Genomic DNA, 41,769 nt, shown 5'->3' with positions numbered 1-41,769 from the left:
CAAGGGTTTCTTTTTGGTTGGCATACATGCACCTCTTACTCATGTTATGCCCGAACACAAAATTTCTGACACCCTCAGCGCCGCCCGCGCGGCGCATCGCGGATAAATCCGCTCCTACAGTTTGTTTCGGGCCAGTCCCTCCTGTGAGGTCACCGCTGTCCGCCTTGGTTGTCCCATTCGTAAAAGACCGGCACAGGCTTACACGGCAATCCGCTCAATCCAGCGAGGCCGCGCCGCCGGCAGATGCGGCACTGCATCGAGCAGGGCTCGGGTATAGGCATGACGCGGCTGCCCGAGCACCTGCGCCACCGCCCCTTGCTCCACTACCCTGCCCCCTTGCATCACCAGCACCTGATCACTGACCTGCTCCACCACCCCAAGGTCATGTGAGATGAACAGACAAGCCAGGTTCAACTCCGCCTTGAGCTCCGCCAGCAACGCCAGAATCCGCGCCTGCACCGACACATCCAGCGCCGACACCGGCTCATCCAGCACCAGCACCTTGGGTTTCATCGCCAGCGCCCGGGCAATCGCGATGCGCTGCCGCTGCCCGCCCGACAACTCAAGGGGACGACGGTCGAGCAGCCCCGCCGGCAACTGCACCCGCTCAAGCAACGCAACCGCCTCGGTACGCTGCAACCCACGCGGCACACCCGCCTGGGCCAACGCCTCGGCCAGCACCCGCAGCACGGTATAGCGCGGGTCGAACGAGGCCAGCGGGTCCTGGAACACCACTTGAATGCCCTGCCTGGCCTGGCGCTGCTGCGCGGCGGAAAGCGCCAGCCAGTCCTGCCCGGCCAAGTGCACACTGCCCTGTTCCGGCCGCTCCAGCCCCAGCAGGATGCGGCCCAGGGTGCTCTTGCCAGAACCGGACTCACCGACCACGCCGAGGGTCTGCCCGGCGCGCAATTGCAGAGATACATCATTCAGCACCTGACGCAGCTGGCCATCCGGCCCGGCGAAAGCCTTGCTCAGGCCACGCGCTTCCAGCACCACCGGTTGTTGGTTCACGGTGCCCTCCACCAGCGCCAGGGCCGGCGCGGCCGGACGCTGGAAATGCACTGCCCGCGCCGCGCTCAGCAGGCGTTGGGTATAAGGGTCCTGCGGGTCCTGCAGGATCTGTTCGACCGTGCCCTGCTCCACCACCACGCCATGGCGCATCACCGCCACCCAGTCGGCCAGGCGCGCGACCACGGCCAGGTCGTGGCTGACCATCAGCAGGCTGTTGTCACGTGCGCGCAGGTGTTCCAGCAGGTCGAGGATCTGCGCCTGCACCGTGGCGTCCAGCGCGGTAGTGGGCTCGTCGGCGATCAACAGGCGCGGCTGGCAAGCGATGGCCGAAGCAATCAAGGCACGCTGGCGCAGGCCTCCAGACAACTGCCACGGGTATTGCCGGGCGCGAACTTCGGGCTCAGGCACACCGACCTGGCGCAGCAGTTCGAGCACGCGCAAGCGACGCTGTTCGGCGGCCAGGTCGGTGTGCAACAGCAACGGTTCTTCGATCTCGGCGCCTACGCGCCGCAATGGGTCGAGTGAACCGAGCGCATCCTGCATGACGAAGCCAATGCGTCCACCGCGCAAGCGCTGCCAGTCAGCCTCGCCAAGCCGGCATAGGTCCTGCCCGGCAAACGCCAGCCGCTGTGCCTGCACCTGAGCGCCGGCCCCGGTCAGGCCGACCAGCGTGCGGGCCGTCACACTCTTGCCCGAGCCCGATTCGCCCACCAGCGCCAGGCACTGCCCGGCGTGCAGTTGCAGGTCGACGCCGTGCACAACCGGCACGCCGTTGAAGCTAACCCGCAGGTCGCGGATGTCCACCAAGGGTGCCGGGTGCTGTTCGAAGATGCTCATGGGTTTCTGCCCTCGCTACGGCGCAGCCAATCTCGGCCGATGACGGTGATGGAAATGACGGTCAGGGTGATCGCCAACGCCGGCCAGGCCATCAGCCAGGGTGCGTTGGCCATGAAGTTACGTGCTACCGCCATCATCGCGCCCCACTCCGGCGCGGGCGGTGGTGCGCCGAAGCCGAGGAAGCTCAACGCGGCAGCGGCGGTGATCGCGCCGCCCAGGCCGATGCAGGCCAGGATCAGCACCGGCTGCACGGCGTTGGGCAGCACGTGGGCCAGCACCACGGCCGAGCGCTTACGGCCCAGCGTGACAGCCGCTTCGACGAAGCCGGCGTGGCGGATGGCCAGGGTCTGGGCGCGGACCAGGCGGGCGTAGCGCGGCACCGAGGCGATGCCGACGGCGAGGATCAGGTTGCTGGTGCCCTGGCCAAACAGGGTGATGATGACCAGCGCCAGCAACAGGTCAGGGAACGCCAGCAGGACGTCGACGGCGCGCATCAGCAGGTTGTCCAGCCAGGCGGGGGCCAGGCCTGCGAGCAGGCCGAGCGACGTGCCCAGGCCAAGGCCGACCAGGGTGGCGGCCAGGCCGATGTAGAGCGATGGGCGGGTGCCGTGGATCAGGCGGCTGAGCACGTCGCGGCCGTTTTCGTCAGTGCCGAGCCAGAAGGTGCTGTTGGGTGGGAGGTAGGCCAGGCGGGCGTCGGCGGCCAGGGGGTCGGTTGGGGATAGCCAACTGGGGAAGGCTACGGCCAGCAGGAGCAGGGCCAGGATGAACCAGGCCAGCGTAATGCCTGGGCGAACCTGCCAGGTGTGGGTCACGATGGGGGGTGTCAATGCAATCGCGTTCATGTCGGTCCTTCTGTTGTCGCCTGTGCCCCGCGAACAAGGGTTACGGTGCCGGATTGGGGATGCGCCGATGCACGGCCTGGATCTCGGCCAGCACTTCTTCGCTGAGCTGCACATCCAGTGCACTCAGGTTCTCCTGCAACTGCAGCAAGCTGGTCTGCCCGGTGATCGCACTGGCCACGAACGGTTGGCGAATCACGAAGGCCAAGGCCAATTGCGCCGGTGTCAGCCCATGCTCCCGCGCAATCTGCACATAGCTGCCGATGGCGCTGTTGGCCTCCTCGCTGCCGTAACGATTGAACGTGCGATACACCGACGACAACCGTGAACCCTCCGGCCTGGCGCCGTTCAGGTACTTGCCAGTCAGTGCCCCGAATGCCAGCGGCGAGTAGGCAAGCAGGCTGACCCCTTCGCGATGGCTGAACTCCGATAGCCCGTTCTCGTACAGGCGGTTCAGCAGGCTGTAGGGGTTCTGGATGCTGGCGATGCGCGCCAGGCCTTGGTCCTCGCTGTGCTGCAGGAACTGCGCCACGCCCCACGGGGTTTCGTTGGACACGCCGATATGGCGCACCTTGCCGGCTTTGACCTGTTCGTCGAGCACCGCGAGGGTTTCTTCGATGGCGGCCGTTTCCGGGTGGTCATCGGCATAGGGGTATTCGCGGATGCCGAAGAAGTTGCTCGTGCGGTCGGGCCAGTGCAGCTGGTAGAGGTCCAGGTAATCGGTGTTCAAGCGGCGCAGGCTGCCTTCCAGGGCAGCGACAATGTTCTTGCGGTCGTGGTGCGACAGGCCATCGCGGATGTGCGCCTGGCCACCGGGGTCGCGGGCGGGGCCGGCGATCTTGCTGGCGAGGATGAACCTGTCGCGGTTGTTGCGGGCTTTGATCCAGCTGCCGATGTAGCGCTCGGTGGTGGTCCAGGTTTCGGCGCGGGTGGGCGTGGGGTACATCTCGGCGGTGTCGATGAAATTGATGCCCGCGGCGAGGGCGGCGTCCAGTTGCTGGTGGGCGTCCTGTTCGGTGTTCTGGTGGCCCCAGGTCATGGTGCCGAGGCTGAGCAGGCTGACCTGGAGGTTGGTGTGGCCCAGGGGGCGGTAGCGCATTGGAAATCTCCTGAAAAAGGTGTTTGGACTACGCGGCAAACTGGTTCACGGCCTTGGGCAGGCCCAGGTGCTCGCGCAAAGTGGTGCCGGTGTACTCGGTGCGGAACAGCCCGCGTTTCTGCAGCAGCGGCACCACCTCCTCGACGAACACCCGCGCGCCGGACGGGAACATGTCGGGCATGATGTTGAAGCCATCACCTGCCCCGGCCAGGAACCACTCGGCCAGGGTATCGGCGACCTGCTCAGGTGTGCCGACGGCCAGCCGATGCCCGACCAGAATCCGCCGCGACAGCTGGCGAATGGTCAGGTTCTCGCGACGTGCCAGGTTCAGCTGGGCCTCCAGAAAGCCGTGCGAGCCCCGCTCGAAGTCCGCCACCGCGCCAATCCGTTCCCACGGCAACGGCGCATCCGGGTCGAGCTCGCGGGCGTCGATGCCAATGCGCCCCGCTACCTGCTGCAACAGGCCATGCTCGCCATGCCAGGCATTGAGCTCGTCAAAGCGCGCATGGGCCTCGGCCTCGGTGCTGCCGATCACGGTCGACAGGCCGGGCATGATCTTCAGGTGCTGCGGATCACGCCCCCACGCCTTGGCGCGGACTTTCATCTCCTGATAGAACGCCTGGCCATCGGCCAGGGTGGTCTGGGTGGTGAAGATCGCGTCGGCATAGCGCGAACCGAGTGCCTTGCCGCCTTCGGACGAACCGGCCTGCACCAGCACCGGCCGGCCCTGGGGCGAGCGCGGCAGGTTCAGTGGGCCCTTGACCTGAAAGTGCTTGCCCTGGAAGTCCAGGGTGTGAACCTTGCGCGGGTCAGCGAAGCGGCCAGCGGCGCGGTCGCCGATGATCGCGTCATCTTCCCAGCTGTCCCACAGCTTCAGGGTCACGTCGACGAACTCTTCGGCACGCCCGTAGCGGTCTACGTGCAAGGGCGCGCCGGCCAGGCCGAAGTTCTGCGCCGCTGCGTCACCGGCATTGGTGACCACGTTCCAGGCCGCGCGGCCGCCGCTGATATGGTCCAGCGAGGCGATGCGCCGGGCCAGGTTGAACGGCTCGTTGTAGGTAGTGGAGCAGGTGGCGATCACGCCGATGCGCTCGGTGGCGGCGGCCACGGCGGTGAGCAGCACGGTCGGCTCCAGGCGCCCGCCGGGTTGCGCGGACACATCCGGCGGCAGCGCCGGGCCGTCGGCGAGGAAGATCGCATCCAGGCAACCGCGCTCGGAAATGCGCGCTATGTCGCGGTAGTAGTTGACGTCGATGTAGGCATCGAGTGCCGCCTCGCCCTGGCGCCAGGCGCCGGAATGCGAGCCGAAGCCGAGGATGTTCATGCCCAGGCTCATCTGTTTGCTGCTCATGCGGGGTCTCCTGATCAGACTGCGCTGGCTTCGTCGCCACTGCCCTGCCCTTGGCTGGCGGCAGCATGGCGAGCGCGCCAGGCCTGGGCCGGGCTGATGCCATTGAGGTAGTAGTCGCCCAGCGCCTGCTCGCGGTAGATCGCCGGGTTGTGCGAGGCCAGGGTGCGGGCGTTGCGCCAGTGGCGGTCGAGGCGCCGGGTAGTGCTGGTGGCCGAGGCGCCGCCGACCTCGAACAGCAAGGTGCTGGCTTGCAGCACTTGCGGCAGGACGATCTGCTGGGCCTGGAAGGTGTGGATCTCGGCGTCGGTGTACAGCTGCTCGGGCACCTCGCCCTGCTGCCCCGCTTCGAACACCGCCTGCAGGCTCTGGCCCACGGCTGCCACTTGGGCCTCGGCGGCGAACGCCAGGCTCGACAGCCGACCGACTACCGCCTGCACCAGCGGGTCGGCGGCCGGTTGCGATTGCCCAGGTACACCGAAGGCACGGGTGCGGCCCTGGACGAAGGCCACGGCATCGGCCAACACCGCGCGGCTGATGCCCGCCAGCGTCGCCAGGTGTACCGCCTGATAGAACGCTGTGAGGTAGGATTCGGCGCGCAACTCACCCTTGGCGAAGCGGCGCAACAGGTGCTCCGGCTGAACCTTCACCTGGGTAAAGCGCGTGGTACCGCTGCCAGTCAGGCGCTGGCCGAAGCCATCCCAATCATCGACCCGCTCCACGCCCGGCGCATGGGTTGGCACCGCCAGGCTGACGAAGTCGTCGCCGTGGTTGGCCACCGCCGCGACCCAGTCGGCGTAGAGGGTGCCGGTGCAGTAATACTTCTCACCGTCCAGGCGGTAACCGCCCTCACCTTCACTGAGCTGCACGGTATTGCCGGTGCTGTCGGTGCGCTCGGCCATGGCCGCTCCCCACAGTTCACCGGCCACCACGCGGGCGAACCAGTAGTCCTGGGAGGCCGCGTCATTGGACGACAGGCGCCCTTCGACAAAGCCGAAGTGGGCGCGGAAGATCTGCGGCAGGTTGGAATCGGCCTGGCCCAGGCGCACCAGCTGGCGCAGCAACTGCGGCAAGGTCGCGCCAAGGCCACCGTGGCTACGGGGAACGCGCAGGGCACCCAGGCCGGCTTCGCGCAGCCAGGCCACCGGCTCATGGGCCAGGGTGCGCTGCTGCTCGCGGGCCACCGCGCCTTCGGCAATGCGCGCGTAGATCGGCGCAAGGCGCTCATCCAGTTCAGCGTCGGTAATCGGGGTTTGACTCATGACAGTTCCTTTTTGGTGAATTCAGGGGCGCGCGGTACGCGGGTCGATGGCTTGGGTCGCCAGGTCCACCAGCAGGTTGACCAGCACGTACATGCCGGCGGCGAGCAAGGTCACGCCGAGCACCAGCGGCACATCCTTGGAGGCGGTGGCGTCGAGCATCAGCCGGCCGATGCCTTGCCGGCCAAACAGCAGTTCCAGCACCACGGCACCACCGAGCAAGCTGGCGAACACGTAGCCGGCCAGGGTCACCAGCGGCACCAGGGCGTGGCGCAGGGCATGGCGCAGACGCACGGCGGTGTCACCCATGCCGCGGGCGCGGGCCTGGGTGATGAAAGGTTGCTCCAGCACCTGCTCCAGTGACTGGCGCAGCACCTGGGCCAGCACCGCCGCGATCGGCAGCGCGAGGGCCAGGCTCGGCAGCAGCAGCGAGCGCCAACCGCTCGAACCGGACGGCGGCAGTACATGGAAGTAGAAGGCGAAGGCCAGCAGCAGCACGGTACCGATGACGAAGTTGGGCGCCGACGACAGCACCAGCTCGATGCCCGACACCAGCGCCCGCAGGCGTCGCCCACGGTTGGCGGTGAGCAGCGCCGAGGCCAGCGCCAGCAGCACCGCCAGCACCGCCGCACTGCTGGCCAGGGCCAGGGTTGCGCCGGCCTGTTCGGCAATCGCCTGGCCGACCGGAATGCGCAGCCGGTACGACTCGCCCAACTCACCCTTGGCCAGGCGCAGCAGGTAATGGCCGTACTGCACCCACAGGGGTTGATCGAGGCCGTATTCGGCACGCACCTGGGCCAGCAGCGCTTCGCTCGGCATGGCGTCCGGGCCACCGAGAATTGCCAGTGCGGTGTCGCCGCCGCTGTGCTGCATGCCGAGGAAGGTCAGGCTGGCCGCCGCCCACAGCACGATCACGCCGTCACGCAGGCGGCGCAGCAAGGTCGCCAACAGTTTCATGGTTGCTCCTTCGCCAGCCACACGCTGGTGAACAGGGGTACGTTGTGCGAGCCATCGAACAGCACGCCGCCGACCTCGTTGCGGTAGGCCAGGAGCATCTGGCTTTCCACCGAGGGCACCGCCGGCACGGTCTCGCCCAGGCGCTGCTGGGCCTGGCGATACAGCACGCGGCGCTGTGCCAGGTCGGTGCTGCGCCGGGCTTCACCGAGCAGCTGATCGAGCTGGGCGTCGCGGAAGTGGCCGACGTTCTGGCCGATCATCCGGGCGCTGGGGATCGACTGGCTGTGGTAGAGGATGTACAGGCCATCGGCGGTGTTGGTGTGCCAGTAGCCGCCGCCGAGGGCATCGAAGTTGCCGCGGTAACGCAGCTCCATGACCTTGCTGATCGGCAGCAGCTCGATGCGCAGGTCGAAGCCGACCTTGCGCAGGTCCGCCTGGGCGGCCACCGAGACATTGGCCGGGAACGCGGGGTTGTCGTAGGTCAGCATGGTCGCCCCGAGGCGCTGGCCGTCGCGGGTGCGATAACCCTCGGCATCGCGCCCGGTCCAGCCGGCGGCATCCAGCAGGCGGCCCGCTGCGGCGGGGTCGAACGCCAGCGCATCGCGTGCCAGCGGGTCGTAGCCGGGGGTGTTCACGGCGAGAAAGTCACCTTTGGCCAGGTACTCGCCGAAGCCGGAGATCCACGCCAGGCCATCGCGATCGATGGCCTTGGCCACGGCCTGGCGCACCCGCACGTCATCGAACGGCACACGCTCGACGTTGAAGGTGATGCTGCGCATCGGGTTGCCCTTGCGGATGCGGTTGCGCAGGGTCAACTGCGGGTTGGCGCGGATCGCCGCCGCATTTTGTGCCGGGGCGTCCAGGGCCATGTCGTTATCGGCGGCTTCCAGCGAGGTGTAGCGGATCATCGCTTCGGGCACGTAGCTCAACTCGATGCCGTCGAGGTAGGCCTCGCCTTGGTGGTTGATCGCCGGTGGCGCCCAGTGGTAGCCCGGGCGGCGGGCGAAGCTGGCGCGCTGGTCACGCACCCAGCCGGTCAGCACGAACGGCCCGGTGCCGATCGGCTGGCTGGCGATGGTCGCGGGCGCCTCGATAATCTGCCGCGGCGAGATCATCCCCAGCCAGGCTTGCGACAGCACATCGAGAAACGGCGCATAGGGTGCGCTCAACGTGGCCTCGAAGGTGAATTCATCAACCACCCGGCCCTGCAGGTACGGTGCGATGTAGGCAGCGGCCAGCGGCGACTTGGTCTTCGGGTCGCGCATGTGTTCGAGGTTGACGCGCACCGCTTCGGCGTCGAAGCGCTCGCCGTCGCTGAAGGTGACGTCGTCACGCAGGTGGAAGGTGTAGGTCAGGCCATCGGCGCTGATATCCCAGCTTTTCGCCAGCCACGGTGTAAGGGTGCCGTCCTCGGCCTGGTACACCAGGCAATCGAACAGGATGCGGCCCATCCACTGCATGTTGCCGTTGGACAACGCATGGATATCGAAGCTGCCGGCGTCGGTCGCCGCCGACACGCGCAAGGTGCCGCCGCGCTGGCCGGCCTGCTGTTCTACGAAGTCGCTGGCCGGGTAGCGCATCACGCCGCTCACTGCGCTGACCGCTTCGCCCTTGAGGCTATTTTGGGTTTGCGGGGGCGTGGCGGGTGAACACGCGGCAACTAACAGCGCACTGGCCAACAGGCATAGACTGAATAAGCGGGAATTTGGCTGCACAGCAGGGCCTTTATATAGACGGCTACATAAAGGGCTATTGCAGTTGTCGTGCCAGCCTCCTTTCCACGTGTTTACGGGGCGTCAGCAACTTCCCAAACACGCCAACCGGACAAACTGCCCACCGACTGTTGGAATCCAGACAGTCAGGCAGTGCAGTGCCCTGTGGGAGCGGGTTTACCCGCGAATGCGGCGGTGGCCATTCCAGAGCATTCGCGGGTAAACCCGCTCCCACAGGGTTCGCCGTTTGATTTGGATATTTGTATATAACCGGCACTGTTTAAATTACAACACGACCACAACAAAACTTGCTGTTTCGTTCATCGCCACACACTGAATTACTTGGCAAAGCCCCAACTTCCGGCTTTTTGCCAGCTGGCACAGAAACTGCTCTTACCGATTACGACAGGCCTGACTATTCCCATAGAACGCCGAGGACCTACGATGACTTTCAAGGAATACGACGATGCGTGCGATTCACCCCCATCCACTGCGCCTGGCCATCCGCCAGGCCGCCCTGGCCACCCTGCTGGCCCCGGTCACGGTATTGGCCGCTGACCCGACCCTCGGCACGGTGACCGTGCAGGCCGCCAAGCAGACTGAAGTGCAACAGGCCGCCAGCGCCCTCGCCGAAGTGCCCGGCGGCACCAGCGTGGTCGACAGCGAAGAAGTCGCCAAAGGCCGTACCGCCACCCTGCAAGACACCCTGGCCTACCAGCCCGGCGTGTTCGTGCAGTCCACCGGCGGCAACGACGCGGCGAAGATCTCGATCCGTGGCTCCGGCGCCAACACCTCGCCCGGCTACTTCCGCGAAGGCATCAAGTTCCTCTTCGATGGCCTGCCGCTGACTGGCCCCGGCGGCACCCCGTATGAGTTCCTTAACGCCAGCGGCGTCAACTACACCGAGATCCTGCGTGGCGCCAACGCCTTCCAGTACGGCGCGCTGACCCTCGGCGGCGCGGTCAACTTCGTCAACCACAGCGGCTACAGCGCCCCCGGCCTGCGCGTGCGTGCCGAGGCCGGCAGCTACCACTACCAGAAGCAGAGCATCAGCTACGGCGGCGTCGAAGGCGACCTGGACTATTACCTGCAGGCCGACAACTACCGCAACGACGGTTACCGCGACTACAGCCTGTCGAAAAGCTCCGGCATCGTCGCCAACGCCGGCTACCGTTTCAACCCGAAGCTGGAAACCCGCCTGCTGCTGCGCTACCGCGACGAAACCCACAACGACCCCAGCGCCACCACCCTCGACAATGCCCTGCACCACCCGCGCCGGGCCAGCGCCACCGCCGAAAGCAGTGGCGCCGGGGCACGCCGCCCGGGCAGCATCTGGGTCGGCAGCAAGACCACCTACACCTTCGACGACGATGCGCGGCTGACCTTCGGCCTGTCGTACCACGACTACCGCCACACCAACAGCCCGCGCAGCCCGAGCAACCCCAGCTACTGGGACTGGCACGACCTCGGCCTGCTGCTGGGCTATGACCGCGTCGACTCCCTGTTCGGCCATGAGAGCCGCAGCAACATCGCCTTCACCTCGACCCAGCACCTGCGCGGTGGGGTGGATTCGGCCAACGGCAACAAGGTGTCGCTCAAGCAGGTCAACTACAAGGACTCGTTCGACCGGGTGATTGCCCTGGGCAACGACATCAACCTGGTCGACAACCTGTGGCTCACCAGTGGCGTGTCGTTCATCAACGTGCGGCGCAAGGTCAACATCGACTATGCGGCAAGAGCCAACACCACCACCTTCCCGCAGCATGTCGACTACGACAACTGGAGCGTCGCCCCGCGTATCGGCCTGCGCTACGAGATCAACCCCGAGCTGCAGGTATTCACCAACTTCAGCCGCAGCATCGACCCGCCTGCGTCATGGGAATATTCCGGCTCCGGCCCGACCCTGCCGTACATCCGCCCGCTGGTGGAGCAGAAGGCCAACACCTTCGAGGTCGGCATCAAGGGTTCGCACGGCATCTTCGACGGTAGCCTGGCGCTGTACCGCTCGTGGATCCACGACGAACTGCTGAACGTGCAGATCATCCCTGCCACCTCCACCGCAGCAGCGGTTACTGGCGCGTTCAACGCTTCACCGACCATCCACCAGGGTGTCGAAGCCGGGCTCAATACGCGCCTGTGGGACAACCCCCAGGGCGACCTGGTGCGCTGGCGCCAGTCGTACACCTACAACGATTTCTACTACCGGCATGACGACACCTTCGGCGACAACCAGCTGCCGGGCGTGCCCAAGCATATCTACCAGGGTGAGTTGCAATACCAGGACCACAGCGGCTGGTACACCGGGGTGAACGTGCAATCGGCGTCGCGTACGGCGGTGGACTATGCCAACAGCTTGTATGCGCCGTCGTACACGATCTGGGGGGCGAACCTGGGGTATGAGGCGCCGAAGGGCAACTGGAAGGTGTCGCTGGACCTGAAGAACCTGGCGAACAAAGCGTACGTGACGGCGGTGACGCCGGTGTACAACGCGCGCGGGCTGGATACCGCGTCGTTCTGGCCGGGGGATGGGATTGGGGCTTATGTCGGGGTCGAGGTTCGCTACTGATAGCTGATTTTTCCTGTGCCGGCCTATCGCGGATAAATCCGCGCCTACGCGGACCTGGTAGGAGCGGATTTACTCGCGAAAAGGCCGGTACAGGCTTACGCCGTCCGCGGCATCAGGTCATAGGGATGCTTCCACCCCGGCACCGCCTGAATCCGCTGCTTCCACGCCTCGATATGGCCAAACTCGGTCAGCACGATCCCGGTGTCCTCCGGCATGAACACATACCCCGCCAGCGACAGGTCGGCGATGGTCAGCCGCCCGCCAACCATGAACGGCGTGTCCGCCAGGTGCGCATCGACAATCCGGTACGCCGCCGTGGCCCGCTCGCGCAGGAAGCCGGTCACATCGGTCTCACCGGTCTTCTTCAGGCACAGCAGGAAACGCAGCGCCGCGTAGTAGCTGGTGAACTTGTGGTTGTCGAACAGCATCCAGCGCCAGATCTCACGCTTCTCAACGTCGTCACGCGGGCCGAACTGGCCGGTGCGCTCGGCGAGGTATTCGAGAATCAGCGCCGACTGGGTAAGCCGTTGCCCGGCGTGCTCCAGCACGGGTACCTCGCCCTGCTCATTGACCTCGTCGCGCCATTGCGGGTCACGGGTCTGGCCGTTGAAGAAATCGACGAACACCGGCTGCCAGTCCTGGCCAGTGAGTTCGAGCATCAGCGCAGCCTTGTAGGCGTTGCCGGATTCGGCGAAACAATGCAGCTTGTAGTCGGGCATGGGCGGACCTTCAGTTTCCTTTGAATGATCGGTGTGGGCATTCACGGCAAACCCGCAAAGAGGCGCGCACAGATTACACAAAAATGTGCTTAGCTTTCCCGATCAAACCGCCAGGAAGGCCTGTAATGCCCTACCCCGATCTGCCCCGTACCTTGTCCACGCCCCGCACCTTGCTGGTCCGCCCCGCACTGGCGTTCGCCCAGCAACTGCAGCAGGCGCTGCTCGACAGCTACACCCTGCACCAGCCGTTCCTGGCATGGGCCAAGCCCGACTGGACCTTGAAGGAAGTGCAGGAAACGCTGCAACTGAGCGCTGAGGAATTTCTCGACCCGGCCAAGGAAAAACGCTATTTCGTGCTTGCCGCAGACAGCGGTGATGTCATTGGCTGCATCGGTTTGCGGCCCGGCGATGATGAGTACGAAGTGGGTTATTGGGTGAACCAGGCCAGCAGCGGCCAGGGCCTGATGCGTGAGGCGCTGAGCTGCCTGCTGGACGCCGTCGATGCCCCGGTGTGGCTGACCACCGACATCGACAACCTGGCCAGCCAGCGCCTGGCCGAACGTAGCGGGTTCGTCGCGGCCGGCAGTAAGCTCACCGAGATTGATCCCAGTATCCCGCGGCCACTTTACCGCCGTGCACCTGCCGGGCGCGGGTGAACCGGGACCTGACACTTCTGCTAGCTGTCCGCGCACTTTAAGCGCCGCTAAATCACCTCGACGAGTTGGAACTCAACGAGGACACGGCCCATGAAGATTGTTTCGACAATGCTGGGGCGGCGCAAAATCTTGCTGATCGCGCTGCCATTACTGGCAGCGCGGTTGCTGCCAATCGTCTACCGAACAGGACTTGCGGCCAGCGTCGAGACGTTAACGCCCATGAAATATCACGCAGCCGTAGAGCAAGGTGACATAGATGCATGTTTGCGCGCGTCAGACGCTGACGACATGCTCACTCTCGGTCCGTGCCCTAGCGGCATGGCGCACCGGGGTCGGAGCGAGGCGCGCTAAATACTCGCGCGCCTGCGCAATTGGCTAAACGAACCATGACGCAACCCCCCATGCTCTCGCGAGTAAACATTCAACGGGCCACCCAGTTTGACATTCATATAATAAACGAACATTGCGACAGAATCGGCATTCTCCATCATCGCTTTAACTGTGTAGTCACGATTACCCACTCCGCCAAACTTTGCTTTGTCTAATGCTTCATGCTCAGGACCGTCCCATACGCGTGCATATTTATCGGGGACTTGCTGCCTTTTCCCTTCGCGCACAAGACTTACGATATCGTTCAAATCAATCATATGGTAGTCTTTCCGATCCCCCGATTCATTTGCAGCCGGGAGATTGGTATACCACATATCTTTAGTCTTCATCGCAAGATGTGAAGCTTCATGAATGATCGTAAACATCAAATCACGCGAACTATCTTCCCGTCCCCCAGCAAACTGCGCACCGTTCAGAAAAATCCCTCTCACAGCACCGTTCCTGTCGGAAATAGCTAATCTGTTATCTTCGGAATCAAAATTTAGCACCTTCACATCGTCGACAGTGAGTGAATCAAGATATTGCGTCAAGCCATTAACTACCCGCTGGACTGTCTCCACATTCTGAAATGACAAGGAGGCCCCGTTGGCGGATAAGAAATATTGTGTCATGTACCCTGTACCTCGTACCCGCCCCCCGCTGTCCAAAATTTTAGCAACCACATCACGTGTAAACCTAACACCTTCTTTTGCAGCCTGTAATGCTCCTGATATGTTCCTCGCTAACGCTGGGTTCTTTACCTCCAATGCCTGTGAATTATAAGCGTATACCTCTAAGCCGCCTTGCCGCAGCATTCCGTCTTCCCTATGATCCAAACTTGTTTCACTGAGTGCTCGACGAGGATTTAAGCCCGTGCCGTCCCGAAGTGTAACTGGATTATTTCGCACCATCCGAAAGAGGTTCAGTCCGTCAATTAGCCCGCCTGGATCAGCACTCGACCAGCGCCCGAATTCCGGTTGGTAATAACGCCAACCGTAATAATAAAACCCCGTAGCATCCCGCTCCTTGCCCGAGTAGCGCAAGGTTCGCTGCAACAGGGTATTGACTTCCTCAATGTCTTCATCACTGCCGGTGGTTTCACCGTATGGCGAGTACTCCTGGCGTGCCACTAGCCTACCGAGTGCATCCGTTTCGCCGCTGCTGCTGCCGAGATGATCAATAAATCCATAACGCTGTTGAGGCTCAGCACCCAGTGGCGTTTGTATCCAGCGCACAGTGGCATCTTCGGTAATGACAACTTGTTCTTGCAATCGCCCTTCTCGCTGCCTGCGGCGCGTTTCACAACCACCCGCGTAAGTGATGACCGTCGTCTGCAAGCCATCCGCTACTTTCACAGTCGTGACCTTGCGCGTGCGAGTACCGCCATCAGCGTAGTAGTAACGCTCCAGATCATCGGCGTCATCGGGGCGCCTAACCAAGCTGACCTGTCGTAATTGGTTGTCCGCGTACCAGGTCAAAGGTCTGCCATCAGCCAGCGCTTTCTGCAAACCACCGGCCAGAAACCCGGTATCCGGTGTAAGGTCATGTCCCTCGGGCAACGCACGGTTGCTCTGTTCCGACACCACCAGCTTGCGGCTGCGCGAGCCAGCGCCGCCGTTATGGCTGAGTTCAGTCAGGTTGTCGCCGTCATCGTAGCTGTAGTGCTCGGTGTAGCGGCCCCAGACATCACCGCCCTTGCGGTCCGAACCCGCAAAGCCCGGCGCCCAGGTGCCCGCTACCGGGGTGCGCTCGCGGCCGCTGGCAGACACCAGGCGATACAAGGTGTCATAGGCATACGTGCGCAAGCCATCGGCTCGCGTGTTGCGGTGCCAGGCCGGTTCGGCACCCTGGTCATCCAGGGTAAGGATGTTACCCACCGAGTCGTAGCGGTAATGCAGGTCGCTGATCACCAGCGCACCCAATGCGTGATCACTCGGCCGGGCGGTGCGGTGACGCGTCAGGCGCTGGCTACGGGCTGAATAGGCAAAGGTGTCGACCACTCCATTACCCGCCGTCTGCGCCAGCGGCACGCCGTCCGCCCGGCGTTGTATGGCGCTGAGCACCAGGATGTTGGCGGCGCCTTGCGCCATCCAGGCCTGCGCCACCGCGCCGCTGATGTCATAGGCCATTCGCCTGGTGACACTCGCCGCATTCACCTGCACCAACAGGGCGCCACCCGCATCGTACTGGTGGGTCATGAGCAGCGGCTGCTCCAGTTCATCCTCACTGCCGACTGCCCAGTCTGGCTGCTGCGCCTGCGGGTGCAACAGACGCCGTTGCGTCTCCAGCGCCTGAGCACCCAGCGACAGCGAGCGGACGTGCATCACCCCGGCATTGTCGAAATGCGTAGTGAGCTCGCCTGCCAGATTGCGCTCACGGTTCGCCAACACCGGCTCGCCATATTGCAGGCGCTCACGCTGGCGGCATGGGCCGCCGGCCGGTTGTTCCGAAACAGCAAGCAAGCGCCCGCCTTCATTCGGCGGTTCATGCGCGTGCAACCAGACCGTGCCCTGGGCATTGCATGACCACAGGGATCGCCCGGCGCTGTCGGTGAGGGTCTGCGTGGCGTCGCCGTCAACGGTATGCCGCCTCAGCACCTGCCTGCCCAGGCCATGCAGGGTGGTAGCGTCGGCCAGCAGCGGCGCCTCGGCCGATGCCCTCAGAGGGCGAGCACCAAACTGCCGTAACGTACGCGCCAGGTGGTCGCACAGCATGCGTGTAGCCAGCCAGCGCGGCGGCAAGGCTGCGTCTTGGGTACGCAACAAGCGCAGGACACGCGCCTGATCGCCCGTGCTGGCAATGACGGCCACCTCCGGCGTGCCGTCATGCTGGACGGCCAACGGGGTACTGACCATGGGAGTCCTCCTGGCTTCAGTGCAACGTCCACCGGCCCCCTGGCCCGCGACATCTCGATCACCTCGGTGCCAGGTGTCGTTCTTACACGCCTGTTGTCGTGCACAGCGACACGGCGGCAGGAGAACACTAACTGGACTACTGCAAATCCGAAACTGGTAGAAATGTCAGGTGCGCTTGGCCAATAGGTGTCGATCAACTGCCCGGGCCATGGGGCCGCTTTGCGGCCCTCACTTCTTGCGCTGCATCCATGCCGCGCCCAAGCCACTCAGGCAAATGATGGCAATACCCAGCAAGCTCGCGCTGTCGGGCACCTGGCCGTAGATCAGCAGCCCCAGCAACCCGGCAAACACGATCTGGCAGTAGCTGAACGGTGCCAGCAGCGCTGGCGCTGCATGACGGAAGGCCTGGGTCAGCAGCAAGTGCGCACTCATGCCGAAACCACCGAGGGCCAGCATCAGGAGGGCGTGATCCCAGCGCGGCACTTCCCAGAAGAACGGCACCAGCGCACTCATCACCAGGGTATTGCACAGCCCGGCGTAGAAGTTGCTGGTGGTCGGGCTGTCGTGGGCCGCCAGGATGCGCGTGAGCAGCTGATAGAAGCAGAAGCCCAGTGCCGATCCGAACGGATAGAGGATCGCCGGGGTGAACATCGCGCCTCCGGGGTGCACCACCACCAGCACACCGATGAAGCCCAGTACCACCGCCACCCACTGCCCTGGCGTCACCCGCTCCTTGAGCAAGGGCGCCGACAGCGCGGTGACCAGCACCGGGGCGAGGAAGTTGACCGAGGTCGCCTCGGCCAGCGGCAGGTACTGCAGGCCGGTGGTGAACAGCAGGCTGGTGCTCAGCAGGCTCAGCGCACGCAAGGTCTGCAGCACCGGGCGACGGGTGCGCAGCACATTGAGGCCGGCCTTGGGCAGGAAGATCCCGGCCATCAGCAACGTGTGCACCACATAACGTGCCCACACCACCATGATGATCGGGTACAGGCCACCGAGGAATTTGGACAAGGCATCGTGGCTGGCGAACAGCAGCGTCGCCACCACCACCAGGGCGATGCCGCGCAGGGGTTGGTTGACTCCGGACAGCGGTGTGCTGGAACTCATGGCTTTCTCGACGGCGGCGCGGCTCAATGCTGCGCCAGGGGAAGCTGCGACAGCACGAATTCTAGAAGAGATACGACGACTTAAGGAAGTTCAATTCCAACCTTTGCATGGGACGTTTGCCATTCCGTTCGCTGATCGACCACTTTCCGCCCTGGCTGTGCCGAGCCAGGTGGGCATTGAAGTGGTTGCTGGACCAGGGTCAGCAGGTGGTCAGCCCGGACTTTGCGCCAGACAGGAATAGCTGAGAAGCCGGTGGCTGCCTTGCAGCCCCTGCGTCCTCGCTCGATTACACCGACACCTGCTTCAAACGTTCACTGGCCGGGGCCGGCCGCCCGTACAGATAGCCCTGGAAGTGCGAGCAACCTTCCGCCCGCAGCCGCTGCATCTGCTCCTCCGACTCCACCCCTTCGGCCGTGGTCTTGATCATCAGGCTGTTGGACAACTCGGTGATGGCGCGAATGATCGACATCGCCTCGCGGCTGTCGCACATGTCATGCACGAACGACTTGTCGATCTTGATCCGGTCGAACGGGAACGAACGCAGGTACCCCAACGACGAATAGCCGGTACCAAAGTCATCCAGCGAGATCGACACCCCCAGGTCCTTCAGCGCCCGCAGGGTGCGTACGTTCTCTTCGCTGTTGCCCAGCAGCACCGACTCGGTGATTTCCAGCTCCAGGCGCTGCGGCGCCAGCCCGGAATCGGCCAGGGCCAGGGTCACGGTGTGGACCAGGTTGGCGTTCTTGAACTGGACCGGTGACAGGTTCACCGACACGGTCTGCTCGGTGCCCCAGCTGGCCGCCTCCTGGCACGCCAGGTTCAGCGCACGGGTGCCGAGCTCGTGGATCAGCCCGGTTTCCTCGGCGATGGGGATGAAGTCCATGGGCATGACCATGCCACGGGTCGGGTGCTCCCAGCGCAACAGCGCTTCATAGCCGGTCACGCTGCTGGTCTGCTGATCCACCACCGGTTGGTAGTGCAGGTGCAACTGCCCCAGGTGCAAGGCGGTGCGCAGGTCGGTTTCCACCAGGCGGCGCTGGCGGGCGGCGACATCCAGCTCAAGGTGGAAGCACTCGTAGCGGTTGCGGCCGTTGCGCTTGGCCTCGTACAGGGCCATGTCGGCGTAACCGAGCAGTTGTTCGGCCTGGTCGTTGTCGTCGGGGGCGATGGCGATACCGATGCTGACCCCCACCGAGAACTGATGGCCGTCGATCTGGAATGGCGGGCAGATTGCCTCGATCAGGCGCCTGGCGGTGGTGCAGGCGGCTTCGCGGCTGTCCAGGTGGGTCAGCACCACGGCGAATTCATCGCCGCCCAGCCGGGCCAGCGTGTCGTGCTCGCGCAGTTCGCGGCGCAGGCGCTTGCCCAGGGCGCGCAGCAGCTTGTCGCCGAAGGCATGGCCGAGGGAGTCGTTGATGTTCTTGAAGTTGTCCAGGTCCAGGCACAGCGCGGCGGTGAGTTTTTCGCTGTCGTGGCCGCGCACCAGGGCCTGCTTGAGGCGCTCGTGGAACAAGGTGCGGTTGGGCAGGCCGGTGAGCGCATCGTGGTGCGCCATGTGGTGAATTTGCGCATGGGCGGCCAGTTCTTCGGTGGCGTCTTCGGCCACGAACAGCACGTAGTCCGCCTGGCCCGCGCATTTCTGGCTGAGCAGCGCGCGGCTGCGCAGGGTGCGCGGGCCACAGGCGGTGTCGACCCGGGTTTCGGCGGCAAAGCCTTTGCTGCTGCGCGCGCCTCGGCTGAGCTGGGTTTCCAGGTAATCCGCCGCGGCCGGTGCCAGGCACTCTGCGGGCGTGTGACCGACCATTGGCAGGGAGCCCCCACCGAACAGGCGCTCGGCCTGCTGGTTGGCGAGCAGGATACGCTGGCTTTCCAGGTCCTGGACGATGACGCTGGCGGGGATGTTGGCGATCACCGAATCGAGGAACTGCGACAAGTTGGCCATTTCCTGGCTGTACTGCTCGGCCAGCTCCTTGGCCTGCAACAGCTCAAGCTCCTGCTGGCGGCGTTCGGAAATGTCGCGGGTGACCTTGGCGAAGCCGACCAACTGGCCATAGTCGTCACGTACCGCCTCGATCACCACATGGGCGTGAAAGGCCGTGCCGTCCTTGCGCAGGCGCGCACCGATCTCTTCAAAACGGCCGGTGCTGCGCGCCTGCTCCAGGTTCTGTTCGGGCAGGCCGGCGACGCGCTCGTCTTCGCTGTAGAACAGCGAGTAATGCTGGCCGACGATTTCCTCGGCGCAGTAGCCCTTGGCCCGCTGCGCGCCAGGGTTCCAGTTGGCGACAATACCGTCGGGGGTGAGCAGGTAGATGGCATAGTCCACCACGCTCTGGATCAACAGCCGGTACATGATGTCGGGGCTTGCGACTAGCGACATGAAAATTACCTGAACCTGCGACGTGTGCGAAAGGAACCCCTGGCCAGAGGGGCCGGGTCTTGAAAGGCAGTGCTGGCATTATGCCTTGCGAGTGGATTTTGTGAAGTGGGTCACAAAATTTTGCTGCATCGACAGGCAGTCAGTGGAAGACCGACGTCACCTGATAAGTCAGCAAGTCCGGCTCATCGTCGGGGAAGATCTGTTGCACTGGCCGTTGCAAGTCGGCCACCACCGCTTTGCAGAATGCCACTGCAATCGGGTCCAGGGCGTAGCAGCGCAGCAGCCAGTCACCGGGGCTGGCGAGGAACTGATTGGCCACGGCGCGGCCGATGCCCTGGCGCCGATAACGCTTGAGGATGAACAGGTCGGCCAGTTCCAGTGCCTCGATGCCGGGCAATTCGCTACGTTCGACCAGCACGAAGCCGGCGATGAAACCATCCGCCAGCACCAGGCTGGCGCTCCAGCCTGGGGACTGCCAGTAGCGCTGCAGGTGCTCTTCGTGGATGTAGAAACGGCCGTCCACCTCGACATCTTCCTGCTCCCAGTCGGAGGACTCATAGGCATAGAACTGATAGAGGTTACGGATCAGCTCGGCCTGGTCGGGAGTGGTGGGCAGCAGTTCGATGGGCAGCATGGCTGGGATGGCTCGGGTAAAAGATCATTCTAAGGCTTTTGTGTTACCTGTCACCGCCGCCACTGCTTCGATCTCCACCAGCATTCCACCCAGCGCCAGGCGCGGCACCGGTATCAGCGTACAGGTCGGCTTCATGTGCCCTCCCCAGGCACGATCGGCCTCAGCCACCCATTGCACCAAGCGTTCCTCACTGTGATCGACAATGAGCAATGTCAGCTTGAACACCTGGGCCAGCTCCGCCCCTTTCGAAGCCAGCGCCGTCTGCAGGTTGGCCAGCGCCTGGCGGGCCTGCCGTGCAAATTCGGGCGAAAGCTGCCCATCGGCATCCTCCCCGCCCTGCCCGGCGATAAACAGCAGGCGGCTGCCGGCAGCGACCTCGGCAACGTGGGAATAGGCATTGGCGCTGGGGTCGTACAGGCCTTGTGGATTGGACAGCTGAAATGCGCGGGTCATGGAACGCTCCTGCGTGTGGATGAGCGTCCGAGTCTGTTGGCTCGAGTTAGGTAGAGGTCAAGCTGCTGTAGGAACTTTCTTTATTGCTATGCGGAATCTCAACACCGCGTATGTAGGATTGCGCCGCGCAGTTCGCTAGATTGCAGCTCCCGGCACGGAGGCCAGCACTGCGGCGCAGCGCCGCTTCACTGAAGGAAAAGCCAATGAGCAAGCCCTACGCGTTCCAACTCGCCTACACCATCAGCCCTGTGAACAACGATCACGAAGGTGATGCCGCTGTGGCGCGCACTCACCTGCGTAAAGAGATGGGCTGGAAAACCTCCGGCAAAGTCGAAACGACGTTGCACGGTGAACTTGTCCTGTCCCCGGGTACGACTGACGAAAAACGCAAGGAAGCCAGCAAATCGATCCGTTCCCGCATCCGTGACGCATTCAAGACCCTTGAGGTAGACGATACGGTCAGTTTCGCCGGCAGCCTGATGGTCAGCGGCCTCGACCCGGCCATCAAGATCGGCATCACACCCGATTGAAGCCACCGGTATCAGGCGCCACGCGCCTGATACCGCTGCAGTCACTTCTCCTGCAGCACCGCCCTGCCCTTGACCGCCCGCGGCCCACGCCAGGCCCAGAACAGCAGCCCCGGGAACGGTGCGTAGACCACGAACACGATCCACAGCATCTTGCGCTCTGCGCGCCGTTCGCTGCCGATGATGTGCCAGATGGCGAAGATCTCCAGCAGAATGACCAAGGCCGCGACAATGATCCAGATCGTTCCGATTTCCATGTGCACTCTCCCGTTGGCATGTACTGGGTTGGGTTACAGCCAGCGGTGAGGGTTCACTCGGATTTGATACGTGCGCCCAGTGACCACCCGCGCGCCTCAAGTCACCGATTGCCGGGCGGCCTGGACGATCAGTGCGATCAGTTGTGCCACCTGCTCGCTCAACAGCACATTGGCGTGGTGCACCAGGCCGATGTCGCGGTGGAATGTATGTGCGCCAAGGTCATAGGCCCGCACGCTGGCGGGCCAGGCATCCCGGGTGACGGTCTGCGGCACCAGCGCCACGCCAACGCCCTTGCCAACCAGTTCGGTGATGGCCTCCAACTCGTCCAGTTCGCACACTTCGCGGGTGCTGAAATGAGCCTGGCGCAGGAAGCGATCGACCTGACGACCTCCGAACGAGGAGCGTTCATAGCGAATGAAGGGCTGCGTGGTGAGGATATCGCTCCATTCAGCCTGCTCCAGCCCAGCCGGCACGATCAGACGGTAAGGCTCGCGAGCCAGGGTGGTCCATTGCAAATCGCTCTGCAGCTCAAAGGGCGGCCGGATGATCACCGCGATATCGAGCTCTCTGGCATCGACCGCACTGAGCAATTCCAGTGACAGCCCGGGGATGATGCGTGTGCGGCACTCCGAACGAGCCGCGTGAAACTGCGCCAGCGCCTGGGGCAGCAGCGAGCGCTGTATGGATGCGATGGCACCAATGTCCACCTGCACGGTGGGCGCGGCCCCAGCAACATTGGAGCCCAGACTGCTGTACAGCCTGAGCACTTCCTGCGCCTGAATCAGAATTTGCTGACCACGCCGGTTCAACTGGGCATTCCTGCCCTTGCGCTCGAAAATCTCGAACCCCAGTTCCTCCTCCAGCCGCTGCATCTGGGCGCTCACCGCTGCCTGGGTCAGGTTGACCTTCAACCCCGCCGCGGCAAAGGTGCCCTCGCGGGCCACCACGATCAGCGTCTTGAGTTCGCGAATCATCAACAAATTTCCTTTGTGTTTTTAAGAAACATATATTGATTTTTTTATTGATTCGCCATCCCTACACTCGTCCGCAGAACAAAAAACAGACGCTTGCCAGCAAGCTCGGTTTTCAGGTTCCAGGCGAAGGCCCTGACGTTCGCCTCAATTAAATCGATCACAGGAGCACCTGATGAGCCTCTCTCCTTTCCACCTTGCCATTCCCGTTCACGATATTGCTGCCGCCCGAAGGTTCTATGGCGAAGTCTTCAACCTTGAAGAAGGCCGCTCGGCTGCGCAATGGGTCGACTTCAACTTCTATGGCCATCAATTGGTGATTCACGAACACCCGAAGATGGCCTATCAGGAGCAGGCATTGAGCAACCCTGTGGACGGCCACAATGTGCCGGCTCCGCATTTCGGCGTCATCCTGCACTGGGACGAATGGGTGGCGTTGGCCAAGCGCCTGACCGCGTTGGGTACCCAGTTCGTGATCGAACCGTACATCCGTTTCAAGGGCCAGGTAGGCGAACAGGCCACCATGTTCCTGTTCGACCCCTGCGGTAATGCACTTGAATTCAAGGCGTTCAAGGACATGGGGCAGATTTTCGCCAAATAAGCCTGATTGCTCAGCGTGCCCTTGGCGTGGGCGCTCGCGCTCACGCATCTAGCTACTGCCAACTGCGCAGCACACCTTCTATAAAAAAGGCTAGAGCCATGAAAAAAATCCCGCTCGTCTGGCAGATCGTTGCCGGTCTGTTTCTCGGTATCCTCGTCGGCTGGTACCTGAACAGTCACCCTGCCTATCAATAATGGGCAAGTACAGAAATCCTCAAGCCCCTGGGTGACATCTTCATCAAGATGATGAAGATGATTGTCGTACCGATCGTCTTCTGTTGCATGGTGCTTGGCATTGCCGGCGGCGGCGACAACAAGTCGTTCGGCCGCATGGGCGCCAAGTCGCTCGGTTATTTCTTTGCCATCACCACCTTGGCGATCGTTGTCGGGCTGGTGCTTGGCAATCTCCTGCAACCTGGATCAGGCACCGTCATCGCAGGGATGGCGCACGGTGATGCCGTGATGAAGACGGAGCCCGCCAAAAGTGCCCTGCTGATCGTGCAGAACATCGTGCCAGACAACCTGTTCCAGGCACTTTCCGAAGGCAAGCTACTGTCGATCCTGTTCTTTGCCGTCCTGTTCGGCATGGCCTTGAACGCGTTGCCGCGGGAAAAGAGTGCAGCGGTAATCGCCACCCTGCAGGGCACCGCCGACGCCATGTTCAAACTGGTCAACTATGTGATGGCCTACGCACCGATTGGCGTGTTCGGCATGATCGGCGCCACCGTCGCCACCTTCGGCTTCGCCTCGCTGCTGCCGCTGCTCAAGCTGATTGGCGTGGTGTACCTGGCACTGCTGCTGTTTGCAACGATCGTGCTGGGTGGTATCTGCTACCTGATAGGCGAAAACTTGCTCAAGCTGGTGCGTTACTTCCAGGACGAACTGATCCTGGCCTGCTCCAGCGCCGCGTCGGCCGCCGTCATGCCCCAGTTGATGGAGAAGCTTGAACGGTATGGAGTGCCCCGGCGCATCGTCAGCTTCGTGGTGCCGGTCGGCTACGCCTTCAACCTCGATGGTGCGTCGATCTTCCTGGGCGTGGCGACGATCTTCATCGCCCAGTTGTATGGCATCGACCTGACGCTATCCCAGCAGATCCTGCTGGTGGTGACGATGGTGCTCACCTCCAAGGGCGCTGCGGGCGTACCGGGCTTTGCCATCATCATCCTCTCGGCGACACTGGCATCGGCCGGGCTGCCGCTGGAAGCGGTGGCACTGGTGGCCGGTATCTTCCGGGTCATCGAAAGTGGCACCACTACGCTGAATGTGCTCGGCAATGCGATCGCGCCGCTGGTGATTGCCCGCTGGGAGGGCGTGGCGTTGAAGGGTGAAGGCGGCTCGCTGGCGGTGCGTTGCTGAACGGCCAGAGCCCTGTCACGGACAGGGCTCTGGCGCATCATCAGTGCGCCGGCACCCCGTCCAGGGCCGCCTTGAGCGCCACGGCATCGGCAAAGGCCTGCTCGCTCACCAGCATCCCATCCTTCAAGCGCAGCCATGAAACCTGCCCTGCCTGCCCCGGATAGCGACTGGCAATACGGCCTTCGCGGTCGAGCAACACCCGGTAGCTGTAATCGCGCATCGCCGGTATGGCGAACAGCTTGCTGATCAGCGCCGGCATCCGCTGGATATCGGCGACGAACACCGCATCGCGCGCCTCCAGGTAGCCCTTGGGCGCGTCGGCCAGCGCGGCCTTGACCAGCTTGGCGCCCTCCATGTCGCGGGCCACCAGCAGTATGTGCGTGCCGGCGTTCAGGCTGTAAGGCTGGTCGTACTGGTCAAGCAGCGTCCAGGGCGCCAACCGCTCGCCTGCCTCCAGGGCATGGGCCAGCAACGGCAGCAGACCGAACAGTAATGCGATGGCGTATTTCATCGAGGTTCTCCAGAACAGAGGCGCCAGCATAGCCCACTTGCCTCAACACGACCTGCAATACGACACGCGCCCCCCGGAGATTGTCTTTCCCGCACGCTGCCGCCACACTCTGCTGGCCAGCCAGGAAGCGGAGTCCAGAGTGCCCACCCCACGCCAGTTCAGCAAGAAGACCAGCACCAGCAACATGCTGCGGCTCAAGGCCAACGCCGGTAGCCCCGAGGCACCTTACCGCGTCGACTTCATCCTGCTCGAGCACTTCTCGATGGCCAGCTTCACCGTGGCCATGGACGTGCTGGTCACCGCCAACCTGTTGCGCGCCGACAGCTTCCGTTTCACCCCGCTGTCACCCAAGGGTGACCGGGTGCTCAGCGACCTGGGGCTGGAACTGGTCGCCAGCGAACTGTCCGCCGAGGAGCTCAAGACACTCGACCTGCTGATCGTCTGCGGCGGCCTGCGTACACCGCTGAAATACCCCGAGCTCGACCGCCTGCTGGCCGACTGCGCCGCCCACGGCATGGCCCTGGGCGGGCTGTGGAACGGCGCCTGGTTCCTCGGCCGGGCCGGCGTGCTCGACGACTACGGCTGCAGCATCCACCCCGAGCAGCGCGCCAGCCTGTCCGAGCGCAGCCCGCAAACCCGCATCACCCCGGCCAGCTTCACCCTCGACCGCGACCGCCTCAGCGCCGCCAGCCCCAACGGTGCCATGGAGCTGATGCTGGGCCTGGTGCGCCGCCTGTACGGCGACGGCCTGGCCGAAGGCGTGGAAGAAATCCTGTCGTTCTCCGGTGCCCGCTACCGCCAGGTCGGCCCCGGCGCGAAAAAGTCCATGAGCCTGCACCTGCGCACCATTGTCGAGCTGATGGAAAACAACCTCGAAGAAACCCTGAGCCTTGACCAGCTGGCCGCCTACAGCGGCCGCTCGCGTCGGCAGATCGACCGCCTGTTCCAGGCCCAGCTCGGCACTTCGCCGCGGCGCTACTACATGGAACTGCGCATCACCAAGAGCCGCCGCCTGCTGCAGTACTCCGACCTGTCGGTGATGGAGGTGGCAGTGGCGTGCGGCTTCGTCTCGGTCTCGCACTTCAGCAAATGCTACGCCGCCTACTTCGGCTACCCGCCGTCACGCGAGCAACGGCTGGGCGAGTAAGCGGGTTCAGGCGCGGATGTAGCTGAGCACCACGTCGCAGATCATCTGCCGGTGGCGCAGCTTGACCTGCTCGTCGGCCAGGTCGATCTGGAAGATGTCGCCGAAGGTGTGGCGGTTGGACACCCGGTAGAAGCAGAACGAACTCATCAGCATGTGCAGGTCGATGACCTCGATGCCGGGGCGGAACACGCCCTCTTTCACGCCACGCGCCAGGGTGCTGCCCAATGCTTGCAGCACCAGGCTGCTCATCTCGCGGATGGCCGGGGACTTCTTGACGTACTCGCCGTAATGGATGTTCTCGGTACAGACCATGCGCACGAAATCGACGTTGCGGTCGTGGTGGTCGAAGGTGAACTCGCAAAGCCGGCGAATCGCCTGCTCGGCCGGTAGCGATTCCAGGTCCAGGCTCTGTTCGGTCTTGCGGATGTCGCCGTAGAGCTTGACCAGGCACTCGACGTACAGCTGCTCCTTGCTGCCGAAGTAGTAGTAGATCATGCGCTTGGAGGTGGCCGTGCGCTCGGCGATGGCGTCCACGCGCGCGCCAGCAAGGCCTTGCTGGACGAACTCGTTGATGGCGGCCTGGAGGATGTCCTCGCGGGTTTTCTCGGGGTTGTTCTTGCGCGGTTGGCGCGTAGCCGAGGGTTCAGGCGGGCTGAGGGGGGCTACGGGGTTGCTCATGGCGGCTCACGGGGTGTCTTTTTGGGATTTGAGGGGATTATCCGTGACGGGTTCGCCCTGCGGCAAGCCTTCGCGGGCCCGATGAACAGGTCTTGGGACTCAGGTTATGGCCGCTAGGCTCTGTACGAAAAGCCTTGATACTTGTTCATGCTGCGTTGAAAACAGCCTCGGAATGCTCATGTACTCCAGTACACTCCGCTTCCTCGGCTGTTTTCGCCTTGCCTGACCTGCGTCTCAAGACTTTTCGTACAGAGCCTAGTGTCCGCCGAAAGTTTTACAGCGCTGGTGAGATCGAGCGCCGCGCGGGCGGCGCTCGATCTTATAGGTGCTGAATGCCTGTCGGCGAACGCCTCAGAATCACAACACCGGCTTGCGCACCGCCCCACTGCGCCGCTTGGCCATCGCCGCCAGGCGCACCGCGACGTTCGCCGCGCCATACCCGGCATAGCCGCCCTTGCGCTGGATGATTTCAAAGAAGAAGCGCTCCTCGAACGGCTCGGTGTACACGTGGAACAGCTCGCCCCCCTGGGCATCACGGTCGTACAGCACGTTGAAATACGCCAGTTCACTAAGGAACTCGTCGTTGAAATCGAAGCGCGCCGCGAGGTCGTCGTAGTAGTTCAGCGGGATTTCCAGCAGTGGCACGCCCGATTCCTTGGCCCGCGCCACTTCGGCGAAGATATCCCCACAATCGAAGGCGATGTGATGCACACCTGAGCCACGATAGCTGGACAGCGCATGGGCGATGGCGGTGTTGCGGTTCTCCGAGATGTTCAGCGGCAAGCGCAGGCTGCCGCACGGGCTGCGCAAGGCGCGGCTCTTGACCAGGCCGTACGGGTCGGGCAGCACCACTTCATCGTCGGCAGCAAAGTCGAACAGGCTCTTGTAGAACAGCACCCAGCTGTCCAGCGACTCGGCCGGCAGCGCCAGGGCCATGTGGTCGATGCGCTGCAAACCGCCGATGGCATTGGCGGCCGGGTCCAGGCGGAAGTCGGTGTCGTACAGCGACGGCCCTTCCTTGCCCTGCTCCACCAGGTAGATCAGGCTGCCGTCCGGGGCACGCACAGCCGGTACTTCGCATTCGTTGGGGCCGACCAGGCCACGGAATGGCTGGCCGCGGAAGTCGGTGGCGCGTTGCAGCGCGGCATGCTCGTCCTTCACCCGCAGGGCAGTGGCGCACAGCGAAGGGCCGTGAGCCTCGAAGAAGTTGTGGCCGAAGGAGTACGGCTCGGCGTTGAGCACGATGTTGATGTCGTTCTGGCGCAGCAGGCGCACGTCCTTGCTACGGTGCTTGCCGGCTTCGGCAAAGCCCAGGCGCTTGAGCCAGCTGCCCAGGCGCGCGCCGACGGCTTCGTCAACGGCGAATTCGAGGAACTCCACACCGTCGTAGGCGCTGGCCGCCGGCGGGGTGAACAGCACACCCGGCTCGATGGCAGTGCCTTCCTGCTCCAGGCGCAGGCGGGTCTGTTCTTCGAGGTACAGCAGCGAGCGCAGGCCGTCGGCGGCGTTCTGCCGTGGCGGCGCGGCGCGGAAGCCGTCGTTGAAGATTTCCAGCGACAGCGGGCCGCGATAGCCGGTGGCGAGGATCGGCGCAAGGAAGCCAGCCAGGTCCATTTCGCCCTGCCCCGGGAAGTTGCGGAAGTGGCGGCTCCATTCCAGCACGTCCATGTTCAGGATCGGCGCGTCGGCCATCTGTACGAAGAAGATCTTGTCGCCGGGGATGTCACGGATCGCCGCCGGGTCGCCTTTGAGCGACAGGGTATGGAAGCTGTCGAGGATCACCCCCAGCGCCGGGTGGTCGGCCTGGCGCACCAGGTTCCACACTTGCTGGTAGGTATTGACGTGGCGGCCCCAGGCCAGGGCTTCGTAGCCGATGCGCAGGCCGCGCTTGCCGGCGTGCTCGCCAAGCAGGCGCAGGTCGTCCACCAGGATCTGTTCATCGCCCAGGGCGTCGGCCTGGACGTTGCTGCACACCAGCACCAGGTCGGTGCCCAGCTCTTGCATCAGGTCGAACTTGCGCTCGGCGCGGTCGAGGTTTTTCTGCAGGCGGTCGCGGCGGCAGCCTTCAAAGTCACGGAACGGCTGGAACAGGGTAATGGCAATGCCGAGGTCGGCGCACATCTGCCGTACTTCACGCGGGCTGCCAGCGTAGTACAACAGGTCGTTCTCGAAGATCTCCACGCCGTCGAAACCGGCGGCGGCGATGGCTTCGAGCTTTTCCGGCAGGGTGCCGCTCAAGGACACGGTGGCTATCGAACGCTGCATGGGGGAGTTCCTTGTTATTGGACGGACGACGGGCCGAAACCTTGCTGGGTTTCTGGCACTGTCAATTATTCGCAGGTAAAGTCGACCCGGCAATCTGTTTGTACGAAATGGTTAGTTTTGCGTTCGATTACCGCACAAAACCGATTTTGGCGAATTGATTCACTGCCAACCCTAAGCAAACATGGACCCAGACGCAGGCACACCGACCGCCCTCTTCTGCCCTGACGGTGGTTCGGCAAAACCTGCGCAGACAAGCCCAACGTCACAACATAATAAGTTCAATAAACCGGGTACCGACCTATGCACACCTCCATCGCCTTGCGATCCGCACCTGCTCGTTCGTCTTCCCTCTGCAGACACCGCCTGCGATCAATCGCGCTATAACCGCCCTACTCCCGAAAAGCGATCGCACCCCTCTGGCCGCCCCTGGGCGACGCCAGCCGTGCGGCGACCTACAAGAACAACGGAGACAACGATGGCTCACTCAAGCTCTCAAGCCAAGAAAGCGACCGCCAGTGGATGGATTGGCTCGGCACTCGAATACTACGATTTCTTCATCTATGCCCAGGCTGCGGCACTGATCTTCCCGCAGATCTTCTTCCCCAACACCGACCCGAAAATGGCCATCATCGCCTCGTTGGCCACCTACGGTGTGGGCTACCTGGCCCGCCCTGTCGGCGCCTTCGTGCTCGGCCACTGGGGTGACACCCGCGGGCGCAAGAACGTGCTGCTGCTGTGCATGTTCCTGATGGGCCTGTCGACCATGGCCGTCGGCCTGCTGCCGACCTACCACGATATCGGTATGCTGGCCCCGGCCTTGCTGGTGCTGTTGCGCCTGGTCCAGGGCTTTGCCGTGGCCGGTGAAATCTCCGGTGCCAGCTCAATGATCATGGAGCACGCCCCGTTCGGCCGGCGTGGCTACTATGCCAGCTTCACCTTGCAGGGCGTGCAGGCCGGCCAGGTAATGGCGGCGGCGGTGTTCCTGCCACTGGCCTACTTCATGCCGAGTGAAGCCTTCAATGACTGGGGCTGGCGCATTCCGTTCCTGTTGAGCGCCTTCGTCCTGCTTGCGGGCTTCATCATTCGTAAGGAAGTGCACGAAACCCCGGCGTTCGTGAAGGAAGAGAAGCAGGACAAGGTTGCCAAGTCGCCGATCAGCGAGGCCTTCCGCCACAGCTGGAAGCACATGGTGCTGGTGATGTTCATGGCCCTGATGAACGTGATCCCGGTAGTTGCCACCATCTTCGGCGCGGCCTACGCGGTGCAGCCGGCCTATGGCATCGGCTTCGACAAGAGCGTGTACCTGTGGATCCCGGTAGTGGGCAACATCGTCGCGGTGCTGGTGATTCCGTTCGTGGGCAACCTGTCCGACAAGATCGGCCGTCGCCCGACCATGATCGCCGGCTGCCTGGGCTCTGGCCTGCTGGCCTTCGTCTACCTGTATGCGATCAGCATCCAGAACGTGCCGCTGGCCTTCGCCGCCTCGATCGTGATGTGGGGCATGGTCTACCAGGGTTACAACGCGGTATTCCCAAGCTTCTACCCGGAGCTGTTCCAAACCCGCTACCGCGTATCGGCCATGGCCATCGCGCAGAACATCGGCACCATGCTCACCGCCATGCTGCCAGCGCTGTTCGCCCTGGTGGCGCCACCGGGTTCGGACAACATTCCGCTGGTGATCGGTGGCCTGGCGTTCTTCATCACCTGCGTGTGTGCATTGGCGGCCTACATTGCGCCGGAGACCCACCGTTTGGCGATGGAAGATCTGGGCAACCCGGACGCCAAGCCGATGGAGAAGGAAGCTTACGAAGCCAGCCGCAAAGGCAGCTTTCAGGCAGTGAGCCAGTAATAGATCGTACGGGGCCGCTTTGCGGCCCCAGCGATATCAGCCTTTGACCACTTCCTGCAGGTTCAGCCAAAGCTTCTCCACATGCTCCCGCTCGGTCGGCAAAGCCCCCACCGACACCCGCACCATCCACCGCCCTTCCAGCGTCGCCGGCGTCACATACGCCACCCCGGACGCATTCAGCCGCTCAGCCCACGCCTTGGTATGCGCATCCAGCGCCTCCCCTTCCAGCCCCGCTGGCCGGTGGCGAATGCACAAGGTCTGCAGTTGCACCGGTGCCAGCACTTCCCACTGCGCTTGAGCCTCAACCTGCTGCGCCAACCAGCGGGCATTCTCCAGGTCTCGGCGCAAGCGCTGCTGCAACGCCTCAACGCCTTCGCTGCGCAACATGAACCACAGTTTCAAGGCGCGGAACCGACGGCCCAGCGGAATCCCCCAGTCCCGCAGGTTCTTCACCTCGCCATCCACCGCCGACTGCAGGTAGCTCGGGTTGGTGCTCATCACCCGGATCAAGTGCTGCGGATCGCGCACGTAATAGATCGAGCAATCGAACGCCACACCCAGCCATTTGTGCGCGTTGACCACGACAGAATCGGCCAGCTCGATGCCGTCCCACATCCACCGGCATTCCGGCAGGATCATCGCCGAGCCGGCCATGGCCGAGTCGACATGCAGCCACAGCCCGTTGGCCTGGGCGATTTCGCCGATCGGGCGCAGCGGGTCAAGGGCGGTGGTGGTGGTGGTACCGGTGGTGGCGACCACAGCACAGGGCTGGTTGCCGGCGGCGAGGTCTTGCTCGATGGCAGCCTGCAGCGCCTGCGGGCGCATGGCGAACTTGTCGTCGGTGGCGATCAGGCGAATGTTGGCACGGCCAAAGCCGGCCAGCAGTGCAGCCTTGTCCACCGAGCTGTGGGCATGGGCACTGACATAGATGATCAGCGGCTTGGCCTCGGCCTGCAGGCCGCCGCGCACCAGCGCATAATCGGTGGCCCGCTCACGGGCGCTGATCAGCGCCACCAGCGTGCTGGTGGACGCGGTGTCCTGGATCACCCCGCTCCACTGGGCCGACAGGCCGAGCAGCTGGCGCAGCCAGTCGAGGGTGGTTTCCTCCAGCTCGCTCAACGCCGGGCTGGATTGCCACGACAAGCCGAGCACACCGAGGCCGGTGCTGAGGAAATCGCCGAGCACCGACGACAGGGTGCCGTTGGACGGGAAGTAGCCGTAGAAATCCGGGTGCTGCCAGTGCGACAGGCCAGGCATGACCAGTTGGTTGACGTCGTCGAGGATCGCCTCGAACGACTCGCCCTGCTGTGGGGCGCCTTGTGGCAGCTGGGCCTTGAGGTAGCCGGGCTGGACCTGGGCCATGACCGGGCGTTCGCCGACGGATTGGCGGTAGTCGGCGATCAGGTCGATCAGCTGGTGGCCGTACTGGCGGAATTGTTCTGGGGTCACGCGCGCGCTCCTGAGGATTGTCCAGTGCCCCCAGTCTAGGCGCCTGCGCCCCCGCGAATAACCCCGCTGCGCGCATACCTGCTATGGCAAATCCGCAACCCCGCCCTGCACGCCGAACTGTGACTGGCGCCACAGCTCGAACACCCGGTTGCGCAACCAGCGGTGCTCGGCCGAGGCCTGCAAACGCTGATGCCACACCACCCAATAGCGCTGGGTATGCTCGACAAACCCCAACGGCCGCCACGCCAGCCCGTGCAGGCGGCACAACTGGCGGGCGATGTGCTCGGGTACCGTGGCCAGCGCCTGGCTGTTGCCGATCACCTGCACAGTCGCCGAGAAAAACGGTACTTCCAGGCTGATGCGCCGCTGCAAACCCTGGGCGCGCAGGTGGCGGTCGATGAAGCTGTCCTTGTCGCCGCCACCGGAAATGCGCACGTGCTTGCAGGCCAGGTAATCGTCCTGGCCAAGCGCGTCCAGCGCGGTCAGCGGGTGATCCTGGCGCATCAGGCACACCGCGCGGTCTTCGCCTAGCAAACGCCCATGCAGGTTGGGCGGCGACTCGTCGAACAAGGTGGTGGCCAGGTCGATCTCGCCGCTGGCGAGCAAGGCGTATTGCCCGGCCTGCCAGGTGCGGTAGTCGATGGACACGCCCGGGGCTTCCTGTTCCAAGGCAGCCACCAGCAACGGCAGCATGTGCTCGGCTACATAGTCGGAGGCGGCCAGGCAGAAGCGCCGCTCGCAGCGGGCCGGGTCGAAGGCAGCGGGTTGGCGCAGGGCCTGGAGCTCTTCGAGGACCTGGCGCAGGGGTTCGGCCAGGGCTTCGGCATGCTCGCTGAGCACATAACCGCGGCCCTGGCGTACCAGCAACGGGTCGTCGAAGGCTTCGCGCAGGTGGGCCAGCTGGCGGCTCAGGGCCGATTGGCTGACACCCAGGCGGTCGGCGGCGTGGCTGAGGTTCTTCAGCTGCAGGAGGCAGTCGAGGGTGCGCAGGTGGGCGAGGCTGAGGGAGGCGAAAGTCGGGTTCATGCAGGCTCCCTTGCGTGGTTTTTACAGGCCCATTCGCGGGTAAACCCGCCCCTACAGGGCATGCAGGAGCGGGTTTACCCGCGAATGGGCCGCAAAGCGGCCCCAGCTTTTTAGGCGGTCAGGCCCACGTAGACGTTCTGCACGTCATCGTTCTCATCGATCGCCTCAAGGAACGCTTCAACCTCAGCCAGCGCTTCAGCACTCAGGCTGGCCGCGCTCACCGGATTCTTCGGGGTATAACCGATCTTCGCCGAAGTCACGGTGAAACCATGCTCAGGCAGCGCCTTCTGCACAGCATCCAGGTCGGTGGTGTCAGTGATGAACAAGGTCGAACCTTCTTCTTCACCTTCCTCGAACTCCTGCGCGCCGGCTTCGATGGCGGCCATTTCCGGGTCGGCATCGCCTTCCGGGGTGGCTTCGATCAGGCCGACGTGGTTGAAGTCCCACGCCACCGAGCCGCTGGCGCCCAGCTGGCCCTTGCGGAACAGCACGCGGATCTGCGCCACGGTGCGGTTGACGTTGTCGGTCAGGCACTCGACGATCAGTGGCACCTGGTGCGGAGCGAAGCCTTCATAGCTGACGGCATGGTACTGCACGGCGTCGCCGTCCAGGCCGGCGCCTTTCTTGATCGCACGCTCCAGGGTCTCGCGGGTCATCGAGGCTTTTTTGGCCTGAACGATGGCCAGGCGCAGGCGCGGGTTCATATCCGGGTCGGCGCCAGACTTGGCAGCGATCTGGATTTCCTTGGCCAGCTTGCCCATGATCTTGCCCTTGGCATTGGCAGCTGTTTCTCTATGTTTGGCTTTCCACTGTGCGCCCATGTCGACTCTCTTTGTTTCAGCGGCCGGTTCAGGAAGCGACCGGCCAAAAGTGGGTGCAGTTTATACGCCCTCGGGCGGTGGATCGACAAGTAATCTCACGCCTTGTCGACCCTGCCCGCTTTCCTTCAGGTACGCAGTGGCTTGATCGCCATACTGGTGTTGGGCGCCACGTCATTGGCCTGGGGCGTGCTGGCCGGGCGGCTGTTCCAGTGCGGCAACAACACCAGGGCCGAGAACAGCGCGCAGCCGGCAAACACGATGAACACCGTGACGCTGTCGAAGTAGCCCGGCAGCAGGCCGCCGAGCACCGCGCCCACCGAGCCGCAACCGTTGACGAAGCCTGCCGCCGTGGCGCCGGCCTTGGCCGTGCCGAAGTCGATGGCCGCCGCACCGCTGATCATCGAGTCCGGCCCATACAGGGTCAGGCCCATGACGAACAGCAAGGCCACCACCATCACGATGCTGCCGCTGTGCATGGCCGCCATGAACGCTGCCAGGGTCAGCGTCAGCAGCACCAGGCTGATCACGCAGGCCGGCATGCGCCGGGCGCCGAACAGCTTGTCCGAAGCCAGGCCGATGATGATCGGGCCGAGCAGCCCGGCCAGTTCGAAGGCGGTGGGGATGATCGCCGCGCCGACCTTGCCGACCGATGGCATCTGCTCGAAGACGATCACCGGGCCCCACAGCAGGATGGCGTAGCGCGCCGGCTTCAACAGGAAGTAGGCCAGGCCCAGGGTCAGCACCGTGCGGTTGCGCAGGATCTCGCGCAGTGGCGCCCACACACTGCACAGGTTGCCAGCCGGGGCCATGCTCTGCGGCTCCGGTTCGACCGCTGCCAGGCCGACGTCTTCCGGCTTGTTGCGCTGCAGGAAGAAGAACAGCACGGCCACGCCGGCCACCACCGCAGCGCTGGAGAAGAACGCCGCATGCCAGGTGCCGACCAGGGTATAGGCCCACCAGCCGGCGAACGGTGAAGCGACCAGGCCACCGAAGGCGTAGCACGAACTCCACAGCCCCAGCACCCGCCCGCGCTGCGCAGCCGGGAAGAAGCTGCCGATGTTCTTGCACAGCCCGGCCCAGCCGGTGGATTGCGCCAGGCCCTGGATCAGCATGCAGGTGGCGAAGATCGGGAAGGTCGCGTAACTGCCCATCACCACGGCGGCCGCCGCCGAGATCAGCAGGCCGCCCAGCACCACCACGCGCGGGCCGAAACGGTCGGCAAGCATGCCCCAGGTGAACTGGCCCACGGCATAGGCAGCCAGGTAGATCGCGTCGAGGTTGGCCATGGCGGCCTTGTCGAGCATGAACGTCGGGTCTTCAGCGATGCCGAGCTTGGCCACCGAGAAGGCTTTGCGGGTGAAGTAGAAGGCGGCGTAGGCCAGCCAGGTGATCGCGAAAATCTGGATGCGCCAGCGTTTCAACGCGGCTAGTGATTGATTCATTGACTCTGACCTCTTGCTCAAGTGTGCCGGCAGATTGTTAAGAAACGCCTGTCTTGTTGTTGTGTTGCGCACTGCATGACGAAGGCTCGTCATCTGGTCAGATGGCACCGCTGTGCGGGCCATGGCCCGGCCGCTGCTTGTGGCGGTGGCCTCGGGTTGAAACGTATGGAAACAGTTGCTGACTGATAAAGAAAATCGATTTATCGTATTTCACACATAAGCGCAGCTTGTTACTGGAGTCGGCATGTCGGTATCCCACGCTCAACTCAAGGCCTTCCATGCAGTGGCCGTGCACGGCAGCTTCACCCGTGCGGCGCAAAAGCTGTTTCTGACCCAGCCGGCGGTGTCCGACCAGGTGCGCAAGCTCGAAGAGCGCTTCGGTGTGCTGCTGTTCCACCGCAACAAGCGTTCGGTGCAACTGACCGACCTCGGTGAGCGCCTGCTGGGCATCAGCCAGCGCCTGTTCGCCTGCGAGGCCGAGGCGCATGACCTGTTGCAGGATTCACGCGCCCTGCACACCGGCAGCCTGGTGCTGGCGGTGGATGCGCCGGTGCACGTACTGCCGCAGATCGCCCGCTTCTGCCAGCGCTACCCGGGCATCCAGGTCAAGGTCGAGACCGGCAACACCGATGAATCGCTGGCAAGGCTGTTCAGCTACCAGGCCGACCTGGCGCTGCTCGGGCGCGATGTCGATGACGAGCGGCTGTACTGCGTGCCGCTGCGCCGCGACCCGATGGTGGCGTTCGTCTCGCACAACCACCCATGGGCCAGCCGCGGCTCGATCAACCTGGCGGACCTGGACGACACACCGCTGGTGCTGCGCGAGCCGGGTTCGGTAACGCGGCAGACGCTGGAGGAAGAGATGCAGCGCGCAGGCTTGCGGATTCGCCCGGCGATCCAGGTGGAAGGCCGCGAAGCTGCGCGCGAGGCGGTGGTGGTGGGGATTGGCGTGGGGGTGGTGTCGGCGGCCGAGTTTGGCGCGGATGCGCGGGTATGCGCGCTGCCCATTGTCGATTGCCAGCGGCATCTGACCGAGACCCTGGTGTGCCTGAGCGAGCAAAGAAGCCGCCGCGTGGTGGCGACCTTCCTGCAGATGGTTCAGGAAGCGTTGTAGCGCCAGTACCGGCCTCTTCGCGGCTAAAGCCGCTCCCACAGGTACCCCACAGCATCTGAAACCTGTGCAGTTCCTGTGGGAGCGGCTTTAGCCGCGAAGAGGCCAGCACAGGCAATACAACTATTCTGGAAATACCTCAACTCCAGGCTCTCCCACCATGCTCTACCGCTTGGCCGCCGACGCCCTGGTCCTGCTTCACCTGGCCTTCATCCTGCTGGTCCTGTTCGGTGGCCTGCTGGTGCTCAGGTGGCGCCCCGCCCTGCTCCTGCACCTCCCTGCCCTGGCCTGGGGCTTGGCGGTGGAAGGCCTGCATCTGCAATGCCCGCTCACCCACTGGGAAAACCGCATGCGCCTGGCGGCCGGTGACGCGGGCTACCATGGCGGCTTCGTCGAGCACTACATCTGGCCGCTGATCTATCCCGCCGGCCTGACGCCGCACATCCAGCTGCTGCTGGGCGGCGTCGTGCTGGTGCTGAACCTGGCTATCTACAGCGGTGTCATCTGGCGCTGGCGGCGACCTTAACGGGTGGCGACGACAAACAGCCGCGGGAACGGCAGCAGCACCTTGCCATCGGTGGCAGGCGGGTAGTCATGCTGCATGGCCTGCAGGTACATCTGCAGGAAGCTCGCCTGTTCCTCTTCGTCCAGCTTGGCAAGGTAAGGCCGCAGCGCCGACCCCTTGAACCATTCCACCACCGCCTCGGCGCCGCCGGCCAATGGGTGGTGATAGGTGGTACGCCACACGTCCACCCGCGCGCACAGGGGGCTGAGCAGGTCGTAGTAGAACGCCGCGTTGTGCCGGGGTGGCAAGTGGAAGTCAGCGAATTTCTCCGCCCACGGGCCTTCACTGGCAATCTTGCGCAGTTGCCGGTGAGCGGGCTCGTCGAGGTTGTCCGGGGTCTGCACCGCTAGGCTGCCGCCCTCGCTCAGCTGGCGCACCAGGTGCGGGTACAGCGAGCCGTGGTCGGGCACCCATTGCAGCGAGGCATTGGCCAGGATCAGGTCTTGCGGTTCGGGGGCGGACCAGTCGCTGATATCGGCAATTTCGCAGCGCACCCGCGGAATGTGCAGGCGCTTGCGCTCGCGGGCCTTGTCGATCATGTCCTTGTCGCTGTCCAGCGCCGTGACCTGGGCATCCGGGCAACGCTGCAGCAGTACTTCGGTCGAGTTGCCGGGGCCACAGCCCAGGTCGGTGGCATGGCGCACCGGGCGTGGCGGCACAGCGGCCAACAGGTCTCGCACGGCGCGGGTGCGTTCGTCTTCGAAGAGGGAATACTGGGTGGCGGACCAGGCCATGGGCGGCTCCTTATGGCGGACGATGCAGTGAGCATACGCCATGTACCGAAGCGCATGCGCTTGAACTGTCGTCCTATGCTTGAAGTCACTCCTTTTATGCGCATGCCCATGAAAATATCCCTGGCCCTGGCCATTCTGGCGCTTATCGCAGCCGCCGCCCTGCTCGGCTCCCCCTGGATGAACCAGCGGTTTCACATGCCCGAGGAAAAACACCACGCCCAACAACGCGAAACGGCCGGGTCCCAAAGGGAGCCGGCCGTTTCCAACAACAAGTGACGCTTAGTGCTGCTGCTTGCCAGAGCGGATCTGGTGCACCACGCCCATGGCCACTACGACAGCGGCGGCGATGCCGGTGGAGATCACCAGGATCTGGTAGTCAGGCATGAAGGCCATGGTCACCAGCGCGGCAATGATGAAGCCGATCACCAGGTAGGTCAGCCACGGGAACAGCCACATCTGCAGGCGCACTTCCTTGCCTTCGGCAATCAGCTTGCGGCGCATGCGCAGCTGCGAGAAGGCAATCACCAGGTACACCAGCAGGGCGATCATGCCCGTGGTGTTCATCAGGGTTTCCAGCACGTCTTTCGGGCGCAGGGTCTCGCTGAAGTTGATCAGCGCGCAGACCACGGCCACGGCGCAGGAGCCGATGATCGCGTACACCGGTACGCCAGTGCCGGCGCGGGTGATCTTGAAGAACGACGGCGCGTCGCCACGCTGGGCCAGGGAGAACAGCATGCGTGAAGCGGTGTAGTGACCGGAGATCAGGCAGCTGCTCACCGAGGTCAGCACCACGAAGTTCATCAGCAGCTCGGCGTGCGGCACGCCCAGCAGCTCCAGGGTACGGCGGTACGCGCCATAGCCGGAAACACCCAGTTGCGGGTCGTTCCACGGTACCAGGCAGACGATCAGGAAGATCGAACCGACGTAGAACAGGCACACACGCCATACCACCGAGTTGGTGGCCTTGACGATCTGGGTGGCCGGGTCCTTGGCTTCGGAAGCGGCGATGGTGACGATCTCGGCGCCGAGGAAGGCGAACATCACCCCGAGCAAGGCACCAATGACCGTGGTGATGCCGTTGGGCATGAAGCCTTCGGCGGTCAGGTGGGTGATGCCACGCACTTCACCGAACTGCCAGAGGTTCATCACGGCGGCGGTACACACCACCAGGAAGCAGACGATCGCCACCACCTTGATCAGCGCGAACCAGAATTCGAACTCACCGTAGTGCTTGACGTTGAAGAAGTTGACAGTGATCAGCAGCAGGGTCGTGGCAAGCACGAACACGTTGACGCTCACGTCGGGGAAGAAACCGTGCAGGATCTTGCCCGCCACATAGGCTTCCCAGGCCATCAGGATGACCCAGTACCACCAGTACAGCCAGCCGATGGTGAAACCGGCCCAGCGGCCGATCGCGCGGTCGGCGTAGGTGGAGAACGAGCCGGTGTCAGGCGAGGAAGTCGCCATTTCACCCAGCATGCGCATGATCAGCACCACCAGGATGCCGCCGGCCAGGTAGGCCAGCACTGCGGCCGGGCCGGCGCTGTGGATCACGCTGCCGGAACCGACGAACAAGGCGCCGCCGATAACCCCGGCGATCGACATCATCGTCAGGTGGCGCGACTTGAGCGAGGCACTGAGTTTGCTCTCGTGCCCGCTTTTCGCGGTGGTTGTTGTGGATGTTGCGTCCATCAGTTGTGTACCCCGTGCTTCTTTTTATCCAAGGAAAACTGTGAAACCCCGATGGCTCTCGGTTTCACCTGTACATCAGTGCTAATGCGGGCAGGATGGTGTGCGCAAACACACGCAGGCCTTCCGTGGCGGCCTGCTGACGCGCCCCAGGGTTGGCACCTCGGGCGAACTGAACATGCTTTATGTGGCGATATCTGACACCTAATGTAAAAATGTCCGACGTAGAGAGCCATGCACAGTGGCATGAATCTCGCACTGCACTGTACAGGCCGCCGATGCAATACACCCCGCTGGCGCTTGGCGTTACGCACTCCTGAAGGCCCCGAATGTTCGAATTACATCCAGACTCTTCCACGCCGCTGGTCAACCAGATCATTGACGGCCTGCGCGAGCTGATCGATAACCAGACCCTCAAGCCCGGCGCCAAGGTCCCGTCGATCCGCGCCTTCGCCGCGAGTTATTCGGTGAGCACCTTCACCGTGGTCGAGGCGTATGACCGCCTGGTCGCCCAAGGGCTGCTGGTGAGCAAGGGCAATGCGGGGTTCTTCGTCAATCGTGCGGCGAACGAGCTGCTTGAAAGCCAGAACAGTGAGGCCGAGGCCGGCCGCCCGACGTTCAATTCGGAGTGGTACCTGCAGCAGATCTTCGAGATCCGCCAACTGCCGTTCAAGCCCGGCTGCGGCTGGCTGCCCAACGACTGGATGTATGAAGAAGGCCTGCGCCGTGGCCTGCGCCAGGTTGCTGGCAGCCCGCTCGAGCTGTCAGGCTACGGCGACCCGATGGGCTTGCCGGAGCTGCGCGCACTGACCGCGCAGAACTTGCAGCAGGAACTGTCGATCGTCTGCAACCCGGCACAGCTGATGCTGACCCATGGCGCCAGCCAGGCGCTGGACCTCGCCGTGCGGACCTTGGTACGCCCGGGTGATGTGGTGCTGGTGGACGACCCCGGCTACCCCAACCTGATGAGTATCCTGCGCACCCAGGGCGCGACCTTGATCGGCGTGCCACGTACGCCAAACGGTTACGACCTCAATCATCTCGAACACTTGCTGGCACACCACCGCCCTACCGCGTTCTTCACCCAGCCGCACCTGCACAGCCCGACCTGTTCACGCACCCCGCTGCCGCAACTGCACCGTCTGCTGCAACTGGCCAGCCAGCATGGCTTCCGTCTGGTGGAGAACAACCTGTACGCCGACATGGTCGCCGAGCCGCAGCCGTGCCTGGCCAGCCTCGACCACCTGCAGCAGGTGGTATACGTGGGCAGCTATTCGAAGAGCATCTCGCCCAACGTGCGGGTCGGCTATTTACTGGCCAACCCGCAGCTGTCGCAGAAGTTGCTGCACCTGAAGATGCGCTCGGGCCTGACCACTTCGCAGGTGATGGAGCGGGTCGTGTATGCCGCGATCATTGACGGGCGCTGGCGCAAGCACCTCAAACGCCTGCGCCAGCGTTTGGCCGAGGCGCATCAGGAAGTTGGCCGGCATCTGCATCGATTGGGCTTTGAACTGTTCACCGAATCGGATGAAGGGATGTATATCTGGACCCGTCACCCGGCGATTCCGGACAGCGCGGCGTTGCTGGATGATGCCTTGGAGAAAGGCATCATGCTCGGGCCTGGGCAGTTGTTCATGGTCGATGCCAAGGCCACCGGCTGGATGCGGTTCAATGTGGCGTTCAGTACCGATCCGGCGATGTGGGAATTGTTGGAAAAGGTGCTGGTGAAGCATGTGCGCCGGGGTGGCTTGTAGGGATTGTGGTGGTTGGCATCTTCAGCGCCTGCAAGATCGAGCGCCGCGCGGGCGCGGCGCTCGATCTTGCAGGCGCTGAAATTGTCGTGGCGAGTAGCTGCGCAGCAGCCCCGGCGTTATGCACAACTAACTGTGAGGGTGTCAGAAATTTTGTGTTCGGGCATAACATGAGTAAGAGGTGCATGTATGCCAACCAAAAAGAAACCCTTGCGTGA

Annotated in this window: 34 protein-coding genes and 1 pseudogene; 11 read left to right on the top strand and 24 right to left on the bottom strand. The window is 63.7% G+C overall.

Annotated features, from left to right (window positions below):
• Positions 1 to 198 precede the first annotated feature (198 nt).
• From F6X59_RS24960 to F6X59_RS24930, 7 genes are read right to left on the bottom strand one after another with little or no spacing between them, the layout of a single operon-like run.
• A complete protein-coding gene (locus tag F6X59_RS24960) occupies positions 199 to 1,848 on the bottom strand; it encodes an ABC transporter ATP-binding protein (RefSeq protein WP_152958785.1) in 1,650 nt (549 codons plus the stop codon).
• The gene (locus F6X59_RS24955) at positions 1,845 to 2,693 is read right to left on the bottom strand and encodes an ABC transporter permease (RefSeq protein ID WP_152958784.1); all 849 of its coding nucleotides are present in this window, start codon (positions 2,691 to 2,693) and stop codon (positions 1,845 to 1,847) included. The genes F6X59_RS24960 and F6X59_RS24955 overlap by 4 nt, the downstream gene beginning before the upstream one ends.
• Positions 2,694 to 2,733: 40 nt before the next feature.
• Positions 2,734 to 3,789: an NADP(H)-dependent aldo-keto reductase gene (locus F6X59_RS24950; RefSeq protein WP_152958783.1), complete on the bottom strand. Its 1,056-nt coding sequence runs from the start codon at positions 3,787 to 3,789 to the stop codon at positions 2,734 to 2,736.
• Between the two features lie 28 nt (positions 3,790 to 3,817).
• Positions 3,818 to 5,140 carry an LLM class flavin-dependent oxidoreductase gene (locus tag F6X59_RS24945; protein ID WP_152958782.1) on the bottom strand — a complete coding sequence of 441 codons (1,323 nt, stop codon included), beginning with the start codon at positions 5,138 to 5,140 and terminating at the stop codon, positions 3,818 to 3,820.
• Between the two features lie 14 nt (positions 5,141 to 5,154).
• Complete coding sequence (locus F6X59_RS24940) at positions 5,155 to 6,399, bottom strand: acyl-CoA dehydrogenase family protein (protein WP_152958781.1); 1,245 nt, start codon at positions 6,397 to 6,399, stop codon at positions 5,155 to 5,157.
• A 21-nt stretch (positions 6,400 to 6,420) separates the two neighbouring features.
• Positions 6,421 to 7,353, bottom strand: coding sequence for an ABC transporter permease (locus F6X59_RS24935; RefSeq protein ID WP_152958780.1), 933 nt, complete (start codon positions 7,351 to 7,353; stop codon positions 6,421 to 6,423).
• Complete coding sequence (locus F6X59_RS24930) at positions 7,350 to 8,933, bottom strand: ABC transporter substrate-binding protein (RefSeq protein WP_256669413.1); 1,584 nt, start codon at positions 8,931 to 8,933, stop codon at positions 7,350 to 7,352. Before F6X59_RS24930 ends, F6X59_RS24935 begins: the two co-directional genes overlap by 4 nt.
• 598 nt (positions 8,934 to 9,531) lie before the next feature.
• On the opposite strand from F6X59_RS24930, the gene F6X59_RS24925 reads away from it, so the two are divergent.
• Positions 9,532 to 11,631 (top strand): TonB-dependent receptor domain-containing protein, encoded by a 2,100-nt coding sequence (locus F6X59_RS24925; protein WP_152958779.1) that lies wholly within the window; start codon positions 9,532 to 9,534, stop codon positions 11,629 to 11,631.
• Positions 11,632 to 11,726: 95 nt separating this feature from the next.
• Here the strand turns inward: F6X59_RS24925 and F6X59_RS24920 are convergent, their stop codons facing one another.
• Positions 11,727 to 12,350 carry a glutathione S-transferase family protein gene (locus F6X59_RS24920; RefSeq protein WP_152958778.1) on the bottom strand — a complete coding sequence of 208 codons (624 nt, stop codon included), beginning with the start codon at positions 12,348 to 12,350 and terminating at the stop codon, positions 11,727 to 11,729.
• 125 nt (positions 12,351 to 12,475) lie between these two features.
• On the opposite strand from F6X59_RS24920, the gene F6X59_RS24915 reads away from it, so the two are divergent.
• Entirely contained in the window at positions 12,476 to 13,006 is a 531-nt protein-coding gene (locus F6X59_RS24915; RefSeq protein WP_152958777.1) for a GNAT family N-acetyltransferase, read from the top strand.
• 347 nt (positions 13,007 to 13,353) lie between these two features.
• Here F6X59_RS24915 and F6X59_RS24910 read toward each other — a convergent pair whose 3' ends face one another.
• The 5 genes from F6X59_RS24910 to F6X59_RS24890 form a co-directional block, all read right to left on the bottom strand.
• Positions 13,354 to 16,230: an RHS repeat-associated core domain-containing protein gene (locus tag F6X59_RS24910; RefSeq protein WP_152958776.1), complete on the bottom strand. Its 2,877-nt coding sequence runs from the start codon at positions 16,228 to 16,230 to the stop codon at positions 13,354 to 13,356.
• Between the two features lie 228 nt (positions 16,231 to 16,458).
• Positions 16,459 to 17,337, bottom strand: coding sequence for a DMT family transporter (locus tag F6X59_RS24905; protein ID WP_152958775.1), 879 nt, complete (start codon positions 17,335 to 17,337; stop codon positions 16,459 to 16,461).
• Positions 17,338 to 17,623: 286 nt separating this feature from the next.
• Entirely contained in the window at positions 17,624 to 19,714 is a 2,091-nt protein-coding gene (locus tag F6X59_RS24900) for an EAL domain-containing protein (protein ID WP_152958774.1), read from the bottom strand.
• A 139-nt stretch (positions 19,715 to 19,853) separates the two neighbouring features.
• Positions 19,854 to 20,348, bottom strand: coding sequence for a GNAT family N-acetyltransferase (locus tag F6X59_RS24895; RefSeq protein WP_152958773.1), 495 nt, complete (start codon positions 20,346 to 20,348; stop codon positions 19,854 to 19,856).
• 24 nt (positions 20,349 to 20,372) lie between these two features.
• Positions 20,373 to 20,801, bottom strand: a complete 429-nt coding sequence (locus tag F6X59_RS24890) for a RidA family protein (RefSeq protein ID WP_152958772.1) — start codon at positions 20,799 to 20,801, stop codon at positions 20,373 to 20,375.
• A 203-nt stretch (positions 20,802 to 21,004) separates the two neighbouring features.
• Here F6X59_RS24890 and F6X59_RS24885 point away from each other — a divergent pair, with 203 nt between their 5' ends.
• Complete coding sequence (locus tag F6X59_RS24885) at positions 21,005 to 21,331, top strand: hypothetical protein (RefSeq protein ID WP_152958771.1); 327 nt, start codon at positions 21,005 to 21,007, stop codon at positions 21,329 to 21,331.
• A 41-nt stretch (positions 21,332 to 21,372) separates the two neighbouring features.
• Here F6X59_RS24885 and F6X59_RS24880 read toward each other — a convergent pair whose 3' ends face one another.
• Together F6X59_RS24880 and F6X59_RS24875 are read right to left on the bottom strand one after the other, a co-directional pair.
• Positions 21,373 to 21,585: a PLDc N-terminal domain-containing protein gene (locus F6X59_RS24880; protein ID WP_012314118.1), complete on the bottom strand. Its 213-nt coding sequence runs from the start codon at positions 21,583 to 21,585 to the stop codon at positions 21,373 to 21,375.
• A gap of 96 nt (positions 21,586 to 21,681) precedes the next feature.
• Positions 21,682 to 22,560: a LysR substrate-binding domain-containing protein gene (locus tag F6X59_RS24875; protein ID WP_152958770.1), complete on the bottom strand. Its 879-nt coding sequence runs from the start codon at positions 22,558 to 22,560 to the stop codon at positions 21,682 to 21,684.
• 172 nt (positions 22,561 to 22,732) lie between these two features.
• Between F6X59_RS24875 and F6X59_RS24870 the strand changes: the two genes are divergently transcribed.
• Both F6X59_RS24870 and F6X59_RS24865 read left to right on the top strand, forming a co-directional pair.
• Positions 22,733 to 23,158: a VOC family protein gene (locus F6X59_RS24870; RefSeq protein WP_152958769.1), complete on the top strand. Its 426-nt coding sequence runs from the start codon at positions 22,733 to 22,735 to the stop codon at positions 23,156 to 23,158.
• A gap of 98 nt (positions 23,159 to 23,256) precedes the next feature.
• Positions 23,257 to 24,513 (top strand): annotated as a pseudogene (locus F6X59_RS24865) (cation:dicarboxylate symporter family transporter).
• A 40-nt stretch (positions 24,514 to 24,553) separates the two neighbouring features.
• On the opposite strand, the gene F6X59_RS24860 reads toward F6X59_RS24865, so the two are convergent.
• Positions 24,554 to 25,024, bottom strand: a complete 471-nt coding sequence (locus F6X59_RS24860) for an FAD/FMN-containing dehydrogenase (RefSeq protein ID WP_152958768.1) — start codon at positions 25,022 to 25,024, stop codon at positions 24,554 to 24,556.
• A 139-nt stretch (positions 25,025 to 25,163) separates the two neighbouring features.
• Here F6X59_RS24860 and F6X59_RS24855 point away from each other — a divergent pair, with 139 nt between their 5' ends.
• Entirely contained in the window at positions 25,164 to 26,171 is a 1,008-nt protein-coding gene (locus F6X59_RS24855) for a GlxA family transcriptional regulator (protein ID WP_372240522.1), read from the top strand.
• A gap of 6 nt (positions 26,172 to 26,177) precedes the next feature.
• Here the strand turns inward: F6X59_RS24855 and F6X59_RS24850 are convergent, their stop codons facing one another.
• Positions 26,178 to 26,849 carry a TetR/AcrR family transcriptional regulator gene (locus F6X59_RS24850; RefSeq protein WP_152958767.1) on the bottom strand — a complete coding sequence of 224 codons (672 nt, stop codon included), beginning with the start codon at positions 26,847 to 26,849 and terminating at the stop codon, positions 26,178 to 26,180.
• A gap of 357 nt (positions 26,850 to 27,206) precedes the next feature.
• Positions 27,207 to 29,114 (bottom strand): 3-dehydroshikimate dehydratase QuiC, encoded by a 1,908-nt coding sequence (gene quiC, locus F6X59_RS24845; protein WP_152958766.1) that lies wholly within the window; start codon positions 29,112 to 29,114, stop codon positions 27,207 to 27,209.
• A gap of 475 nt (positions 29,115 to 29,589) precedes the next feature.
• Between quiC and F6X59_RS24840 the strand changes: the two genes are divergently transcribed.
• A complete protein-coding gene (locus tag F6X59_RS24840) occupies positions 29,590 to 30,963 on the top strand; it encodes an MFS transporter (RefSeq protein WP_152958765.1) in 1,374 nt (457 codons plus the stop codon).
• 36 nt (positions 30,964 to 30,999) lie between these two features.
• On the opposite strand, the gene F6X59_RS24835 is transcribed toward F6X59_RS24840, so the two are convergent.
• The 4 genes from F6X59_RS24835 to F6X59_RS24820 form a co-directional block, all read right to left on the bottom strand.
• The gene (locus F6X59_RS24835; protein ID WP_372240521.1) at positions 31,000 to 32,412 is read right to left on the bottom strand and encodes a DOPA decarboxylase; all 1,413 of its coding nucleotides are present in this window, start codon (positions 32,410 to 32,412) and stop codon (positions 31,000 to 31,002) included.
• A gap of 81 nt (positions 32,413 to 32,493) precedes the next feature.
• A complete protein-coding gene (locus tag F6X59_RS24830; protein WP_152958764.1) occupies positions 32,494 to 33,438 on the bottom strand; it encodes a LysR family transcriptional regulator in 945 nt (314 codons plus the stop codon).
• A 110-nt stretch (positions 33,439 to 33,548) separates the two neighbouring features.
• A complete protein-coding gene (locus tag F6X59_RS24825; protein WP_152958763.1) occupies positions 33,549 to 34,259 on the bottom strand; it encodes a YebC/PmpR family DNA-binding transcriptional regulator in 711 nt (236 codons plus the stop codon).
• A gap of 125 nt (positions 34,260 to 34,384) precedes the next feature.
• Positions 34,385 to 35,701, bottom strand: coding sequence for an MFS transporter (locus tag F6X59_RS24820; RefSeq protein ID WP_152958762.1), 1,317 nt, complete (start codon positions 35,699 to 35,701; stop codon positions 34,385 to 34,387).
• Between the two features lie 244 nt (positions 35,702 to 35,945).
• Here F6X59_RS24820 and F6X59_RS24815 point away from each other — a divergent pair, with 244 nt between their 5' ends.
• Both F6X59_RS24815 and F6X59_RS24810 read left to right on the top strand, forming a co-directional pair.
• A complete protein-coding gene (locus F6X59_RS24815) occupies positions 35,946 to 36,815 on the top strand; it encodes a LysR family transcriptional regulator (RefSeq protein ID WP_152958761.1) in 870 nt (289 codons plus the stop codon).
• A 157-nt stretch (positions 36,816 to 36,972) separates the two neighbouring features.
• Positions 36,973 to 37,338 carry a DUF2784 domain-containing protein gene (locus F6X59_RS24810; RefSeq protein ID WP_152958760.1) on the top strand — a complete coding sequence of 122 codons (366 nt, stop codon included), beginning with the start codon at positions 36,973 to 36,975 and terminating at the stop codon, positions 37,336 to 37,338.
• On the opposite strand, the gene tam is transcribed toward F6X59_RS24810, so the two are convergent.
• Positions 37,335 to 38,111, bottom strand: coding sequence for a trans-aconitate 2-methyltransferase (gene tam, locus F6X59_RS24805; RefSeq protein WP_152958759.1), 777 nt, complete (start codon positions 38,109 to 38,111; stop codon positions 37,335 to 37,337). The genes F6X59_RS24810 and tam overlap by 4 nt on opposite strands.
• A gap of 96 nt (positions 38,112 to 38,207) precedes the next feature.
• On the opposite strand from tam, the gene F6X59_RS24800 reads away from it, so the two are divergent.
• On the top strand, positions 38,208 to 38,387 hold the full coding sequence (locus tag F6X59_RS24800; RefSeq protein ID WP_152958786.1) for a hypothetical protein: 180 nt from the start codon (positions 38,208 to 38,210) through the stop codon (positions 38,385 to 38,387).
• Between the two features lie 3 nt (positions 38,388 to 38,390).
• On the opposite strand, the gene F6X59_RS24795 is transcribed toward F6X59_RS24800, so the two are convergent.
• Positions 38,391 to 39,803 (bottom strand): amino acid permease, encoded by a 1,413-nt coding sequence (locus F6X59_RS24795; RefSeq protein WP_152958758.1) that lies wholly within the window; start codon positions 39,801 to 39,803, stop codon positions 38,391 to 38,393.
• A 326-nt stretch (positions 39,804 to 40,129) separates the two neighbouring features.
• On the opposite strand from F6X59_RS24795, the gene F6X59_RS24790 reads away from it, so the two are divergent.
• Positions 40,130 to 41,554, top strand: a complete 1,425-nt coding sequence (locus F6X59_RS24790) for a PLP-dependent aminotransferase family protein (protein WP_152958757.1) — start codon at positions 40,130 to 40,132, stop codon at positions 41,552 to 41,554.
• Positions 41,555 to 41,769: the final 215 nt, after the last annotated feature.

This window comes from Pseudomonas sp. MN1F (genome assembly GCF_009391885.1).
Classification (GTDB): domain Bacteria; phylum Pseudomonadota; class Gammaproteobacteria; order Pseudomonadales; family Pseudomonadaceae; genus Aquipseudomonas.
This window is presented reverse-complemented; position numbering and strand designations above follow the sequence as displayed.

What these genes read in the sequence shown, in the direction of transcription:
- F6X59_RS24960 (WP_152958785.1), bottom strand. Translation starts at nt 1,848, where the DNA reads ATGAGCATCTTCGAACAGCACCCGGCACCCTTGGTGGACATCCGCGAC.
- F6X59_RS24955 (WP_152958784.1), bottom strand. Translation starts at nt 2,693, where the DNA reads ATGAACGCGATTGCATTGACACCCCCCATCGTGACCCACACCTGGCAG.
- F6X59_RS24950 (WP_152958783.1), bottom strand. Translation starts at nt 3,789, where the DNA reads ATGCGCTACCGCCCCCTGGGCCACACCAACCTCCAGGTCAGCCTGCTC.
- F6X59_RS24945 (WP_152958782.1), bottom strand. Translation starts at nt 5,140, where the DNA reads ATGAGCAGCAAACAGATGAGCCTGGGCATGAACATCCTCGGCTTCGGC.
- F6X59_RS24940 (WP_152958781.1), bottom strand. Translation starts at nt 6,399, where the DNA reads ATGAGTCAAACCCCGATTACCGACGCTGAACTGGATGAGCGCCTTGCG.
- F6X59_RS24935 (WP_152958780.1), bottom strand. Translation starts at nt 7,353, where the DNA reads ATGAAACTGTTGGCGACCTTGCTGCGCCGCCTGCGTGACGGCGTGATC.
- F6X59_RS24930 (WP_256669413.1), bottom strand. Translation starts at nt 8,933, where the DNA reads ATGCGCTACCCGGCCAGCGACTTCGTAGAACAGCAGGCCGGCCAGCGC.
- F6X59_RS24925 (WP_152958779.1), top strand. Translation starts at nt 9,532, where the DNA reads ATGCGTGCGATTCACCCCCATCCACTGCGCCTGGCCATCCGCCAGGCC.
- F6X59_RS24920 (WP_152958778.1), bottom strand. Translation starts at nt 12,350, where the DNA reads ATGCCCGACTACAAGCTGCATTGTTTCGCCGAATCCGGCAACGCCTAC.
- F6X59_RS24915 (WP_152958777.1), top strand. Translation starts at nt 12,476, where the DNA reads ATGCCCTACCCCGATCTGCCCCGTACCTTGTCCACGCCCCGCACCTTG.
- F6X59_RS24910 (WP_152958776.1), bottom strand. Translation starts at nt 16,230, where the DNA reads ATGGTCAGTACCCCGTTGGCCGTCCAGCATGACGGCACGCCGGAGGTG.
- F6X59_RS24905 (WP_152958775.1), bottom strand. Translation starts at nt 17,337, where the DNA reads ATGAGTTCCAGCACACCGCTGTCCGGAGTCAACCAACCCCTGCGCGGC.
- F6X59_RS24900 (WP_152958774.1), bottom strand. Translation starts at nt 19,714, where the DNA reads ATGTCGCTAGTCGCAAGCCCCGACATCATGTACCGGCTGTTGATCCAG.
- F6X59_RS24895 (WP_152958773.1), bottom strand. Translation starts at nt 20,348, where the DNA reads ATGCTGCCCATCGAACTGCTGCCCACCACTCCCGACCAGGCCGAGCTG.
- F6X59_RS24890 (WP_152958772.1), bottom strand. Translation starts at nt 20,801, where the DNA reads ATGACCCGCGCATTTCAGCTGTCCAATCCACAAGGCCTGTACGACCCC.
- F6X59_RS24885 (WP_152958771.1), top strand. Translation starts at nt 21,005, where the DNA reads ATGAGCAAGCCCTACGCGTTCCAACTCGCCTACACCATCAGCCCTGTG.
- F6X59_RS24880 (WP_012314118.1), bottom strand. Translation starts at nt 21,585, where the DNA reads ATGGAAATCGGAACGATCTGGATCATTGTCGCGGCCTTGGTCATTCTG.
- F6X59_RS24875 (WP_152958770.1), bottom strand. Translation starts at nt 22,560, where the DNA reads ATGATTCGCGAACTCAAGACGCTGATCGTGGTGGCCCGCGAGGGCACC.
- F6X59_RS24870 (WP_152958769.1), top strand. Translation starts at nt 22,733, where the DNA reads ATGAGCCTCTCTCCTTTCCACCTTGCCATTCCCGTTCACGATATTGCT.
- F6X59_RS24860 (WP_152958768.1), bottom strand. Translation starts at nt 25,024, where the DNA reads ATGAAATACGCCATCGCATTACTGTTCGGTCTGCTGCCGTTGCTGGCC.
- F6X59_RS24850 (WP_152958767.1), bottom strand. Translation starts at nt 26,849, where the DNA reads ATGAGCAACCCCGTAGCCCCCCTCAGCCCGCCTGAACCCTCGGCTACG.
- quiC (WP_152958766.1), bottom strand. Translation starts at nt 29,114, where the DNA reads ATGCAGCGTTCGATAGCCACCGTGTCCTTGAGCGGCACCCTGCCGGAA.
- F6X59_RS24840 (WP_152958765.1), top strand. Translation starts at nt 29,590, where the DNA reads ATGGCTCACTCAAGCTCTCAAGCCAAGAAAGCGACCGCCAGTGGATGG.
- F6X59_RS24830 (WP_152958764.1), bottom strand. Translation starts at nt 33,438, where the DNA reads ATGAACCCGACTTTCGCCTCCCTCAGCCTCGCCCACCTGCGCACCCTC.
- F6X59_RS24825 (WP_152958763.1), bottom strand. Translation starts at nt 34,259, where the DNA reads ATGGGCGCACAGTGGAAAGCCAAACATAGAGAAACAGCTGCCAATGCC.
- F6X59_RS24820 (WP_152958762.1), bottom strand. Translation starts at nt 35,701, where the DNA reads ATGAATCAATCACTAGCCGCGTTGAAACGCTGGCGCATCCAGATTTTC.
- F6X59_RS24815 (WP_152958761.1), top strand. Translation starts at nt 35,946, where the DNA reads ATGTCGGTATCCCACGCTCAACTCAAGGCCTTCCATGCAGTGGCCGTG.
- F6X59_RS24810 (WP_152958760.1), top strand. Translation starts at nt 36,973, where the DNA reads ATGCTCTACCGCTTGGCCGCCGACGCCCTGGTCCTGCTTCACCTGGCC.
- tam (WP_152958759.1), bottom strand. Translation starts at nt 38,111, where the DNA reads ATGGCCTGGTCCGCCACCCAGTATTCCCTCTTCGAAGACGAACGCACC.
- F6X59_RS24800 (WP_152958786.1), top strand. Translation starts at nt 38,208, where the DNA reads ATGCGCATGCCCATGAAAATATCCCTGGCCCTGGCCATTCTGGCGCTT.
- F6X59_RS24795 (WP_152958758.1), bottom strand. Translation starts at nt 39,803, where the DNA reads ATGGACGCAACATCCACAACAACCACCGCGAAAAGCGGGCACGAGAGC.
- F6X59_RS24790 (WP_152958757.1), top strand. Translation starts at nt 40,130, where the DNA reads ATGTTCGAATTACATCCAGACTCTTCCACGCCGCTGGTCAACCAGATC.